Below are 56546 nucleotides of genomic sequence, written 5' to 3' on the forward strand. Positions count from 1 at the left end.
CAGCAATATTTGAACATTACCGTCGACCGCCAGGCGATCGCCCGCCACGGTCTGAATGCGGCGGACATTCACGATGTGATCGAAACCGCGATTGCCGGCAAAGTCGCCACCGAAATTTACCAGGGCGAGCGGCGCTTCTCCGCTGCGGTGAGATTGCCGGAAGCCTTCCGCAACAATATCGCTGCGATCGACCAATTGATGTTGACCTCGCCGAACGGGGCGCGGGTGCCGCTGGGCGACGTGACCAAGATCAGCCTGAACGACGGCCCGGCCCAGATCAGCCGGGAAATGGGCAAGCGGCGGATCGTGGTCGGCATTAACGTGCGCGACCGCGACTTGGGCGGCTTCGTCGCCGAGTTGCAAAAGGCCGTGGCCGATAAGGTCAAATTGTCGGAAGGATATTATCTGCAGTGGGGCGGTCAGTTCCAGAACATGGAGCGGGCCTTGGGCCATTTGCAAATGATCATTCCGGTGACGATTGCGGCGATTTTCTTTTTGTTGTTCATGCTGTTCAAATCGCTACGCTTTGCCGCGCTGATCATCCTGGTGCTGCCGTTCGCTTCGATCGGCGGTATCGTCACGTTGTTTTTGAGTGGTGAATATTTGTCGGTGCCGGCTTCGGTCGGTTTCATCGCCTTGTGGGGTATCGCGGTGTTGAACGGCGTGGTGTTGGTCTCCTATATCCGGGCCCAGCGCGAGAGCGGGCTGAGCCTGGAATATGCGGTGCGCCGCGGCTGCGAACAGCGTTTCCGGCCGGTAATGATGACGGCGACGGTGGCCTTGTTGGGCTTGGTGCCGTTTCTGTTTGCGGTCGGGCCCGGTTCGGAAGTGCAAAAGCCGCTGGCCATCGTCGTGATCGGCGGCCTGATCAGTTCCACATTATTGACTCTGGTGGTATTGCCGGTGCTGTACGGTTGGTTCGACGACCGTCAGGATGTTCATAAACCGTTTTCGATGAGATGAGCGGATTTTTGTCTATGCGTACTAGTGTGTCGCCCTGGTGGTTGGGGATATTGTGGTTTTGGCTGAGTGCCGTTGCCGGCGCCGCCGAGATCGGCGTTGCGGTAGACCGCAATCCGGTGGCTTTGAACGAGTCGTTTCAAATTACGTTTACCGCAACCGAGCAACCGGACGGCAATCCGGATCTCGAGCCCTTGCGGCAGGATTTCGAGATCGTCAACCAGCAACGCAGCAGCAGTGCCTCCTGGGTCAACGGCAAAAGCAACCGCAATGAGCAATGGGTTTTGACGGCGATGGCCAAGCGCAGCGGCGAGTTGACGATACCGGCCATTGCCTTCGGTGCCGACAGCAGCAAACCGTTGGCGCTGACGGTGACTGAAGCCGCGCAGCCCACCGCGAAGGACGATGAACTGTTCCTGGAAGTCTCGGCGACGCCGGAGCAGCCCTATGTGCAGGCGCAGGTGATTTATACGCTGAAACTGTTCCGCCGGGTGCAGATCACCCAGGCCAGTCTGGCAGAGCCGGAAATCAAGGATGCCCTGGTGGAAAAACTGGGCGAGGACAGTACTTACTCGACCCAAATCAAGGGTGTCGACTATTGGGTCACCGAGCGCAAATATGCAATTTTTCCGCAGCAGAGCGGCCTGTTCACGATTGCGCCGCTGGTGTTGAATGCGGAATACATCAGCAGCCGGCAGCAACCGCGTTTCAACGGCTTTTTCAACCGGCCCAGCACCGAGACCCGGCGAGTGGTCTCCAAAGCTGTGACCTTGAACGTGCGCGCGGCGCCGGCCGAATTCAAAGGCGCCTGGCTTAGCGCAGAATCTTTGGAGTTAAGCCAGGGTTGGTCCGATTCCAGTTTGCAGGTCAAAGTCGGCGAGCCGCTGACTCGCACCTTGACCCTGAAGGCCAGGGGGGCGACGGTCGGCCAATTGCCCGAGCTGTTCGACAAAACCCCGATCGACGGCATCAAGACCTATCCCGACCAGCCGCTGTTGCACGAGGATAAACAAAGCGACGGTTTGACCGCGTCGCGCGAGGAGAAAATCGCCTTCATTCCGTCCAAACCCGGCGAGTACAGTTTGCCGGCGCTTAAGATCCAGTGGTTCAATTCCAAATCCCAGAAAATCGAGGTGGCGGCTTTGCCGGCCTTCAAAATCAAAGCTTTGGCGGCGGCCGAGGTCGCCACGCCGACGGCTTCCGCTGCCGAGTCCGAACCGGAGCAGGCCAGCCCGATAACGGCAACGCCGATCGCTGTCACTTCCGATAGCGGCGTTCGGCTGTGGCAGGCGGTTTCGGCTGTCCTGGCCATGGGCTGGTTGCTGACCGTAATCGGATTCGTAAGGTCCGGCCGGCAGCGGCGCCAAACTAGGGCTGCCAGTATGGCGCAGTCGGAAAGCGCGCTGGAAAAAGCGATAAAGCGAGCTTGTTGGGAAAATAATCCGCAAGCGGCCAAGCAGTTATTGCTGCAATGGGGCAGGGCCGAATTCGGCGCCGACAGTCTGGCCGGGTTGGCGAGCCGTTGCGATCAGCCGCTGTGCGACGAAATCAACGACTTGAATCGCTTGTTGTACGCACCCGGCGGGCAGGAGTGGCAGGGCCGCGACTTGTGGACCGCATTCAGCGGCCAAGCCCGCCGCGCAGCCGCGCCGGCGCCCCTCGGCGACGGCCTGGAGCCCTTATTCAAAATTTGAGCTAACCGCGCCGTTCGAGATGAGCCAGAGCCATGTACAGTGCGGCGATCGAACGGGCTTCGCTGCATTCGCCGCTGGCCAGCAGGCTGTCGATGCTGCGCAACGACCAGGGCACTACCTGTAATTCTTCCGGTTCGTCGCCTTCCAGCTTCTCCGGGTACAGTTCTTCGGCCAGGATGATGTCTATGGTGTGTTCCAGATAAGACGGTGCCAACGAGACCCGGTGCAGATGCTCCAGTTTGCCGGCGCCATAGCCGATTTCTTCTTTCAATTCCCGGTTGGCACCGCTGAGCATGTCCTCGCCGGCGTCGAGTTTGCCTTTCGGCAGTCCCAGTTCGTAGCGGTGGATGCCCGCGGCATATTCCCTGACCAGCAATACCGTTTCCGGGTCCAGCATCGGTACGATCAGTACCGCGCCGTGCGAGCTGTTGCGCGCCAGCCGTTCGTATTGGCGGCGTTCGCCGTTGCTGAATTCCAGATCCAGCGCTTCGATGCAGAATTGGCGGGTTTGGGCCAGCACCGTTTGTTTTAGAATTTTGGGTCGCTTGGGCATCGTGGGGCGGGTTTGGGTTAGTTAGGCCGAGTTTATGGCCGGAAGTTGTCCGCCGTATGTTCGGCAGCGGCCGGTATCGGCATGGGCTGGCCGAATCCGAGTCGGGGTTTAACTGTCAGTTTACGCATCATGCTTCTTGGGTCTAGCGCCTGGACTTGCGCTGGCATTGTAAAACGTTGCCGCTGCGGCGGATAGCATCGAATTCCCCGGCGCTGCCGCTTCGCGCGGTGCGCGGCTTATAATCGGCGAATATTTAACGGAGATCTCTAGCAATGTTGGATTGGCGGCAAATCGATACGGTGATGTTGGACATGGACGGCACCCTGCTGGACCTGAATTTCGATAACCATTTCTGGCAGGAATTCGTACCCTTGCGTTTTGCCGAGTTGCACGGCTTGACTCTGGAGCAGGCCAAGCAGGAGTTGGCGCCGCGGTTCAAGGCGATGGAAGGCCGTTTGGAGTGGTATTGTCTGGACTACTGGAGTAGCGAGCTAAATTTGAACATCGCCGGATTGAAGCAGGAATTGGCTGGTCTGATCGCGGTGCATCCCCATGTGGTGGAGTTTTTGGATGCGCTGCGCGGCCGGCGGCGGCTGTTATTGGTGACCAATGCCCATCGCGACAGTCTCAGTCTGAAAATGGAGAAGACCTGTCTGCACCGGTTTTTCGACGAGATTGTCACTTCCCACGATTTCGGCTTTGCCAAGGAGCAGCAGGGATTCTGGCAAGCGTTGCAGGAGCGGCATGTATTCGAGAAGCAGCGCAGTTTATTGGTCGACGATAGTCTGGCCGTGCTGCACTCGGCCAGGCAATTTGGTATCGCTCATCTGGTCTCGATCAGCAAGCCGGACAGCCGGCGTCCTGTCAGGCCGATTGCGGAGTTTCCGGCGATTGAGGATTTTCGGGCGTTGATGCCGGGCTTGCTGCCGGATGCGGCCGATGTTCCCTAGGCTTACGGTCGGGCCGGGGCGGGCGTTTACCGTGCTGGACTACTCGTTCCCGCGGTTCGCGGCGCTCGGGCTTGGCGACCTGATCGGCCAGGAGTTCCGGTTCGATCGATGCTACCGGTACTTTTTCGCCGATATAGTCTTCGATGTCCGGCATCGAGTAGGCGTATTCCTCGCAGATGAAGCTGATCGCTTCGCCGCTGGCGCCGAAGCGGGCGGTGCGGCCGATGCGGTGCACGTAATCTTCGACGTCTTGCGGCAGGTCGTAGTTGAACACGTGGGAGACGTCCGGAATATGCAGGCCGCGGGCGGCCACGTCGGTGGCGATCAGCAGGTTGACCTGGTTGTCCTGAAACGCGGCGAGCAGTTTTTGGCGCTTTTCCTGCGGCACGTCGCCGCTCAACATCGCGACTTTGTAGCCGTTGGCCTGCAGGTAGTCGTCCAGCCGTTCCGCGCAACGCTTGGTGTTGACGAAGACGATGCTGCGTTGCGGCTGGTGGTGTTTCAATAAGCCCAGCAGCAACGGAATTTTCTGGTCGTTGGCCGGGCAATAGGCGATTTGGCTGATCGCTTTCGAGGTGACTTCTTCCGGTTCGATCCGGATCAGCACCGGGTTGTTCATGTGTTCGTAAGCCAGTTCGGTGACTTTGTAGGACAGCGTGGCCGAGAACAACAGGTTCAGGCGTTTATCGGCCGGCGGCATCCGCCGTAGCAGAAAGCGAATGTCTTTGATAAAACCCAGGTCGAACATGCGATCGGCTTCGTCGAGTACCGTGACCTGGATGTTATCCAAGGTGAATGCGCCCTGTTTGTAAAAATCGATGATGCGTCCCGGCGTGCCGATGATGATGTCGACGTTGGTTTTGATCTTGTCCAGCTGTTTTTGGTAGTCGGTGCCGCCGTAAATCAACGCGAATTTCAGGTTCAGATACTTGCTCAACACCAGCGCGTCCTTGTGGATCTGGATCGCCAGCTCGCGGGTTGGCGCTAATATCAAGGCCCGCGGGTTCTTGATTTTTTCGCTTTCGTCGTTGATCAGGTGCTGGAACGTCGCGAGCAGGAAGGTCGCGGTCTTGCCGGTGCCGGTTTGCGCTTGGCCGGCGATGTCTTTGCCGCGCAGGGATAAGGGTAACGACTTGTCCTGGATCGGGGTGCAGTTGATGAATCCCGCTTCTTTCAGACCTTTGATGATGGAGTCGGACAGCTCCAAATTGCTAAATCGCGTTTCCGTTAAGTGTGTTTTTTTCATAACTCGCTAGAATAACTCAAAACGGTGCGCGGTTGAAATCGATTGACAATTTAAGCGCGGCGAAACTATATTCATTGCTTTGCAAACTTATGGAGAATGGCGTGAGCGACCTAGTGCTTCATGTATCAGACGCTGATTTCAACGAAACTGTGTTAAAAGCCGGCTCGCCGGTATTGGTCGACTACTGGGCCGAATGGTGTGGCCCTTGCAAAATGATTGCTCCGGTGCTGGATGAAATTGCAGCCGAGTACCAAGGCAAACTGACCGTCGCCAAACTCAACATCGACGAAAACCCGAAAACCCCGCAACATTACGGTGTGCGCGGAATTCCCACTTTGATGATTTTCAAGGGCGGCGAAGTCGAGGCTACCAAAGTCGGCGCCTTGACCAAGTCGCAGTTGGCCGCGTTTATCGACAGCAACCTGTAAACAGGCTGTAACCGGACTTGTCGAAAATGTTTTGATAAGTCCGGTTATTGCGCTAGAATTCCGCCCGCTAGCTTCTCGCACCCCGATCGCCCGAGTTTTCCAACACACTTCTTCCGCCGTAAACAGCCTTCTGCTGTTTTGCATTTCTTCCATTTCCCTAAGTCAACATGAACCTTACCGAGTTAAAACTTAAACAACCGACAGAAATCATCGCTATCGCAGAATCCCTGGGGTTGGAAAACATCGACAGAGCCCGAAAGCAGGAACTGATTTTCTCGATCTTGAAGAAGCAGGCGAAGAGCGGGGAGGATATATACGGTGACGGGGTACTGGAAATCTTGACCGACGGCTTCGGTTTTCTGCGCACGCCGGGTTGTTCTTATCTGGCAGGACCGGATGACATTTACGTATCGCCCAGCCAGATCCGCCGTTTCGGCTTGCGCACCGGCGATACCGTCAGCGGCAAGATTCGGCCGCCGAAAGAGGGTGAGCGTTACTTTGCGATGCTGAAGGTAGAGAGCATCAACTTCGAGTCTCCCGAGCAAGCCAAGAACAAAATTTCCTTTTCCAACCTGACGCCCCTCTTCGCCAACAAACGTTTCCGCCTCGAGCAGGGCAACGGGACCAGCGAGGATTTGACCGCCCGCATCATCGATTTGATCGCGCCGATCGGCAAGGGCCAGCGCGGTTTGATCGTATCGCCGCCGAAAGCCGGTAAAACCATGATCATGCAAAGCATCGCCCATGCGATTGCCGAGAATAATCCAGAGTGTTATCTGATCGTATTGCTGATCGACGAGCGTCCGGAAGAGGTGACCGAGATGGAGCGTTGCGTGCGCGGCGAAGTGGTCTCCAGCACCTTTGACGAACCGGCTACCCGCCACGTGCAGGTCGCCGACATGGTGATCGAAAAAGCCCGGCGCATGGTTGAGCACAAGCACGACGTGGTTATTCTGTTAGACTCGATCACGCGCTTGGCTCGTGCTTACAACATGGTGGTGCCGTCTTCCGGCAAACTGCTGTCCGGCGGTGTCGATGCCAATGCCCTGGAAAAACCGAAGCGATTCTTCGGTGCTGCGCGTAATATCGAGGAAGGCGGCAGCCTGACCATCATTGCCACTGCGCTGGTCGAAACCGGTTCGCGGATGGACGAGGTGATTTTCGAGGAGTTCAAAGGTACCGGCAACATGGAGCTGCATCTGGAGCGGAAAATCGCCGAGAAGCGGGTGTATCCGGCGATCAATATCAACCGTTCCGGCACCCGCCGCGAGGAATATCTGGTCGATCCGGACGAACTGCAAAAAACCTGGATTCTGCGCAAGATTCTGCAGCCGATGGACGAATTGGCGGCATCCGAATTCTTGTTGGGCAAACTCAAAGATTTCAAAACTAACGCCGCGTTTTTCGATTCGATGAAGCGTTAACGCTTACTGCCGATGAGGCGAACGGCACTCCGCCTGCCGTTCGCTTCCGGTTCGCTCTAACTCCTCCAATCCCCCGTCGTCCCCGGTATTTCGCTGCCAAACCTAAAGAGTCCGATTCCGCTTCGAGTCGCGTTTGACATCCAACTGAAACATTTCTTGGTTGTGGATGTGCTTAATTTTGTTATATTGCGCCCCGACCTTAACGCGGAGAAATGGCCTTGCGAAACACTAGCAAATTTTTCATGCAGTTCGTCCGATTGGCGGGGCCTTTCTGGTGTTCCGAAAACAAGGCCAGTATTCGCGGACTGTCGGCGGCGTTGATTGCGCTGACTGTCGCCCAAATCGCGATTTCAGTGATTATCACCGAATGGAGCGCCGATTTGTTCGATGCTCTGGAACAACGGTCGATGTCGCGGTTCTTTACCCAAATCGGTCTGATTGTGCTGATCTTTTTGGCGAACATTGCGATCACCGCGACGCACTTGGTCATTAAACGGCGGTTGCAATTGGGTTGGCGCGGCTGGTTGACCGATAAATTGATCGGCCAATGGATGCGAGACGGTCGCCACTATCTGGTGACCCACATTCCCGGCCAGCACGACAATCCGGATGGGCGTATCGCCGAAGATGTCCGGATTTCGACTGAATATGCGATCGATCTACTACATACAATGTTTTACTGCGTGCTGCTGTTGGTAAGTTTTACCGAGATTTTATGGACTTTGTCCGGCAGTGTCGCCATCGATCTCGGTATAGCGCAAATTCCGATTCAAGGCCATTTGGTCTGGTTGGCGCTGATCTATGCCGCCAGTGCCTCGGTTCTGGGCTGGTGGATAGGTCGACCGCTGACTACGGCGACCGATAATCGGCAAACCGTTGAAGCCAATTTCCGTTTTGCACTGGTCAAGGCCCGCGAAAACGCGCAAGCGATTGCCTTGATCCATGGGGAACGCCACGAGAATCCGCATTTCCACCGTTTGTTCGGCAATATCGTCGATGCTTGGAATCAGCAAACCTTGGCCTGGCAACGGATCACAATGTTCAGTTCCGGCTATTCCATCCTGTCCATGGCGTTCCCCATCCTGGTCTCCGCGCCGCGCTTTATTCTGGGAACCATCAGCTTGGGCGCATTGATGCAATCGGCGCAGGCCTTCCAACAGATGGTCGCCGCGTTGTCCTGGCCGGTCGATAACATGGGCAAGGTCGCGGAATGGCGGGCCTCGGTAGAACGCGTGCTTGGGCTGAGTAAGGCACTGGAGCAATTGGAACGCGAAATCGCCAAACCCGATCCGCACCGCATTCGCAGAGTCAAGCAAGACAACTCGGTGTTGGCATTCCGCAATTTGTGCATTAGCCGGCTGGACAACATCGTCTGTATTTCGATGCTAAACGAGGAAATTCGCGCCGGCGAAAGGGTGTTGATTGCCGGTAACGCGTTCTCCGGCAACAAATTGTTTAAGGCAATTGCAGGATTGTGGCCGTGGGGCGAAGGCACCATCGAACTGCCGGACGACGAACAGATGTTTTTCATGCCGCCCAAGCCGTATTTGCCGACCGGCAACCTGCGCGCTTCAATTTGTTATCCGGCCGATGCCAGTAGCTTCGACCAGCAACTATTGATCGACACCCTACAGTTGGCCGGCGTCGGCGAGTTGGTGGAGCAGTTGGATCAACACGCCGATTGGGACAAAACTTTGGAGCGCGAGCAAAAGCAACGTTTGGGTTTGGTGCGCTTGTTGTTGCATAAACCAAAGTGGATATTGATGCAAGAAGCCTTTGATTCGCTCGATCCGGACGGCGAAGTAGAGATGGTCAGTCTAATCCACAAAAAGTTGCCGCAGGCGGCGATGCTGACCATAACCAAGCAACCGACGATTCAGAACATGCACAAGCGCCGGATTACTTTGAGTTGACTGCTCCCCGACAAGCAGGCTCGAACAAAATTTTTGCTCGAAAAGTGGGGTATTTGGTTTCTGAAACGTCTTAATGGATAAGGCGCCCGCCGATCGGCGCCGCCGGGGTGTTAGTCCTTAAGAAAACTCTGAGCGATATGATTCTGCAGGCCGTGTGTAAACTGCTTTGAACGGAATCGACTCTATGTCGTTCGCTGAAACCTGGGACAGCGTTTAATCGAAGCTTCCTTCCGTTCGGGTAATGTTATGAAACCAAGACATTCGCGCAGCAAGCCGGCGGATTTGGCCGCGGAAAAGTTGGAAGCCGCTTTTCCGTCGGCCCGCTATTTTCAAGTTCACTTCGAATATCTGCACGAAACCATCGCTGAACTGAAGCAGCAGATCGAAACGGCGAATCGGCAAATTGCCGAGTTGCAGCGGCGGTTGCCGGAGGCGGAAGCGAAGCAGAGGATGGAACTGGACGGAAAGGCGGCCAACGCCTTTACGACTCAAGATTGGTGTTTGTAGCCGGAGCTGTTTTTATCCACCCAGCGTTGCTCGCCGTTGGTCAGCGTTTCCCGTTTCCAGAACGGCGCCCGGCTTTTCAGATTCTCCATGATGAAACGGCTGGCGTCGAAGGCGTCGCCGCGATGTTCGGACCATACCGCGACCAATACCAGCGAATCGTTGGGTTCGATCCGGCCGACGCGATGTACGACCAGCGTATCCAAAACCAGCCATTGGCTTGTTGCCTGTTCGACTATATGCATCAGTTGTTTCTCGGTCATGCCGGGGTAGTGTTCCAGGTACATGCCGGATACGGCATCGCCTTGGTTGAAATCGCGCATGGTGCCGACGAACACGGCCGTCGCGCCGTATTTTCCGGCCATGCCGGCCGCTTGTTGGTGGTTAGCGATTTCTTGCCAGGGATCGAAAACCGTATCCGATAATTTCACCGCCATGGTCTTCAACCTCCCGTCACCGGCGGAAAAAACGCCACCTCGTCGCCGTCCGCGACCAAGCTGTCCAGATTGGCATAATTCATATTGATCGCCGCCAGCAATGCGGTGGGCCGAGCCAGATCGGGATTGGCCAACTGCCATAGTTCGCCCACCGAAACCGGGGTGGAAACGACGAATTCGTCGCCGTCACGACCGACGTATTCTTTCAAACTTGCGAAGTACAGCACTTTGATCGACATTCTGTTTTACCGGGTAATACAATACGTTTATTTAATCTTTCAGCCTGTCATGTCCAATTCGCCGCTTACCCACTTCAACGCTGCCGGGGATGTCCACATGGTCGATGTCGGCGCCAAAGCCGTTACCCAACGCAGCGCGGTTTGCGAGGGCTATATCGAGATGCGGCCGGAAACGCTGGCATTGATTGTAAACGGCGCACATAAAAAAGGCGATGTGCTTGGCGTGGCCCGGATCGCCGGGATCATGGCCAGCAAGAAGACCGCCGAGCTGATTCCGTTGTGCCATCCGTTGCCACTGACCCATGTCGAAATCGAGCTGCAGCCCCTGACCGCTCTGAATCGGGTTTACTGTCGAACCTTGGTCAAAACCAGCGGCCAGACCGGCGTCGAAATGGAAGCGCTGACCGCCACCCAAATCGCGCTATTGACCGTCTACGACATGTGCAAGGCGGTCGACCGCGGCATGACTATCCAAGGCGTGCGTCTGTTGGAAAAGAGCGGCGGCAAATCCGGCGACTGGCGGGCGGATGCCGTCGCCGGGCCTTAATTTTCCGGTTTGGCTTGCGGATTCCGGTTCAGAATTTTCTCGTCTATGGTTTTGTGCAGCAGGCGCAACAGCTCCGCCGAGCCGTCCTCGTCGGTCTCCATCTCTTCCGGTTTGGCCAGGGCCGCATTAACGCGGATGCCGCCGGTTTGTTCCTGCAACGTGATCAAATATTCGGCTTCGGCGTAATGGTTGTTCAGTAAGGTTCTGATCAGGCTCAGATCCTTGCCGGCCGTGTCCGGGTCGTAACGTACCTGGAACCTGCCGTCCTGCTGATTTTTGTCGACGATCTCGATGTCGGTGATTTTTAGTGCCGTTGCGATCATTTCCCAGGCCCGTTCTTCGCGGGTCTTCAAGGTGATCAGCGGTTTGTCGCCGTCGGTGAAGGTCATCAGCCCGGCCAGAGCCGATTTCGGCTTCAGATCGTCGGAGTCGATGGCCGGTTGCGGGTTAGTGTGCTCGATCGGCAGCACCGGCGGTAATTCCAGATGGTGGGTATCGCGGTACTTCTCCGGCGTTTCGCCGCAGGCGGCCAACAGCAGGCAGGGAAGCGCGTAGCGGACTCGTTTCAACATAACCGGATTCACTCGCAAAAATAGCGTCTGTGTTCCAACACCGGGAACGACACCCGCATCTTTTCCAGTCGGTTCTTGTCGACTTCGCCGCAGACGAAGCCGGGGCCGGTCTTGTAGCAATCCAGCACCACGCCCCAGGGGTCGATGACCATGCTGTGGCCGAAAGTTTGGCGGCCGTTCATATGAAAGCCGCCTTGGTTGGGCGCCAACACGTAGCACAGGTTTTCGATCGCCCGCGCTCGCAGTAGTACTTCCCAGTGCGCAGCGCCGGTTTTGGCGGTGAAGGCTGACGGAATCACCAGGATGTCCAGACCTTTGCGGGTCATGGGCCGGAAAAACTCCGGGAAACGCAGGTCGTAGCAGACCGCGACACCGAGGCGGCCGAACGGGGTATCGATTACGCAGGAACCTTCGCCGGCTTCCACCGAATCCGATTCCCGGTATTCCTCGGCGGTATCGGGGACGCTGACGTCGAACAAGTGCACCTTGTCGTAACGCGCCACGCGTTGGCCCTGGTCGTTGTAGATCAGGCAGGCAGCGCGCACTTTATTCGGGACCGAGGCTTGCATCGGCATGGTGCCGCCAATGATCCAAGTGCCGTATTTTTTCGCCGTCGCAGCCAGGAACTCCTGAATCGGGCCTTGTCCGTCCGGCTCGCCGACCTTGACTTTGTCGTACTCGTTCATGCCCATGATGGCAAAGTTTTCCGGCAAAGCCACCAGCTTGGCGCCGGCTTTGACGGCTTCGGCAATTTGTTTTTCGGCTTCGAGCAAATTGGCGCTGACTTGCGGCCCGGAAGCCATTTGGATGGCGGCACATAGTGTCATGAGTGGTCCCTGATGGTATTTAGTTGGTTGCGTCGATCGGGGTGGGCAGTTCTTGCTGGCGCTGAACCGGTCATTTGCCGAGCGAATCCAGCCATTCGAAGCCGGTCAGGCTGCGCCAGGCTTTCTTCACCAAACCGTCCTGGTCGTGCAGCGGCGTCACTTCGACATTGCCCCATGGCCCGCTCAGTTTGTATTGCGAGCCGAAAAAATATCCCTCTTTGTAATCGTCGGTCACCGCTTGGGTAATCATCGCGGCGATGCCGCCGACGATTGTACCAGCAATGGGAACGGCGCCGGAACTCTTAGGTACCACGGCTACCCGTTGGTCCACGATCTTCTGTACCAAGTCGGCGTTGCCGGCGACACTGAGTTTGGCCGACACCGCGTCGATGACCAAATCGTCGGAATAGGCCAGGCCGTTACTGATCTTGACGGTACCGGTAATCGTATCGAAGGCCAGCCCCTGGCGGAAAACGTCGCTGAAATCCAGGCTCAGGCGTTTGGCCCATTGTTCCATCGCGATCAGCCCCAGCAAGCGGCCGAAGCCGGGTTCGATGCTGGAAATGCGGCCGTCGCTGAGTTTGAGCCGGAGTTGGCCGTTGACGCCGGCCAGCGAAAACTGCTGCGGGCCGCCGCGCCAGCTGCCGTTAAAGCCGATTTCGGCGTCGGTGCCGCGAAAGTCGTCGGTAAAGCCCAGTTGCGACAGGAACAGACCGAAGCCTTTCATGTTCAATTTTCCGGTCAGTTGGGTGGAGCTGGCGCTGCCCAATTTCAACCAGTCGGCGCTGAAGTCGATGGTTCCGGCCACGCTGGCCAGTTGCACGTGCTTGAAATGAATGCCGTTGATCAACCGTTCGGTGCGCAGTTTCAGATTGCCCAGGTCCACATTCCGCCACAGCAATTGCTTGCTATCGATATCGATCAGCGGCAAATCGCCGACGGCCGCCTCCTCGGCGCCGCCGAAATTGAGTCCTTCCATGGCGGTCAGATTAAGATGCTCCATTTGCAGGTGGATGCGCTCGGCGCCTCCGCGTTGGTCCGGAATCGTAAAGTGGCCGCGCGCCATCGTGCTGTCTATCGAGCCTTGCCACGCTTGGTCGCTATGCTGCATCCGGCAGGCGACGGCACCTAAGCGGAGTCCTTGCCAAACCAGATCGCCGCTGTCCAGCACCAACTCCTGCAGTGCCGGCAGACGCGCTTGGTTGTCGCCGGAACCGAATGCGGCCAGCGCTTCGGATAATTTGAATTGGGGCTGGCGGATTTCCAATTTCAGGCCGGGACGGTCGAAAATTTCGGCGGCGCCCTCGCCGTAAACGATATGCGCCGAACGCAAGCCGTTACTTTGGCCGTCGATTTGCAACGCCGCCTGCAGCTCCCGGCCGTAACCGATATGCAACGGCACGAATTCGCCGTCGTCCAGTATGAAACGCAAGTTCAACGGGCGTTCCTCGCCGGCGGTTTTGCCGAGCCGCTCCGGCGCATCCAGGCTGACGCCCTGCAGATTGCTGGTGATTTGCAAGACGTCGGCCTGGTCGGCGGCGTAAGGCAGGGTCAGTGCGGCCTGGTAATTGAAGCCGCCCTTGGCCGCCTGGGTTTTCAAAAAAGGGAACTGCTTTTGCAGGCGCTCGACGTCGGTGACGCCGCTGATCAGCAATTGCGTTGCGCTCTGGTCGCTTTGCAACTGGCCGCGGATCGGATAGCCCAGGGTTTTGGCTTCCAGCGGGCTGCTGCTGACGCGGTCTTCGGTGAAGTGCAGCACGCCGCCGATGTTGTCGACCATAAGATCGACCGGCTTCAGCAGCAGGCGCGCCTTATCCAGATGGGCATCGACTTTCACCGTGGTGGGCAGGGTGTCGTAATAGGCGATTTTCAGGTCCAGGTCGACTTGGGTGTCGCCTTCCGGCGCCAATACTTTGGCTAGCGGATCGGTTTTAACGTGCAGCGGGGTTTTTTGCAGATATTGCAGACTTTGCGGCAGCTTGCTGTGTACTTGGCCCCAGACGTAGACGTAATCGCTCTCGGCCAGGTCCGGAATCGTCACGACGGCCTGATCGATACCCACTTCTTCGCTATGGCCGCCGTCGATCGCAACTTGCAAGTCGGCGCCAAGAAACTGCACGTCGGCATGCACCGCGCGCAAATGCGGCCATAAGGCATTGAACTGGATTTCGCCGTCGTCTATCGCAAACACCACTTCGAAACGGCCGGCGCCGGAGGTGAACGGAAAGTCCGTCAGCTTGCCCTGCAACCGCATTTCGCCCTTATCGATATGGCCGCCGATAAAGGCGTCGTCCAGCCAGGCTACTGCGTCTTTGCCCATGATTTTGGCCGGCAGGTAGCGCGGCACCTGGCTGATGTCGGCGAAATTGCCGAAGCGGGTGCGCATGTCGATTACCGGACTGCCGCCGTCGTGCGGGATGCTCAATTGCAGTCGGGTGGTGGTTTGGAAGTCGGCGCTATCCAACTGCAGGCCGTCGCTGGAAAATTGCCAATCGGTATTGGTTTGCACCCAGTCCAGCCGGCCGGTCAGGCGGGCGATTTCGAGTTGGTCCCGAAACATGGCCGGCGCGTCGAAACCGGCACGTTCGGTGTCGAAAACCAGCCGGCCGCCCTGGTCGCCGGCCGTGATGCTGCCGCGTAAGCCCTGCACTTGCGGCATGCCGTCGACCGCGTCGATGCCGAGCTCGGCAAATTCGCCGGTCACGGCGTAATGTTGCTGTGTGCTGTCGATATACAGCGCGGTGCTGCGCAATTCGCCGCGCGGATTCAGTTTCAACCAGCGTTCGAAGCCGGCGGCGTCTCCCAGAAACGGCGCCGTCAAATGGTCTAGGGCCTGTAGATTCAGGGTTTCGATACGGCCGCCGAGATTGCCTTCGGCGTCGCGCTGCAGGTAGAACTCGCCGCCGTGCCAGCGTTGGCGGTTGCTGACCGCGTTCATGTCGTAAACGCCCCAGCGCTGGCGGCCGTCGGTTTCGCTCCAGGCCAGATTGCCCTCGAAGGTGTCCAGTTGCAGGGCTTTGCCGGTCTGTTTGCCGAGCTTGATTTGCTGCCCCTGCACGTAACCGGCAATCCGGTAGGGCGTCGAGTCGCGCCAATCGCTCCACAGCCGAATATCGCCCGAACCCGAATACAAATGCAGTCCGGCCGGTAAATCTTCGATCAACCAGGCCGGACCTTGCAGATTGTCGCCTTCGATATAAAGTCGGCCGTTGAGGGCGTTGGCCTGGAAAATATTGCCGTGCAATAGCGCGGAAATCCGCATGCTATCGCCTAAGGAATCCGGCAGCCGGCTGATTAAGTGGATTTCGTGGTCCTCGCGGCGGTTTTCGATGCGCAAGTCGAAGTCGGCGATCGTCACCGGCGGCCGCTGCCGTTTCAAGTCCAGCCAGGTAACCTGGCTCTGCAGGATTTCGTATTGACCGCCTTCCAGCAGCCACAGCGGCTGTTCGTCGCTGCTATGCAAGCCCTTGATGCGCAGGGCGCCGTCGGCATCGCGGATAATTTCCAGTTTGGCGCCGACCAGCGTGACCCAGCCGGAGGCCATGGCATCCTGGGTGAACAACCATTCCAGCAAATTGATGCCGAGCCGCACCTGTTGCAAACTGATCGCCGGTTTGGTGCCGGCTTCCGCGGCGTCTATGGTAATGTCGCGCAGAATCAATTCCGGACTGAAGCCGCGCATCTTGGCGCTGAGCCGGCCTATGTGCAGCGGCACCCCGCTGATGCGGCGAATTTCGCTTTCCAGCCGTTGGCGGTGGTCGGCGATATCGATCAGAAACAGCCTGACCGCGCTCAATGCCAGCGCCGCCGCGATCAGCGACCAGAACAGCAGGTGCCGGGTGGCCCGGCTGACATGGCGGTGGATAACCAAAACTTAGGCCTATAGCAACACCACGTCGTAGTGTTCCTGGTTGTATTCGGCTTCGGCGCGAATCTTGATCGCCACCTTCAGAAATACTTCCAGCTCGGCCAGCATGTCGGCTTCCTCGTCCAGCAGCATTTCCACCACCTGCTCCGAAGCCAGGACCAGAATCTGCTGCACGCTGTATTGGCGCACCACCCGGATGATTTCGCGGAAAATCTCCAGGCAGATCGATTCGGCGGTTTTCAGCACGCCGCGACCGCCACAAGTCGAGCAAGGCTCGCACAGAATGTGCTCCAGGCTCTCGCGGGTGCGTTTGCGGGTCATTTCCACCAAGCCCAGCGCCGACACCTCGGTGATCTTGGTCTTGGCGTGGTCTTTTTCCAGATTGCGCTGCAGCGCGGCCAGCACTTGTTTCTTGTGCTCGTCGCTTTGCATGTCGATGAAATCGATGATAATGATGCCGCCCAGATTGCGCAGCCGCAGCTGGCGGGAAATGGTTTGCGCCGCTTCCAAATTGGTCTTGAAGATGGTTTCTTCCAGGTTGCGGCCGCCGACGTAGCCGCCGGTATTGACGTCCACCGTCGTCATCGACTCGGTCTGGTCGAACACCAGATGGCCGCCGGACTTGAGCTTGACCTTACGGTCCAGCGCCTTGCTGATCTCGTCTTCGACGTTGTAGATGTCGAACACCGGTCGCTCGCCGGAGTAATGTTCGATCACCGAGACGATTTCCGGGACGAAGGTCTCGGCGAATTCGACCAGCTTCAAAAAGGTTTCCTTGGAATCGACCCGGATTTTTTCGATGCCGTCTTTGTACAAATCGCGCAAGGTGCGGATGCTGAGCGGCAGGTCTTCGTGGATCAAGGACTTGACCTTGGCCTTTTTGCTCTTGTCCAGGATCGATTCCCAGAGTTTGTGCAAGAAGGTCATGTCGGAATACAGAATCACTTCCTCGACGCATTCGGCGGCGGTGCGGGCAATGAAGCCACCCGGCACCTGGTGCTTTTGCTGGTAGGCCTCGATGCAGGCCCGCAGCCGAGTGCGCTCGGACTCGCATTCGATGCGCTGCGACACGCCTGAGTTGCCGGCATAAGGCATGTAGACCTGGTAGCGCGACGGAATCGAAATGTCGGTGGTGAGCCGGGCGCCCTTGTTGCCGAGCGGGTCTTTAGTGACCTGCACCACCAGTTTCTGGCCTTCCTTCAGGTAATGTTCGATGTTCTCCGAGCCCTTTTCCGCCAGTTCCTGGCTGCTGAAGTCGGACAAATGCAGAAAGGCGGCCTTGTCCAGGCCGATATCGACGAAGGCGGCCTGCATGCCCGGCAATACCCGGCAGACCTCGCCCTTGTAAATGTTGCCGACCAAGCCCTTTTGGCGAACGCGCTCGATGATCAGTTCCTGCAATACGCCGTTTTCGATGACGGCGACCCGGGTTTCCGGCGGCGTCACATTGATTAATATTTCTTCGCTCATTGAATTACTTCTATGCCGGCTTGGCTCAACAGTTGTGCGGTTTCGAACAGCGGCAGGCCCATCACCCCGGAAAAACTGCCGGCGATCGACTCGATAAACACGCTGGCCAGTCCCTGAATCGCATAGGCACCGGCTTTATCGCAAGGTTCCCCGGTCTGCCAATAGGCGACGATTTCCTGGTGGCTGAGGGGGCGCAAACGGACTTCGCTGACGCTCAAGGCCTGCCAATGGGTTTGCCCGCTACGCAAGGATACCGCGCTATACACCTGGTGGCTGCGGCCGGACAGCCGGCTCAGCATTTCGATGGCATGTTGCAGATCGTCGGGCTTGCCCAGAATCCGGCCGTCGCAAATCACGCTGGTGTCGGCGGCCAGTATCGGCAAGCGGCTGTCGCTTTGCGCGGCGCAGACGGCCGATTTTTCGGCGGCGACCCGCTCGACATAGGCGGCCGGGGCTTCGCCGGGGAACGGGGTTTCGTCGATGTCGACGGCCATGACGGCGTGGCGGATGCCGATTTGGGCCAGTAATTCGCGGCGGCGCGGCGACGCCGAGGCCAGGATTAGTTGAGGGTTCATGCCGTTAACGGTGGTAAGGATGGTTGTTGAGCAGACTCCAGGCCCGGTAAATTTGTTCGGCAACGACGATACGCACCAGCGGATGCGGGAAGGTCAGCGGCGACAGGCTCCAGGATTCGCGCGCTAACTCTTTGACCTGCGGCGCCAGGCCTTCCGGGCCGCCAACCATCAGCGCTACCGGCTGGCCGTTGCCGAGCCAGCGCTGCAAAGCCTGCGCCAGATCAGGGGTCGACCAGGGTTTGCCGGGAATATCCAGCGTCACGACGTGAGCCCGCGGCGGCAAGGCGGCGATCATCCGTTCGCCTTCGTCGCGGGTAATCCGGGCCACGTCGCCGCTTTTGCGCTTGTCCGGCGAGATTTCGCGCAGTAGCAACTCGCACTCGCGCGGCAGCCGCTTGGCGTACTCATTATAACCTTGCTGTACCCAGTCCGGCATTTTGCTGCCGACGGCGATCAGATGAATTTGCATGGCGGGGAGGATACACAGATGTTATGGGTGTGACAATGCGATGGCGGTTGGCGTGGCGAGAGGTTTCCCGATAGGGGAAGGTGTGGCGGAAAGGCGATTTGACAACCATGTGTTCGTCGCGGCCGGCTGCAGTTTTGCGAAACAGCCTTTCATCTAGTGCCGCCATGCATCGGTCTGATGATCGCCGGCTTGCTCATAGCCGCTTTTCGTCGCAAAACCATGCGTCCCAACCCATTTGCCGGGTGCTTGCCGAGCCGCGAGCCGCTGTAATATGCTTGGTTCAAATGCATTTGATTTGCCGAGGTGACTCATGACCCCCGGGCTTCAACGGTATACCGCCGAAGAATATTTAAGTCTGGAACGCAGTGCATCGATTAAAAGCGAATTCCATGACGGGCAAATTTATGCGATGACCGGCGCCAGCCGGGAACATAATTTAATTTCCGGAAATATTTGTAGAGAACTCAGTCAGCAACTGAAAAGCCGTCCCTGCGAAGCCTACATCAACGACATGCGGGTCAAGGCCACCGCAGCCCGCAGCTACCACTACCCCGACATCGCCGTGGTTTGCGGTAAACCCGAGTTCGAAGACGCGCAGGTCGATACTTTGCTCAATCCGATGCTGCTTATAGAAGTGCTGTCGCCGTCCACCGAAGCCTACGACCGCGGCGGCAAGTTTGCCCATTACCGAAAAATACCCAGCTTGCGCGAGTATCTACTGGTGATGCAAGACCAGCCTGGTATCGAACGTTATCTGCGCCAAGGCGAAGTCTGGATGTTGAGCGAGACGCTGGGCCTGGAAGCAAGCGTAGCGCTGGAAAGCATCGATTGTCGGCTAAGCTTGCGCGAGGTTTACGATAAGGTTTTTGAGGACAATCCAAGCGGTGAGAGGTAAGTGAGTTGCGTCCTGGCGGTCGACATGCAAATGCTTGATTGCTAGACTTGATCCCGAATTCTAAGTAATGCTATTAAGCTAGACTTGGCCCCGTCTTTCAAACGTTATGTTTCATTAGCTAGGAGAATTAATGACCCAATATGAAATTGTAAAGACCATACAAGTCGATGGTGACTTTGAGGGATTTGATGATGAAATGCTGTTCAAACTGGTGGATGGCTCTTTCTGGATTCAAGATGAATATAAATATTGGCATCACTATGCCTACTGCCCCAGAGTTAATGTTCTTCGAGCAAATGGTAGGTTTTATCTCCAAGTTGAAGGCCAAAATCAGATTGTTGCTATTCGTCAAATATCAGACGTAATCGAATCTCAAATTAATGGCGAGTTCAAAGGCTGGGAGGGTGAAACAGTATACGAACTTACTAATGGTCAGGTTTGGAAACAGCGCACATACAACTATGAATACACCTATGCGTATATGCCTGAAGTATTAATTTATAGCTCAGGCGGAGGCTATAAAATGCAGGTAGAGGGTACTTCTGCGGATGTACAGCAAATTAAATAAACATAACCCAACGCTCAACCGGAGCGCGGAAAGCAATGCGGTTTTTCTTCAAGCTCCGGTGCGCCGCGCCCGGTTAGCTTTACGTTAGGCCGCACAAACCATGCTCACTGAGCTCTTCCAGAAGCAATACGACTTCGAGCACCAAAGACGAAGCGAGGTGACTGCGGGCACAGCCGCTCCAATTGCCGCAACGACCGTCCTTTCGGGAGCTCTGTCAGTCGCTTTGCTCGACTTTCCGTACTCAGAATCGCTCGCTTCGGTGTTGTTTCTCTTCTTGGCGGCCAGCACTCTTATCGCTCTAGGCTTCGCGATCCTCTACATCTTTCGCTCTACCTGGAACTACATCTATAAGAGACTGGCGCCCGCCCCTGCGCTCGCCGCTCACTTGGCCGAGCTCACTGATTGGCACCTTCAACAAGGTGCTGACGCTCAGACCGCAAAGGCTGCGGCCGAAGCCGATCTGCGCGACTACATCACCGAGAAGCTGTCAGAGGCTGCGGATTGGAACGGCCAGAACAACGACCGCAAAGGAAACTTTCTCCACATGAGCACCACCGCCATCGCCATAGCGTTGGCATTGTTTGTTCCCACAGCGTTGCTCTACGCTTACACCAAAGCCACTAGCCCAGATAAAGTACATCGCGTTCAACTCACGGCCTCACCGTCATCATCACAGGAGAAGACAATGGCAACAGGCAACAATTCAGGTACGCCGACAGCTGCACCGGCACCAACACCCAGCGCACCAGCAGCTGCTCCAAGCAGTTCACCTAGCAAACCTGTTGGACCTCCGAACTCTCAGTTCAGAACGAACACTGAGATTCCCAGCCCGCAAGCAGAGTCAGGTTCAGGCAAAAAGCCCGGGCAGTAGCCCCCGGTGTGGCCTGACCCCTCGCTCACGGCATAAAACTGGGTCATATATGGTCCGCCCCGTATTGCAAGAAAAATTCGCTAGTGACATAAAGAAAATATTGCGCCCATATATCCGGCCTGTAATTGAGGATTAAACGACCTCGGGCCCTGATGGACTTCGCGCATTCCGACCTCATCAGGTCTTCGGCTTCTAAAGAGCCCTAGACCCCGTCAGGTTCTATGGAATGCAGGTGTTACCTTTTATGCCATCACTTGAACTTTATCTCCGCAAGGCCGTAAGGCGCAATAACCAACGGGCATTGCGCCGAATGACGGAGGTCGACATACGGCGCAATGCGGCTATCGCCTATTGCGCCCTACGCGGGCTGGAGCCTCGGGCCGCGAAGCCAAAAGGATGGCTTGAAGCTACCGTGCATGGCACTGGATGCCCGCGTCCTGCGGGCATGACGGCCGTTGTGTATAACGATCAGCGCAAAGCGTGGGAACCAGGAAATCATCGGACATCTCCCTGGCAAAACGCTCAAGCCGCGCGGATTTCTCTGCGCTTCAACCCCCTAAAGTACCTTCCGGCTAAGCCGGGCAGCCTTCCATTTTGTAGATATAAAAGCCGTCGCGTTTGATGCTGTCGATCACGTCGGCCGGAGCGTTCTGGCTGTGGCAGAAACGGCACTCCCTGCTGCTAACCGTCGCGTCCGCTTCGCCGATCGATGCCAGCCATTGTTTGGCGTAGGCGATCGCTTGCTGGTCGTCGCGATCCGCGGTGAACACGTCGAAGTGCATCAAGCGGCCGTCGCCGGCGGTGACGTAAGTGTCGTAAACATGGATTTGCATGGTGGTTCTCCTGCTGCAAAAAATCGATATTGGCCGGCATATCCGGCTCGGCTATTTTATATCGAATCAATATCAATTTGCCGATTGTGTTGGAGCACGCGGCAGATCATTGCAACAACTCGACAAACCGGTCCACTTCCTCGGCGGTCGTGGCAAAGCTGGCAACCAGACGCAGCAACACCTCGTTTTTATTGAGCAGGCCGGGATTGGCGTGCGGCGGATTCCACGGGTAAAACACGGCGCCGGCGGCGCGCAGCCGGTCGGCATCGCTCCGCTCCAGTACCGCAAACACTTCATTAGCCTCCGCCGGCCAGGCCAGCCGGGCGCGGCGGCAGGTGATAATGCCTTGCTGCAGTCGGGCTGCCATCGCGTTGGCGTGGCCGGCCAGTTCCAGCCAGAGGCCGTCTTGTAGATACGCTTGGAATTGGGCGGCAATGAAGCGGCTTTTGGAGAACAGTTGCGCGGCGCGTTTGCGGATGAAAGGCAAATCTTTGGCCGTGTCCGGGTCCATGAACACCAAAGCCTCGGCACACCAGCAGCCGTTTTTGGTGGCGCCGAACGAGACGATATCCACGCCGAGTTGCCAGGTCATTTGCGCCGGCGTCAATTGCAGCGCGGTCAGCGCGTTGGCGAAGCGGGCGCCGTCCATGTGCAAAGGCAGCCGGTGTTGGCGGGCGATCGCAGCGATGGCGGCGATTTCATCGGGCCGATACAGCGTGCCGATTTCGGTGGCCTGGGTGATCGAGACCGCCATCGGCTGGCCGGCATGGATGAAGCCGGGCGGAAAGCGGCCGATTTCGGCGGCCAGCTTGGCCGGGTCGATCTTGCCCAGATCGCCGTCGACCGGCGCCAGCCGGGCGCCGTGGGTGAAAAACTCCGGGGCGCCGCATTCGTCTTCCAGCATGTGCGCTTCACGGTGGCAAAACGAGACGCCGCCGGGGCGATTGATTGCGGCCAAGGCCAGCGCATTGGCGGCGGTGCCGGTGCCGACGAAAAAGACTGCGACCTCGCGTTCGAACAGTTCGCAGAAACGGCGTTCGATGCTGCGGTCCAGCTCGCTGGCGCCGTAAGGTGCGGCGAATCCGGCGCCGGCGGCCAGTAAATGTTGGGCGATGGCAGGGTGAGCGCCGGCCCAGTTGTCGGAAGCGAAGTTCATAGTGTGTCGCCAGGTTTGAATTGCGAGAAAAAGGTTTCCGGTTCAAGTCGATTTAGGCCGCAGTATCGGCGGCGCGGAGCAGATGCTACCCGCTGGCTGGTTTTTTCTGGTTCATTTAAACCAATTCGCTTTTAAAAATGGCTTTTTTCAACCAATTGCCGGTAGAATGCCCTGCGTTTTCGACTTTAAATCCCATAAACAATGGTCATACTCAGCACGCTGCTTTGGACCCCCGCTGCCGGGGCGCTATTGCTGGTGCTAATCCCCGCCCATCAAACCCAAGCAGTCCGCCTGATGGCGAATCTGTTTGCCGGCGTGGCTCTAATGCTGGCCTGCATGCTATTGGCGCACTACGACGCCGCCGATCCGGCTTTGCAACTGACCGAATTCTACCCGCTGAATCCCAAACTCGGTAGCGCCTACGCGCTAGGCATCGACGGCCTGTCGCTGCCGATGCTGATCCTGGCGGCCTTGTTGACCTCGATCTCTTTGATCGCGTCGTTTAATCTGGCCGACGGCGTCAAGGGTTACCACATCTGCATCCTGCTGTTGGAGTTCGGCATGCTCGGCGTGTTCATGGCCCAGGACTGGGCCTTGTTCTATATCTTCTGGGAAGTGACCTTAATCCCGCTGTTTTTTCTGATCGACCGTTGGGGCGGCAAACGCCGTCACGCCGCCAGTTTGAACTTCGTGCTGTACACGATGGGCGGCTCGGTGTTCATGCTGCTGAGTCTGTTGGCGATCAGCCAGTACGATTTGCAGAACCAGGGCTCGTTGATGGCGTCGATGGGCCAGGCGGCGCAGAACATGCCGGCCGTCGAACAGGTACTGGTGTTGTTGGGCTTTCTGATCGGCTTCGGCGTGAAAATGCCGATTTTTCCGTTGCACGGCTGGTTGCCGCTGGCGCACGTCGAAGCGCCGAGCGCGGTCAGTATTTTGTTGTCCGGGATTTTATTGAAGATGGGCGCCTACGGCCTGCTGCGCTCGGTGGTGATGTTGCCGGTCGCCGCGCAACTGATTCAACCCTTGCTGATGTTTCTGGCCCTGTTCGGCATGATTTACGGCGGCCTGCTGGCTTGGCGTCAGCCGGACATGAAAGCCATGGTGGCCTATTCCTCGTTGAGCCATATGGGCGTGGTGTTGCTCGGTATCGCCACATTGAACCAGACCGGCTTCATCGGCGCGATTCTGCAAATGACGGCGCACGGCCTGATCGCCGGCGCCCTGTTCTTACTGGTCGGTTTGCTGTACGAACGCACCCACACCCGCAATATCCAGGATTACAGTTCGCTGGTTCAGGTCATGCCGCGCTTTGCCGGGCTGGCGACGCTGGCGCTGCTGGCGGCAATGGGCTTACCGGGCTCGATCGGCTTTGTCGCCGAATTGCACATGCTGATCGGCGGCTTTCAGCAATGGGGCGGCTGGATGGCATTTTTCAGCCTGAGCCTATTGATCAGCGCGGCTTATGCCATGCGCACCATCGGCTTGCTGTTCACCGGACCGGTCAAGCCGCAGATGCGCGACATCGCCGATTTGACGCCGTCGGAGCTGGCGGCGTCGGCGGTATTGGTCGGCTGCATCGTCGTGTTCGGCTTGTTGCCGGCGCCGTTGATCGAATTGTCGGCCGCGTCGGTCGGGCGGATGCTGGCCGTGATCGGCGAGAGGTTGCTGTGATGCGGCCGCTATGTCTTGGCTTGGCAGGTCGGGGAGCAATTTGATGGCGGCATCGGTTTGCGAGGCTGGCGATCTGCGCGACATTGTTCGTCATGCGATCGCACATTTGGACCACGTTTTGCCGGGCCAGGCGCCGATCCACGATTTCGTCCACCACAACACCTTGCACGGCTTTCAGCATTTGCCGTTCGAGCAGGCGTTGGCCGAGTTCACCGCGCTGACCGGAATCGATTGCTATCTGCCGGCCGACAAGTTCCGCGAGTTTTACCGGCAACAACGCATCACCGACCGCGATCTCGATGCGGTATTGCAGCATCGGTTCGGCAGTGCATTGGCCGAACCGCTGGCCGGTAGCGCCGGTATTGCCCGGCGCGAACTTTACCGGGCCGTGTTACTGCACGATTTACAGGCCATTAGCCCGCAGCAACTGGCCTGGCGGCTCGGCGAATCCGCCGAATTCGATGTCGCGACGGCCGGCGGCCGGCGGCTGCGCGAGGTGTGGCAGGCGGTTTCGGCGAAGTTGGCATTGCCGGCGGCAGAATTGCATCCCGAGGATTTGCTGGATCTATCTGCCGCGCCATTCGACAATGAATTGCCGCAAGCGGACGATGCCGAGAACCCGGCGCTCTGGTTCGACCGGGTCGGCGTCACTTTGACCTGGCGCGGTGTGCTGCTGGCTTTGGCGGGCAAGGACATTTTGGAACTGGTGCGGCCGCAGTTGATTCGTTTGTGCGCATCGTTGCTGGACGAAGGTTTGGCGGCCTGGCGTTTGCCGGGACGCCAGGAATTGGGATTGTATGAGGCCTGGCGGCAGGCGCTGGACTACGATGCGCTGCCCTTGTTTCACGATCTGGCGGAGTGGCGCAGCGTTACGGCACGCTTGCCGGAAGATGCGACGGACGCCATCGTCCAGCAATTGCAGGCCATGGCCTTGCCGGCGGATCGCTGGGAAGGCTATTTGCAGCGGCTGGCGCTGGAATTGCCGGGCTGGTCCGGGTTGATCAACTGGCGCCAGCAGCACCCGGATTACCGCGAAGGGCGGCCGGTTCCGGTACGGCTTGCCGATTATCTGGCCATCCGGCTGGTGTTGGATCGGCTTTACGCTCAGCCGTTGTGCCGCAGCCTGTGGCATGGTCCGGCTCAATTCGACCGGCTGCAGGCCTATTTCGAAAAACATCAAGCCGAATTCGGCGTCCGTCGGGCGCTGTTCGGCGGCGAGTTGCCGGAGTACCTGGCTCAGGCCGCTCAGCAATTGGTATCTGCGGCGGATAGCTCCCGGCAAGCCTGGCAAACACTGGCGCAACGGATTCTGAGTTGGCGGCAAAGCCCGTTGGCGGCAGCCGACGGCAGACTCACCGCCCACGACCAGGGTTGGCGACTATTTTCACTTTGTCGGAATTTAGGGTTGGGGCCCGATGCGGTGTCGGCCCTGGAAAAAAGCCAACTGCTGGCCTGGTTGACGCCGGTCGCCGAATTTGACGAGCAACAACGGGCTTCGGTCTGGCTGGACGCTTACGAACGCCATTATCGTCAGGATTTGTTACAAGCCTTGCACGCCAATCACGGTCGCGGCCGCTGGCAGCGCCGGGAGCGGCGGCCGCAAGCCCAGGTGTTTTTCTGCATGGACGAACGCGAGGAAAGTTTCCGTCGCCATCTGGAAGAGTGGAATCCGGCCATCGAAACCCTGGGCGCTGCCGGATTTTTCGGCGTGGCGATGGACTATCAGGGGTTGGACGACCATCATCCGACGCCATTGTGTCCGGTGGTGGTGACGCCGGCGCATCGGGTCGAGGAAGTTGTCCTGTCCAGCCGCGAGGATTTGCTGGCCGACCACCGTGCCGGCTTGAACCGGGCGCAAATCATCAGCGACTGGTTGCATCAAACCTTACGCCGGCATCTGTTGCGGGCTTATCCGCTGATATACCTGTTTGCGCCGCTGAAGTTGGCCGGGCTGTTGGGCAAGACCGTGTGGCCGGACCTGCAATACCGCCTGGAACAGGCTTGGCAGGCGCGGCTGGTGCCGGCGGCACCGACCCGCTTGCAGTTTACCGCCGATGCCGCAACGCCGGCCGCAGCGAAACCCGGTTTCAGCGACCAGGAACAAGCGCAACGGGTCGGCCAATTCTTGCGCACCACCGGACTCAGCTACGGCTTTGCCCGGATCGTCGCCATTTTGGGCCACGGTTCCACCAGCCAAAACAATCCGCACGAGGCTGCCCACGATTGCGGCGCTTGCGGCGGCCGCCGCGGCGGCCCGAATGCCAGAGTATTCGCGGCGATGGCCAATCGGCCGCAGGTGCGCGCCTTGCTGGCCGGGCAGGGCATTGCGATTCCGGACGATACCTGGTTCGTCGGCGGCCAGCACGATACCTGCAGCGACGCGATCGTCTGGTACGACGCTGATCTGGTTCCGGCTGCGCTGGCCGCCGATTTCACCCGCTTGCAAGCCGATCTGGCCGAGGCCGACCGGCGAGCCGCAGCCGAACGCTGTCGGCGCTTCGCCTCGTCGGGTTATCCGGTTTCGCCTGGGGCCGCGTTCCGCCACGTCCAGCGCCGTGCCGCCGACTTGAGCCAAGTGCGGCCGGAATTCGGCCATGCCACCAACGCTGCCGCCTTTATCGGCCGGCGTGCGGCGACGCAGGGCGTGTTTTTCGACCGCCGCCTGTTCTTGATTTCTTACGATCCCACTCAGGACGGCGACGGTACGATTCTGGAAAATATTTTGCTGACCGCCGGGCCGGTCGGCGCCGGCATCAATCTGGAATATTACTTCTCGACCGTCAACAACGACCGCCTCGGTTGCGGCACCAAGATTCCGCATAACGTCACCGGTTTGTTTGGGGTCATGGAAGGCGCGTTCAGCGATCTGCGCACCGGTTTGCCGCTGCAGATGGTGGAAATTCACGAGGCGATGCGCCTGCAAATCGTGGTTGAAGCCAACACCGAGACCTTGGCGCGGATTTATGCCCGGCAACCCGTGTTACAGGAGCTGGTCGGCGGCGGCTGGGTGCATTTGAACGCGCTCGACCCGGACGATGGCCGGATTTTCGTGTTCGACCGCCGCGAAGGTTTCCTGCCCTGGCAGCCGGAGGACCGCGAACTGCCGCGGCGCGACGATTCGGCAGCCTGCTACGTCGGGCAGACCCAGGCCGTGGCGCCGATCCTGGTTCGGCAGCCGGAAATCGCTGAGGTATAACGACTATGGTCGCATACGCATTTTTGATTCCGTTGTTACCGCTGCTTGCCGCCTTATCGATTGGCGGCCTGCATTTTTTTAATCTGCTGCGCGGCGAAGCCGGCGAGAAACTCAGCGCCCGGCTGGCGGCCTGGGCGATCGGCTTGGCGGCAGCGCTGGCGCTGGGTTTGCTCGGGCTGGAGCTGGCCGGGAGCCCGAGCGGGTTGCAGGTCTACGGTAGTTGGCTGGCCAGCGGCAAATTGGCGATAGGCTTGTCGTTGCAGGCGGGTGGCCTGAATATGGCGTTGGCGGCGTTATTCGGGACGCTGTTGCTGGCCGTGGCCCGCTTTTCCCGCAATTATCTGCACCGCGAGCCGGGCTTTCATCGCTTCTTCTTTATTCTGAGCCTGTTTGCCGCGGCAATGCTGTTGCTGGTGTTGTCGGGCAACGCGGTGTTCACCTTTGTCGGTTGGGAAATCGCCGGGGTCTGTTCTTATCTGCTGATCGCCTACGCCTACGAGCGGCCGGTGGCGGCGTACAATGCCACCCGCGTGTTTATCACCAACCGGGTCGGCGACGGCGGCTTTTTGCTGGGTATCGGCTTGATGCTGGCCTGGCTGGAATCTGCCGACTGGCAAACCTTGAATACCGGCGCGGCCGACCTGGACCGCGGCGATGCTACCTTGCTGGCCTTGAGTTTTGCCGTCGCCGCTTTCGCCAAATCGGCGCAGATTCCGTTCTCGCCCTGGCTGGCGCGGGCGATGGAAGGGCCGACCCCGTCCAGCGCGATCTTTTACGGCGGCGCAATGGTGCATGCCGGGGTATTTCTGACCCTGCAACTGCGGCCCTTATTCGAGCAGGCGCCGGCGGCAATGGCCTTGCTGGCGGCGATCGGGGCGATGACCGCCATTTACGGCTATTGGGTAGGTTTGAGCCAGACCGACATCAAAAGCTCGCAAATCTTCGCCGCATCGGTGCAACTGGGCTTGATGTTCCTCGAATGCGGCTTGGGCTGGTGGACCTTGGCCGCCTGGCATTTGGCGGCGCATGCCGTGGTGCGTTGCTATCTGTTTCTGACCACACCGTCGATTTTGCATAACACCCATGGTCGACCGCTCGAGCCGGTGCCGGCGGCGCTCGCCGACTGCCGCTGGGCCTTTATCGCCTCGTTGCAGCGCGGCTGGCTGGAGCCGGCGGTGGATTGGCTGTTAGTGAAGCCAATCCTGCAACTGGCCAAGGATTCCCGTTATATCGAAGAGCGGATTCTGGACCCGTTGATGGGCTCGCCGGCACCGGCGATCAGGGCAATGTCGTCGTTGGCGCAGCGGGAAGAGCAAAAGATGGGCGCCAATCTGAGCAGTGCCGAAGACAGCTTTGCCCAGGGCAGTGGCCTGGCCGGCAAGCTGGCGCAATGGACTTCGGGCTTGCTGAACTGGTTTGAATACCATTTCATCTTGCGCGGCATCGGCGGCGAGTCGATTCGGGTCGGGCGCCGGCTGGGGCAGGCGGCGAACCGGTTCGAACAGTTGTTGTTGCGCGCCCGTTATCTGGCGCTGTTCGTGTTGATTACGTTGATGGTAGCTTTGGGGTACCGATGACGACCGATATCGTTTACTGGCAGGCGGCCGCGGCGTTTCCGGTGCTGAGCGTATTGACCGCGCTGCCGCTTTTGACCTGCGGCGCAGTGTTGGGTTTGAAAAGCTGGCGGCTGTGGCCGACCGCGTTGACCGGCGCGGTGGCGAACGTGTTGTTGAGCATTTACCTGCTGTGGGTGTTCGATGCCGAAGCGCCCGGCATCCATCTGGCCGAGAAAATCGACGGCCTGGGTTATCGGGTCGGCGTCGACGGCACCAATATCCTGTTTATTCCGTTGACGGCGGTGTTGGGTGCGCTGGCGCTGGTTTACACCCTGATCACCCGCCACCGCAACGACCGTTTATTCGTCGCCTGTCTGCTGGCTTACCAAGGCATCCTGATCGGGGCATTTGCGGCGCTGAACACGCTGCAATTCTGGTGCTGGAGCTTGTTGGAACTGGTGCCGGTGGCCTTGTTGACGATGGTTGCCGGTACCGGCCGCTTGCGCAACCAGGCCGTCAAAACCTTGCTGCAATATTGGTTGTCCGGTCTGGCGATGAGTCTGGCCGGCTTTCTGTTGCTCAGTTTCGGGCTGGCCGGTAACGGTATGGATTTGAGTTTCGATTGGCTGGCGCTGAAACACCATAATCTGGCGATTCCGAACGAAACCTTGATCTTTCTGCTGCTGTTCTTCGGCTTTGCGGTGCGGATGCCGCTGTTTCCGTTCCACGCCTGGTTGCCGGTCTTGGGCGAGCACGGTACCGCAGCCAGCGCGGCGATTTTTCTGCACGGGCTGAAGCTGGGCATCTATGCGCTGATCCGCTTCATCTTGCCGCTGACGCCGGGTGCGGCCGAGCAATGGACCCATTTCGTCGTCACGCTGGGTTTGATCGGGATCTTTTACGGGGCCTTGCTGGCCTTGATGCAAATCAACATGCGCCGCTTAATCGCGTTCGCGGTAATCAGCCATACCGGCATGCTGGCGATCGGCGTGTTTTCGTTCAACGATTTCGCGTTGGAGGGCAGTATTTTGTTGTCGGTGGCTTACGGCCTGGCTACCGCCGGCATGTTGTTCTGCATCGGTCTGATTTACGAGCGGACCCGGACCTCGTTCCTGCCGCGCCTGGGCGGGCTGTTCGAGACCAATTCGACCTTGGCTTTGCTGTTTCTGATCTCGGCGCTGAGTACGATGGTGATGCCGGGCACGCCGGGATTCGACGCCGCTCATTTGTTGATCGAGGGTACCATCGAAGAACACGGCTGGTGGATCGCGATCGCAATTCTGTTGGGCAACGTGTTGGGGGCGGCATTCTTGTTGTGGGCGTTTCAACGTCTGTTCATCGCTCACCCGAAACGCTTCGTGCAGCCTTACGGCAGCGTTCACCATCCGGTATTGAAGGAACGCATCATCGCCGTGACGGTGTGCGGCTTGTTGATCGGTACCGGTTTTTATACGACGCCGTGGCTGAAATACATCGACCAGGAAGCGCGGGAAATCGGCGAGCATTATCCGGCCCACCACAGCCACCATATCAACGAGACCCACCATGAATGAGGCTTTGCCGCTGCTGACGCTATGCCTGCTCTGGCCCTTGCTCGGCGCGCTGGTGATAGCCTGCGTCCGCGATGGCGGCCGGGCGAAGCGGCTGGCCTTGGCCGTGGCGGGTGTCGAGCTATTGTTGACCTTGGGTGTCGTCTTCGGCTTCGACCCGAGCGATGGCGGCTATCAATGGCAGGAACACCATTTGTGGGTACCCAGCCTGAACGCCTATTACGCGGTTGGAGTGGACGGTATCTCGCTGTTGTTCCTGCCGATGACGGCCTTGTTGACCTTGATGGCACTACTGGCCGGCTGGAATGCTGCAGCCCGGCTGCACCGATTTCAGTTGGCGCTGGTGCTGATTTTGGAGAGCGCCACCATCGGCGTGTTCGTCGCACTGGATATGGCGCTGTTTTTCCTATTTTGGGAGTTGACGCTGCCGCCGATTTTCTTCCTGGCCGGTTTATGGGGGATCGGTGCCGAACGGCGCCAGGCTGCTCTGAAATACACTTTGTACATGCTGTTCGGCGGCGTGCCGCTATTGTTCGCGATCGCGACGCTGGCCTTGAACCACGCCCATTACACCGGCGGCGACGTACCGGGCGGTCTGGCTTTCAGTTTGCCGGTGTTACTGAACACGCCGATGGATGCCGCGACGCAGGAGCTGGTGTTTTTTTTGCTGATGCTCGGTTTCGCGGTGAAAGCGCCGCTGGTACCGTTTCATACCTGGCTGCCGACCATGGCGATGGAAGGACCGGCGTTTCTCACGGCCTTGCTGGTCGGGTTGAAGCTGGGCTTGTACGGCATTCTCCGCTTTGCCTTGCCCTTGGCGCCGCAAGCGGCGCTGGAGCATCGCTGGCTAGTGGCGATCGTCGGCGCCGTTACCTTGGTATACGCCGCCCTGATCGCGTTGCAGCAAACCAACTTACGCCGGTTGCTGGCCTATTCCAGTATCAGTCACGTCGGCTTGGTGCTGATGGGCTTGGCGACATTCAATTATCAGGGGCAGCAAGGGGCGTTATTGCAATTGCTGAATTTCACGCTGGTCGCCGGTAGCCTGATGCTGATGGCCGGCATGCTGCAACAGCGCTTGGGCAGTTGCGAACTGGTGCATCTGGGCGGCTTGGCCAAACCGGCGCCGCGTCTGGCTTGTTTGTTCTTCCTGTTTACGCTGGCTAGCCTGGGCGTACCGGGTGCCAACGGTTTTCCGGCGGAATTGCTGGTTCTGATCGGCACCTTGCAGGCTTACCCGGCGTTGGCGATGGTGGCTTTGTTCGGCGCCGTGTTGAGTGCCGCCTACATGCTCGGTTTCGTCAGGAAAGCCTTGTTCGGGCCGACTAACGCCACGGCTCGCAACTGCCCGGATCTGACCCGGCGCGAGCTTTTGCTGTTGTTGGTCCCGGCCGTGCTGGTGTTGCTGGTCGGACTCAGTCCAAAAAGCGTATTGGTATGGCCGGAAAGCAGCTTGTTGATGCGGCAGGAGGCCGTGGCCGAAGCGGAAGCGGTGCGAGCGGTTTCCGGGCTGGCGCCGGCACGAGCCGCCACCGCGGATGCGGCCGACTCGATTTGAAAGCTGGCGGCGAAGGCTTGGACCGGCCCGGAAAATTGATTGGCATATAGTTTCGAATCGATATAATATTGACCCAAGCCCGGCGGTTTCAGGCCGGGAGCTCAAAAATACGTTACGCCACTGGGATTACCCCTAAAAGGACGATAAATATGCACACTCCCGCGAAATTATTATTAGAAAACAAAGCTTGGTCCGAAGAAATCAGTAGCAAAGATCCGGATTTTTTCAGTCAGTTGGCCAAAGAGCAAAAGCCGGATTTTTTGTGGATCGGTTGTTCCGATAGCCGGGTACCGGCCGAGACCATCGTCAATGCGCAACCCGGCGAAATATTCGTCCATCGCAATATTGCCAACCAAGTCATCGTTACCGACTTCAATTGCCTGAGCGTTTTGCAATATGCGGTCAACGTGTTGAAAGTCAAACACGTGATCGTCTGCGGCCATTACGGTTGCGGCGGCGTCAAGGCGGCATTGCAGCCGCAAAAATCCGAATTGGTGATCACCAACAAATGGCTGATGCACATCAAGGATGTGTATCGTTTGCACGAGGAAGAATTGGAAACGGTGTCGCCCGAAGACAAAGTGAACCGTATGATCGAGCTGAACATCGTCGAACAGGTTTACCGGCTGGCGCATACCTCGATCATCCAATCCGCCTGGCGCCACGGCCACAAGCCCACCTTGCACGGTTGGGTATACGGGCTGAACGACGGTTTGATCCAGGAATTGATCAAGCTCGACCATAACACCCAAATCAATCCGATTTACCGCTATGCGGATTAAGCGGCCTGCCCACTATTAACGACGGATTGAAACCAATGACAACGCATTTGAGTTATTACCTGAAACATTTGCACCAGGATCTGCCGGCCGGCATCGTGGTTTTTTTGGTGGCGTTACCGCTCTGCCTGGGGGTGGCCCTGGCCTCCGGTGCACCGCTGTTTTCCGGGATCATCGCCGGATTGGTCGGCGGCTTGCTGGTGTCCTGGGCTAGCGGCTCGCAACTAAGCGTGTCCGGTCCGGCGGCCGGTCTGACCGTGATCGTCTTCGAAGCCATCGAAACCTTAGGCGGCTTCGGCGGCTTCCTGTTGAGCGTGGTACTGGCCGGCGGCCTGCAGATTGTATTGGGCTTCTTGAAAGCTGGTGTCATCGGCGCGTTTTTTCCGGCGGCGGTGATCAAAGGCATGCTGGCGGCAATCGGTTTGATTTTGATCATCAAACAGACACCGCACGCCACCGGTTACGACACCAGTCCTGAAGGCGACGAAAGCTATATGCAAGAGACCGCCGAATCGAGTTTTTTCGAATTGTCGGAGGCGTTGGAGGGCATTACGCCCGGCGTGACTCTGGTTAGCGTGGTTGCGTTGTTGATCCTGATCGTTTGGGACAGCGCGCTCATCAAACGCTTCAAGGGTTTGAAGCTCGTGCCGGGGCCGTTGTTGGCTGTGATTTGGGGTGTCGGTTTCAATGCCGTGGCGCTGCAATACTTTCCGGAATTGGCGATCGGCGATAAGCACTTGGTGTCGTTGCCGGAGTTGGGCACTACCGCCAATTTTGTCAACCAGTTGCGGTTGCCGGACTTCAGCTATTTCGGCAATCCGAAAATTTATTCGATTGCCGTAACCATTGCCATCATCGCCAGCCTGGAAACGCTGTTGAGTATCGAGGCGGTCGATAAGCTGGATCCGCACAAACGGGTGGCGCCGACCAACCGCGAGCTGAAGGCGCAGGGCTTGGGCAATATGGTCAGCGGGATGATCGGCGGTTTGCCGATTACCGCCGTGATCGTGCGCAGTTCGGCCAATATCAACGCCGGCGGTCAGACCCGGCTGTCCTGCTTCTTCCACGGTCTGCTGTTGATGGTCAGCGTGCTGTTTTTCGCCAAGTACCTGAACATGATTCCGCTGGCATGTCTGGCGGCGATTTTGCTCCAAACCGGCTACAAATTGGCCAAACCGGCCATGTTCGTCGAGTTTTACCGTAAGGGCTGGAACCAATTCCTGCCGTTTGTGATTACCGTCGCCGCGATTTTGTTAACCGATCTGCTGGTGGGCATTGCGATAGGCATGGGCTGCGGCTTTTTCTTCGTGCTACGCGCCAATTTTCACGCGGCGATTACCTTGACTCAGCACGGCCAGCATTACCTGCTGCGCTTGCATAAGGATGTATCGTTTTTGAATAAGGCCCTATTGCGCAAATGCCTGCAGGAGGTCCCAAATGATTGCGAACTGCTGATAGACGGTTACAAGGCGCAATTCGTCGATCTGGACATCTTAGAGACGATAGGCGATTTCATGTTGGCGGCGCCGGACCGGGGTATTCAAGTCGAGGTTCAAGGCATCCCGCTGGAAGACATTACGCCGTCTGCCGGCCATTGATGCGTCAGCCCGCCCGTGTCGGGGCGGGCGGCGTTAGCTAGCGGTTGTCGGAGTCAATTTTGCTATCAGTTTCTCTATGGCGTCGCGTTGGCGTTCGATATCTCGCACCAGCTCGAATTGGGCCAGCGCCCGGCGCAGATTTTGGCCGGCGTCGTCCACTTTGAAGTAGCGGTTGCCCTGCAAATAATCGGTGAAGAAGCGCAAACCCAGTTCGAACGGAATCAGACGGATCGCCGGATACAGATAGCGGTAATCCGCCGCCGTGAAAAAATGGCCGGCCTCGGCCAGATAGTGCTCGAGAACCGCACTGCAACGCTGCAGATCGAAGCCGTTGGTGTCCGGAATATGGCAACAGGAGCGCAGGCAGTCGCCGATGTCGTAATGCACCAGACCGGGTTTCACGGTATCCAGATCGACCAAACCGATAATCCGGTCGCTGTCCGGCTCGAACAGAAAGTTGTTCAATTTCGGATCGCCGTGTATCACTCGATCCACCAATTCACCGCGCTGTCTGGCCTGTTCCAGCTCATGGATGCCTGCGCCGAAATCGGCGATGAAACGGCGGCAGCTTTGCAAGTCGGCGTCGCTCGGCACTTGCGGTGCTTGAGCCAACGCCGCCTGATACTGACGAAAATATTCGGGGGTGATGTGGAAGCCGGGCAGGGTGTCGTGCAGGGTTTCGGCGGCCAGGGTGCTGCACAAGCTATGAAAATGGCCGAGTGCGGCGCCGACTTCGCCGGCTTCGCTGAGATTGGCGAGCCGTTCCCGGCTTTCGGATGGCGTGATCCATTCCAGTGCCCGCCAGACCCGGCCGCTGTCGCGGTCGCGAATTTGCGCGTCGTCTGCAGCCGGCAGCAGTCGGGGGATGCGTAAACGAACCTCGACTGCGGTTTGTCGGCCGAGGTGGCGGTTCAATGCGGTTAGATTTTCCGCGATGCGTTCCGGATGCGGAAACACCCGGTCGTTGATGGCTTGCAAGACGAAGTTGTCGCCATCGGCTTCGACCAGGAAGGTATCGTTGATCAGGCCGTTACCGAGCGGCCTGATCGCGTGGATGGTCCGGCCGCCGGCGAAGCGGCGGGCAATCGGTTCCAGCCGGTTCACGGATTTAACTGCCGGGCCAGTGCGCGTAAGGCCTGGCCGCGGTGGCTCACCGCATTTTTGGTTTCCGGCGGCAGTTGCGCCGAGGAGCATTGGAATTGGTCCAGCCAGAAAATCGGATCGTAGCCGAAACCGTTTTCGCCGACCGCAGCAGGCAGGATCTTGCCTTCCCAGACGCCCTGGGCGATCAGCGGAGTCGGGTCCGCAGCGTGGCGCAGGTAAACCATCACGCAAATAAAGCGGGCGCTGCGCAAGGCGTCCGGCACATCGCGCATTTCCGCCAGCAGTTTTTCCAGATTGGCTCGGTCGTCGGCGCCGATGCCGGCATAGCGGGCGGAAATCACGCCGGGCGCGCCGTTGAGTGCGTCGACGACAATGCCGGAATCGTCGGCAATCGCCGGCAGCCGGCAATGCGCGGCGGCATTGCGGGCCTTGATGATCGCGTTTTCGATGAAGGTGGAGCCGGTTTCCTCGGGTTCGGCGACGTTAAATTGCGATTGCGGCAGAATCTTGTCGCTTTGCAGAATGGCCTGGATTTCCCGAATTTTGCCCGGATTGCCGCTGGCCAGTACGATCGAACTCATCGGCTTAGAATGCGATCGGTTTCGGCGCGGGTTTCTTCGCCTCTTCCAACGCCGCTTGTTGTTTTTCCAGTAATTGTTTGATGCCGTGTTCCGCCAGTTCCAGCATCGCATTCAGTTCGTCCTTTCTGAAGGCATGGCCTTCGGCCGTACCCTGGACTTCGATGAAGTGGCCGGCTTCGTTCATAACCACGTTCATGTCGGTCTCGGCCTGGTGGTCTTCGGCATAGTCCAGGTCCAACACCGGTACCCCGTTGTAAATGCCCACCGATACCGAAGCGACTTGGCCGTGCAGCGGGTTTTTCTTGATTTTGTGGGTTTTCAGCAGGTGGTCGATCGCAATCGACAAGGCAACGAAACCGCCGGTGATTGACGCGGTGCGGGTGCCGCCGTCGGCTTGAATCACGTCGCAATCGATGGTGATGGTATTTTCGCCCAGCGCCTTCAAGTCGATCGCGGCGCGCAGGGAGCGGCCGATCAGACGCTGGATTTCCAGGGTTCTGCCGCCTTGTTTGCCGCGGCCGGCCTCGCGGTCCATCCGGCTGTGGGTCGAGCGCGGCAGCATGCCGTATTCCGCGGTGACCCAACCCTCGCCTTTGCCTTTTAGGAAACGAGGGACGCTATTGTCGACGCTGGCGGTGCATAAGACCCGGGTGTCGCCGAATTCCACCAACACCGAGCCTTCGGCGTGTTTGGTGTAATGGCAGGTAAAACGAATTTCGCGTAATTGGTCCGGATTGCGTCCGCTTGGTCTCATATTGTTCTCGGCAGTATCAAAAGTTGCGGCATTATACTGGCTTTGCCGGGCCGGTTTTTAACTATTGGGGACTCAGCGCCTGCTGCAGTTCGGCCACGGTTTGCGGCCGGTTTTCCGGAAAAATCGCCATGGCCCAATCGATCGCTTTTAACAGATATTCCGGGAAGCGGCGCTTGTGGGCTTTGACGGCCGGCGGCAAATTGTCCTGCTTGGCGCGGTCCGGCGACGGTATCGGGATTTTGTAGTCCAGGCAGGCGCGCATGCTGGCACCGACGGCGTAAATGTCCGACCAGGGGCCGAGATTGCCGTTGCTGTCGTATTGTTCGATCGGCGAATACCCGTTGGTCAGCACTTTGGCCCGGTTGCGCTGCGGGTCCAGCGTGATTTTGCGGATCGCGCCGAAATCCAGCAGCAGCGGATCGTTTTCGGCGCGGATCAGAATGTTGGCGGGTTTGATATCCAGATGCACCAAGCCTTTTTGATGAACCGCGTCGATACCGTTCAGCAACAATGGGAATACCGTCAACAGGAATTCTTCGGTAATCGGCAGGCTTTTGCGGTGTAGGATTTTATCCAGCGTGACGCCGTAGTCGTAGGTCATGACCATATACACGGTATCGTTGGCTTGGAAGAAGTTGATTACGTCGACGATGTTGTGGTGCTTCAGCATCGCCAGAACTTTGGCTTCCTCGAAAAACAGCGCCCGGCCGCGCATGAATAACGCCTTGGCTTCTTCGCTATTCGGCGCCACCAGGTTATTCCAGGTACGGTGCGCCAGCTTGCGCGGCAGGTATTCCTTGATCGCCACCTGCGTCTGGTCGGACATTTGCCGGGCCAGATAGACCGAACTGAAGCCGCCGTGCGCCAATTCCCGCTCGATCATGTACTGATCTATAATGGTTCCCGATTGCAGGTAGTTCCATTGTTTCGGGTAGGTTTCCGGATCGTAATATTCGGCCATAAGGAAAGCTGCGCGGGTAAAGCGTGAAGATTATAGGTGAAAAATGATTAGAAGCATGACCGCGTTCGCGGACGGCGAAATGAGCGCCGACAACCTGACTATCTTGTGCGAATTGCGTTCGGTTAACCACCGTTACAGCGACGTCAGCGTCAAATTGCCCGAGCGCTTGCGATTTGCCGAAGCCGACGTTCGCCGCTTGATAGCCGAAAAGCTGAAACGCGGCAAAATCGAATGTGCATTGAGTTACAAGAAGCAGACCGGCGAAGCCAGCTTCAATGTGAATCGGGAAAACGTGCGGCGTCTGTTGGCGGCTACCGCCGTTATCGAAGCCGAAATGAGCAAGCCGCAAGCTTTTTCGGCGCTCGATGTGTTGGCTTTTCCCGGTGTTCAGCAAGAGCAGGAGACCGACAAGGACGCGCTGCACGACAAAATCGTTCAGCTGCTGGAGGAAACTCTGGACAAAATGCTGGAGACTCGGGTTCGAGAGGGGGCGCAACTGGCACAATTGCTCGAAGACCGCTGCCAGAAGGTGTTGGTGTTGGTCGAAGCGGCGCATAAACGGATGCCCGAGGTATTGAACAATTTACGCAATAAATTGACCGCCAGAGTCCAGGAAATGGTTGCCGAGCCCAATTTCGACCGGCTGGAGCAGGAGCTGGTGCTGCTGGCACAAAAGTTCGATGTGGCCGAGGAATTGGACCGTCTGGAAACTCACGTCCTGGAAGTGCAGCGTGCGTTAAAGCAACCCGAACCCACTGGCCGGCGCCTGGATTTTTTGATGCAGGAAATGAACCGGGAAGCTAACACCCTCGGCTCCAAATCCGCCGACCGGGAAATGACCCAGATCTCGATCGATTTGAAAGTGCTGATCGAGCAGATGCGCGAGCAGATTCAGAATATTGAATGATGTTTCAGGCTGTCTAAACCAATCCAGCCAGACTATAAAGCCCAGTCAATCTGGGCTTTTTTGTGTCCTCAAGTGTCCCACGCTTGCTACTCGTTCGGTTTAATCGACAGGCAACAGCGTTCTCTCTGCAGCAACCGGCCGCCCGTTCAAGGCCAAATGTTATTGTCCCGCCTGAACCTTTCCAATCATTGAGACAGCTCAAGCGGCGAGATTGTGGGTCGCTTCGCGCGATCGGTACCCGAAACCGCCGCGAGAAGGGGATCAAACAAATATTTCATCAGCCTCCTGCTGCCGGATTGGGAACCGGCTCAAATTCAGCCGCGCTTGATCGGAGCGGTTAACCGTTAACGGTCATGGTATTCCAGCTCCGGATATGCTCGCTCGCCCGGCGGCTGGTGTTTTTCCGAATGGCGAAATAGATAATTCTGCAAGGTGCCGGGGTAGGTGATGCCGGCGTGGTAATCGTAGAATTCGTATTCGACTTCTTCTACCGGTGGGGCCTGGGTTTTCGCTACCGTATGTTCGCTGTGTTCGGCCCAAGCCGGCATCAGCCATAGTCCGCATAAAACGGTCAACCCCGCTGTTCTAAGTGTGTTGTTGTTTTTCATATCAGTCACCTCTGAGTCATTACAGCGGTTTCGGGCGTAATCCCGACCTTCGCGCTTGGAATTTAGTTCCTCGGCAATCGGCGTCTAGCCTACCAATCATTTGAAAAACACCCCCCGCAGGTAGGGCGAAACGTTAGCGTATCCCGGTTAATCTTGCTATCGACTGAAACGGAGACTGGCGAAGTGCCGGTCTCGACGTTTCAACCCTGATTTCCGCGAATTCAAGGTTTGTCGTGGCTGGACCCTGAGGTGCATTGGCATCGCATATTTCGCCAGGTCGTTCGCCGCGGCGATGCGTTGGCCACCGGCGGTTTAGCGGGCGAAGACCAAGCTCATCTTTATGGCATTGCGCGATGCGGTGGACGGTGACTGGGCCGCACCGCACTTTCTGGTTCGGGCGGTATTAGGTAACGAAGATCGTCCGGACCCTTTTTAAATTTTGGCACCGGGTTGCCGTCGTGAAAAGACCTTGCGACCGCGCCTTGGCTTCGGAGGTGCGGTCGTTTCTGAAGCTGACAACAACGGTGCAGCGGAATCCGCTCTAGGTCCTGCCCCCTAAGTCTGTAGGGTGTTGGCGGCAGGGATTTGCGGTTATCGTAAAAGAACTGAGTAAATTCGCTAGAATCTAGCGATTGCACTCGGCAACAACAGGAGCGCCATGAATGGCGACCTTATATTTTCATCGTTAGTCTTTGGAGTAGAGTATGAAACTGAAACACACATCGATGATCGTCGGCGCGTTGCTATCGGGCGGCTTGGCCAGTGCTGCGCATGCCGTACAGCAACCTAATTTTTACGAATGTTTCGGCCGCGGCGCCAACCTGACTCTGAGCATCGGCAGCAAGGCGGAAGTCGGCATTTTCCCGGCGGTGACCATACTCAATCTGGACCTGGGTAAAAAGAACTATTCCTTCAAAGAGGCCGACATCACGGTCGAATCCACTTTAATCGGCGAGTTGTGGGAAGTCACGCTGGAACACATTCCTGATTTGCGCATCGACCACGCCTCCGTGGTGATTCCGCAAATCAACTTGGGCGACGCTCCGCAGCATTTCGTCAGCCAGTTGATCCTGACCCGGGTTGCCACGCCGTTTACCGGCGAACCACCCAAAGGCGTGGTCAATGCGTCCCGATACATCGACCTGAGTTGCTCGGCGTCTGTGGTCTATTATTGATACCCCGATATTGCCATGCCGACGCAAGTCGGCATGCTTTCGCCCGGTTGCTTCCGTTTGATATCGACGTGTTGCAACGCTTGACCGCCCACCCCACATAGCTTGCGTATGACATTGTCTGCCACGTTAATTGCCGGAACCGCCTACTTCATGTTGGGCGGGCTTTGGTTCACTCCGCTGTTCGGCAAATACTGGGACCGGGCGGTCGGCTTTTGCCGTCCGCAACGCTGGCGGCCGCCGGCGATCTACTACCTGGGGCCATGGCTGGGCTGCCTGATTGCGGCTTTTGCCACTGCAATCCTGTTCGATTTAATCCGGCCGGCATCGTTGACCGATGCATTAAAAATCGGGTTTGTGATCGGTGCCGGCTACGGCGCCGCGCTTACCGCAGTCAATGCCATCTCGCCGAATATGCCGAAACCGGGGCTGTACGCACTGGTGGTCGGCGGTTACCACTGGCTGGGATTGACCTTATGCGCCGCAATTTTGTACGAATTGGCCTAACCGATCATGCCGAAAACGACTTGCACTTATTGGAATCCGTTATTTCCCGCCAAGCAGGACGGCTGGCAGCCGATTCCGGGTCTGGAAGGCCAGGCGGATCAATTAACGCTGAGCTTCGATCCGGAAACCGGTGAATACACCCGTCTGACCCGCTTCCTGCCGGGGGCCGACACTGCCGAATTCGGCGGCAAGACCCACGACTACCCGGAAGAAGTGTTCATTGTCAGCGGCCGTTTGTACGACGCGGCTTTTGACCTGTGGCTGGAAGCCGGCCACTACGCCAGCCGACCGCCCGGCGAATTGCACGGTCCGTTCAAAACCGACCTTGGCTGCGTGGTGCTGGAAGTGTCGTTTCCGAATCGGGTCTGACGATAAACCCATGTCCGAATCTCCCGAACACATAAAAGACCTGTTATTGAGCGATGGCCTCCCGGCCGATGCCGAATGGCTGTTCGGGCTGTACCGCCAATCTATGCAGCTTTACATCGAAGCTACCTGGGGTTGGGACGAAAACTTTCAGAAAAGCGGTTTTAACCAAAACCTCAAGCCCAGCGATTGGCAGGTCATTTGGCGGGGCGAACACCGTATCGGCGGGTTCGTGTTGAACGAATGTAGCGACCATCTCCGGCTGGCGATGATCATGCTCGAGTCGGAATATCGACGCCAAGGACTCGGCCGAAAAATCCTTATCCACATACAACATATAGCCAGGCAAAAGGCATTGCCGGTCAGGCTCAATGTCATCAAAGCCAACCCCGTCCTGCCGTTTTATACCAAATTGGGTTTTCGCCAATACGCTGAAGACGAGGCGTGTTTCCGATTGCAGTGGGACGCCTAAACCTCAGGCGTTGTGCTGCCGCTTTTAGGTAGTCTGCGCTTGAAAATCGCTAAACGCGCTACCATGTCGCCGGCATCAGAACCCAATAGCCGGAGGCCGCCATGAACGATCCCAAGCAAACCCATTCTGCCGATCCCTTCGTCAAGCGCGTGCTCGCGGTTGGCGCAGTCGCCGCCGTACTGCTAGCCGTTTGGAATTGGCGCCCAGGACTTTCGGCACCGGAACCGGCACCGATCCGAACTATAGCCGCGCGCGGCGATTTGGCGGCCGACGAGAAAAGCACGATCGAGCTATTCGAAAAATCCCGCGATTCGGTGGTGTACATCAGCACCGCCGCGCTGGTGCGCGACGCCTGGACCCGTAACGTATTTTCGGTGCCCAAGGGTACCGGCTCCGGCTTTATCTGGGACGAAGCCGGCCACGTGGTGACCAACTTCCACGTCATCGCCGGCGCCAACGAAGCCACGGTTAAATTGGCCGACGGCCGCGATTACAAAGCCGCGCTGGTCGGTGCCAGCCAGGTGCACGATATTGCCGTGTTGAAAATCGGTGTCGGCTTCAAACGGCCGCCGCCGGTGCCGATCGGTACCAGCAGCGATTTGAAGGTTGGGCAAAAAGTGTTCGCGATCGGCAACCCGTTCGGTCTGGACTGGACCTTGACCAGCGGTCTGGTATCGGCTTTGGACCGCTCGTTGGGCGGCCAGGAAGGTCCGGCCGTCGAGCATTTGATTCAAACCGACGCGGCGATTAATCCCGGCAATTCCGGCGGTCCGTTGCTGGATTCCGCCGGCCGCCTGATCGGCATCAATACCGCAATTTATAGCCCCAGCGGCGCCTCGGCCGGCATCGGTTTCGCGGTGCCGGTGGATACGGTGATGCGGGTGGTGCCGGAATTGATCAAACAGGGCAAATACATTCGTCCGGCCCTCGGCATCGAAATCGATCAACAGATGAACAAACGGCTGGCCGCTTTGACCGGCACGGCCGGCGTCGCGGTGTTGCGGGTGCAACCCGGTTCGGCGGCCGACAAGGCCGGCTTGCGCGGGGTCGAAATGACGCCAAACGGGGTCATCCCCGGCGACATGATCGTTGCCATCAACGGTCAGGAAATCGACTCGTTGCAGAAGTTGTTCGCCCGCCTCGACGACCAGAAAATCGGCGATGTCGTCAAAGTGCAACTGGTCAACAACGGCCAGACCCGCGAAGTCGAAGTAACCTTGCAGCCGGGGAATTGATTGGGCTTGGTAGTCGGTTATAACTACCAAGCTGTAAATGATCGAACCCCACCGTCGCTCCCGCGAACGCGGGAGCCCCGTTGCGCATTCGATTCGCACCTTGGCTGCAAAATCTGGCCAAATCCGCATCGGCTGGTAAGCTCGCAGACTAAACGCCCGCATCTCGCCAGCCATGAACCCAACCAAACCGCCCAAACTCAATCCGCGTAAATTGTTGCTCAGCAAATGGACCGCCGTCGCGCCGCAAAACCGGGAAAAGCATTTCATCGTCAGTAAAGTGCTTTGGCCCGACGATCCGACGTTACCGTTGGAGTTGATCGAACTGGAAGCGGTGCACAGCAAGCGCATCCAACTGCTGCCGTGGCGGGCCTTGCAGGACACCACCACCTGGCGTCAGGGCTGGCATTGAGCGATGAGTTACAACCTGGTCTGGTTCAAGCGTGATCTGCGCCTGCACGACCACGCGCCGCTGTGGCAAGCTTGCCGCCATGGCCCGGTCCAGTGCCTGTACATCATCGAACCCAGCCTGTGCGCCGCGGCCGATGCGGCAAGCCAGCATTACCTTCGGTAACCGCGCCATGACCACATTGCGCCTGATCCTGGGCGACCAGCTCAATCCGCTGCATAGCTGGTTGGTCGATAGCGACCCGAACGTGGTCTATACGCTGATGGAAATCCGTCAGGAAACCGATTACGTGCTGCACCATGCCCAAAAAATCATCGGCATTTTTGCGGCGATGCGCGACTTTGCCGGGCAATTGGCCGCTCGAGGCCATCGCGTCCATTACCTGAAAATCGACGATGCCGACAACCGGCAAGCGCTGCCCGCCAATCTGGATTGCTTGATCGACCGCTTTCAAGCGCAGCGCTTCGAATACCAGTTGCCCGACGAATGGCGGCTGGATCGGCAGTTACGGGAGTACTGCCAAAACCTGGCTATCGCCAGCCGGGCCTGCGACAGCGAACATTTCTACACCGAGCGAGACGAAGCCGCCCAATGCTTCGGCGCCCAGCCGCATTGGTTGCTGGAAAAATTCTATCGGCGGATGCGGGTCAAACACCGCGTATTGCTCGACGACAGGCAACGGCCGCTGGGCGGGCAATGGAATTTCGACCATGACAATCGCAAGGCCTGGCCCGGCGTGCCGGCGGTGGCTTACGACAACCGGCCGCGGCATGACCATACCACGCTGTGGCAAGGCATCGTCGCTGCCGGCGTCAACAGTTTCGGCGCGGCTGATGCCGAAAACTTTCGCTGGCCGCTGAATCGGGCGGAAGCGTTACAGCAACTCGACGCTTTTATCAGCGACGGCTTGGCGCAGTTCGGCGATTTTCAGGACGCGATGAGCCGGCGCAGTTGGCGCCTGTTTCATTCGCTGCTGTCGTTTGCGTTGAACACTAAAATGCTCAGCCCGCGCGAAGCGGTCGAGCGAGCGGAAACGGCCTATCGCCAGGGCCAAGCGCCGCTGGCGGCCGTCGAAGGTTTCATTCGGCAAATCATCGGTTGGCGCGAATACGTGCGCGGCGTGTACTGGGCCAAGATGCCCGAGTACGCGCAACTCAATCATTTCGGCCACACCCTGCCGCTGCCGTCCTGGTTCTGGACCGGCGAAACCCAGATGAATTGCCTGGCGGCCTGCATCGGCCAGTCGCTGCAATACGCTTATGCCCACCACATCCAACGGCTGATGGTAATCGGCAATTTCGCATTGCTGGCCGGCTTGGCGCCCGAGGCGGTGCATCAGTGGTATCTGGGTGTGTATATCGACGCCTTCGAATGGGTGGAACTGCCCAACACGCTGGGCATGAGCCAGTTCGCCGACGGCGGCTTGCTGGTCACCAAACCTTACGTCTCCAGCGCGGCCTACATCGACCGGATGAGCGACTATTGCAAGGGTTGTCATTACGATAAAAAAGCCCGCAGCGGGGAGCGCGCTTGTCCATTCAACGCGCTGTACTGGCATTTTTTCATCCGCCACCGCGACCAGTTACAGCGCAATCCACGCCTGAGCATGGTCTATCGCAACCTGGACCGTTTTGCCGCAACCGAACGCGATGCGCTGGTTTGCCGGGCGCAGGTAGTGGTGACGGATCTGTCCGGGCTTTGAATGGGGCTTCGCCGCAAGGGCTTACAGATGATCTGAATATTCGCGGCTCCGGTCCAACCGCAGCTATTTGATTTGAGTTGCCTGCGCTTAAGGTGCCGGGGCAACCGCAAGCTGATGCTGCTCGCGCGGTTGCGCCGGATTACTGTCGGACGAAGCGTCCGATCGATTCCGGAGAATTGGTTAATTATTGATTGGTATTGGCACCGGCCGGCGCGAAACCGTCCACGCTGATTTCCACAACGGGTTGGCCTTCCTGCCCGGTTTGACGGAAGCGCAACGCGCCGGTCACGGCGGTCGGCGTTGCCGAAGTACAGCCGCTTTGCACGTAAAACCAAGACGAATCACGCATCGACGAGCCGTCCGGGTCCATGAAATTGACGTCCGAGGTAAAGTCCACCCAGTTGTCGCTGATGGGGGCGACCGAGGTCAAGGGTTGCGCTACCGTGCTGCCGGCGACGTGGGCGACCGAGGTAGAGGTCAAGCCGACGCGGAATAAGACTTCATCCGATGCCGAGCCGCCGCGGGTGACGAAATTGTAGCCGGCGGAAACCGGGCCGCGATTGCGAAAGCCGGCGCGTTTGAAATCGTTGACTTCGAAATACTGGGTGCCGGCTGACGACGGGTTGTAGTCGACGTTATTCAGACGGATTTTAGCGGCGTAAACGCAACTGGTCCCGGCAGCGTTACGCCAGACTTGGTCGGTTACGGTGCCGATGGTGATGTTGTTGATGCGGATATTGCGCGGGGTGCTGACGACCAGAGAGTAGCCGCTGACCGGCGGATTGTTGCTGGGCACCGCGCAGGTGTTGTTGGCGCCGCCGTTGGGCGAAAACGTTGGCGGAGTCGACTCCAAAGAGCCGAAGTCGCCGGTCAGGTTGCAGGTCGCGTAGGCCGAAGTGCCGCCGGGGACGGCAAAGCCGGTGGCCGGTAGCGTTACCAGGCCGGTGGCCATGGCCGATCCGGAGACGGCAAAGGCGGCGAGCATTGCTGCCGCAAGTGATGTGTGTTTCATGGTTTCTCCTTAGTTCGATAAATTGTGTGTCGTTGCTATTGAGGAGGGTTTGCTCGTCCTTGAGCATTGGAATCGGCTAGAAGCCGTGTCCAACGCAGGTGGTTACCTGGGTTCCGTCGACCATCACGCCATCCGGACAGATGGCGGACAGAAATTGGGTGCGGCTATCGATAATGGCCCGCTCGCTGCCTTTGGCCGCCGAGAGGTCGGCGCCGCGTAAATCCGCGCCGGACAGATCGCTACCACCGAGTTCCGCCCCCGCTAAGTTGGCCTGTTGCAGATCGGCATCGGCAAGTAAGGCATCGTTCAGATTGGCGTCGGACAGGTTGGCTTCCTGCAGGCGGGTGTCGGTCAGCGCGGCGCCGGCTAAATTGGCGTAGCTGAGGTTGCTGTTACGCATGTCGGCGTTCGCCAATTGGGTGCCGCTGAGTTCCGCGCCAGTCATGGTGGCGTGGGCCAATTGCGCCTGGGACATGTCGGCGCCGGCCAGTTTGGCGCCGGACAAATTGGCTTGGCTGAAGTTGGTTTGTTGCAGATTGGCCGATTCGGCGATCAGCGGGTTGTTGCCGTCGGATTGCAAGCTGGACAGATTGGCGCCGGCCAGCCGGGTTTCGGCGCCGATGACCAGCGAACCGATCACTGCCGCTCCGGATAAATCGGCGCCGCTCAAATCAGCGCGGCCCAATTCGCCGCCCAAACGGGCTTTGAACAGCACGGCGCCGGCTAAATTTCGATCCTTTAGGCTCGTGCTCTCGCTATAGTCGCAACGGGTCAGATCATCGCCGGCCTTGGCGTTTCGGCAAGTTTCCAGGTCGGCGGCCTTGTAGGTCTTTAACCAGCGCCAGTAGTTAGGGCTGCTGTCCGGCACTTGGTTTTGATTCTCGGCTTGCAGACTCAAATAGGCCGAGCCGGCGTAGTTGACCCGGTCATTGGCGGCATAGATCGGGGTTTCCCCCCAGTCGCCGCGAAACACACCAGGTAATTTTCCCGCGGGAGCCGGATTTGGCTCGTTAGGCGATAGGGTTTTCGGGTCGGTATCGGCCAATGCCAAGTCGGCATTGCTCGATGTATTGGCCATTGCGGCGTTTGGTTGTGGCCGAATCGGCTTTGCACCATTGCCAATCAATAGCTTAGGGGGAGCGAGCGAGTTTTGGTCGCCGGTCGACCATTGCAGGGCGCCGCCGAAAATCATGGCTACTGAAGCGATACCGGCGCCGGATAACACCGTCTTGTAAATATTCATAAGCGTGCTGACGAGTCGAAGAATTCGGTCTTCGCTACCGAGACCTGTTTTTCATTCTAGCAGGCATATTGCTGCATAAAGCGCAGGAAAAAATCCTAAAAAATTATTGAAATATAAGGAATTTTTCCTGTATCCCTCGACGAGGTTGCCGATTAGAATCGCGCAGTTTTCGTTAGAGCCATCCTCGCACGAGGCCAACTTACCAACCACTGACCTTTCCCATGTTGTCGCTTTCCGATCGCTATTCACCGCACTCAGTCTGCGGATGCCGAACTACGTTCTCTTGCTCGCTCCTAGCGCTGATCCTGATGTTTGGTGCCCGCCAATGTCCGGCGGCAGAGCGCGAAGTCGAAGCCAACGAATTGGATAGTGTCATCGTCGAAGGCAAACCCACCGCCAAGATCAGCCCGCTCGAAGGGTTGCAACTGGAAAAAGAGCAAATCGCCGGCAACATTCAGTCGATCTCTGCCAAAGACATCAAGGAATCCCTGGCCACCAGCATGGGCGACTTGATGAACAGCCATTTGCAATCGGTTAACGTCAACGATTACCAGGGCAACCCGTTCCAGATGGATATCAGCTACCGCGGTTTTTCAGCGTCGCCGCAATTGGGTACGCCGCAAGGCCTGTCGGTATTTATCGACGGCGTCAGGGTGAACGAACCCTTCGGCGATATCGTCAATTGGGATTTGATCCCGATGAACGCCTTGTCCAGCATGGACGTATTTCCGGGTTCCAATCCGTTGTTCGGATTGAATACGCTGGGCGGCGCCTTGTCGCTACGCACCAAAAACGGCTTTGACGATAGCGGCGTCAACTTGCGGTTTACCGGCGGATCGTGGGACCGGAAGAAAGGCGAGCTGACCGCCGGTTGGAACAACGGTACCGTCGCCGCTTTCGTGTCCTTTACCGGATTCGACGAAGAAGGCTGGCGGGACAATTCGCCGTCCCAGGTCAACCAGGGTTTCGCTCGTTTCGATGTGCGCGGCGACAATTACAATCTGCGTTTCAGCACCTTGGTGGTGGGCAACAACCTGTTGGGAAACGGCTTGATTCCGACCGATTTGTACCGGCAGGAGCCGGCCTCGGTGTTTACTTCGCCGGACAGCACCCAAAATCAGCTCCAGCAATACACCTTGGGCGGCGAACTGTTTTTGAACGACGAGTGGAGTGTCACCGGGCAAATTTACCGCCGCGACAGCAACCGTAAATCGGTTGCCGGCGATATTTACGAAGGATTTTCGGAAATGGATGTCGGGGGCGCGGGAACAGACCAAGTCTTACAGGCTAACGGCACACTGACCGGCGAGCCGGTGTGCCGCTATCAGGATGCTAATCGTGACGGCATTATCGATTACGGTCTTTTTATCTACGATCCGTTTACCGGCACCAGTACCCTGGATCCGACGAGCATAAACAAAAAGAACTTGACGGTAGAGGACAGTAATAATCTGTATCCGTTGGATCCTTTGAATTTGAGCACCGGCTGCAGCACCGTGCGTTACGAGAGGGTGTCCGGCCCGCGCAACGGTGCCGCGGGCGACAACACCGATCCAATCAATCCCGACCCGATTTATTCGCCCGCCGGCTACATTCCGGGAACTCCGATCGGGGTATTGAGCAAAACCGATATCGGCCAGATCACCGACGGCGCCTCGCTGCAATTGAACTGGAACAACAAGCGGCATAAATTCATGTTCGGCGGCTCTATCGATTATGCCTCGACCGATTTTGACACCAGCCAGCGCCTTGGTTTGATCGACGCCAGCCACCGGGTGTATCTGGACCCGGTCAACATCGATCCGATATACACCGCCAGCCAGCAGGACATCAACAACAACTCCTTCAGCGGCGTTTCCCGTACCCTCAGCGGCTATTTCAGCGAGACGTTTTCACCGGTGGACAACCTGCACCTGAGCGTTTCCGGTCGCTTCAATCGCACCAACGTCAAAAACCGGATGCGGGCCCGTACCCGTGCCGGTTTCGAAAGTTTGAGCGATATTAAAGACCTCAATCAATACCGGCCGACGGTCATTTTGTGCAACGGCAGCGATCTGGCCTCGTGTGGGGATACGCCCAACTACAACGACGAACGCTGGTTAAATGACGTTTATAACTCGCAAAACCCGTACTACGGCCTGGGCCAATATAGCGAAACCCCAACTTCGGAAAGCTTCGACTACACCTCGTTCAACCCGTCGGCCGGCTTTAGTTATCTGCCGTTCAAAAACCAGGACGTACCATACAAGGACTTGAATCCGTTCTTTAACTGGAGCCGGGGCACGCGGACCCCGTCCACTGTGGAACTGGGCTGCGCTTACGACGGCACCATGGTGCCGCAAGATCCGGGCGATCCCAACTCGCAATCAATACCGAAAAGTTTGGCGACAATCGGCGGCTCCTGCACCTTGCCGACCGCCTTGTCCGGCGATCCGTTTCTGCCGCAGATTTTCGCGAGTTCTTACGAATTTGGGGTGCGCGGCAAAGTCTTCGGCGATTGGAATTGGAATGCCGGCGTCTACCGCACCGATGTCAGCAACGACATTTATCTGGTCGGCATTACCGCCGACCGCAGCTTTTTCGACACCATCGGCGAGACCCGGCGGCAGGGGATCGAGTTCGGTTTTTCCGGCAAGGCCGGCATCGTCGATTTCTCGCTGAACTACGGCTATACCGACGCTACCTTCCAGTCGCATCTGTTCATGCTGAGTCCGCACAACAGCAGCGCCGCTCAGCGCGATGTCAATGCCGATTTCGGTCAACAACTATACGATTCGAGCGGGCGGCCGATTGTGGCCTTGCAGGACATGATCGAAGTAAATCCCGGCGACCGCATGCCCGGCGTGCCGTTGCACAACATCAACGCTTCGCTGAATTTTCATGTAACCGAGCAATGGCAGTTCGGCATCAACATGGTGGCGCACACCGCCTCGTTCGTGCGCGGTAACGAAAACAACGACCATCAGCAGGGTGCCTACCACTATTACTACACCACCGACCAACTGGGTAATTCGATCCTGGTCAGAGGCCGCCAATACAGAGATGCCGGCAGCGTCTCCGGCTTTGCCATCTTTAATTTGAAAACCCAATACCAAGTCAGTAAGACGGTCAAAGTCTTCGGCATGATCAATAACTTGTTCGATCGGCAATATGCGACGGCCGGGCGGCTGGGTACCAATCCGTTTTCGCCGTCGGAGCGCGGTGCCATCGGTCCGAGTGGCTGGAATTACAACTCCAGGGATTGGCTGAGCAGTACCTTCATCGGGCCCGGTGCGCCCAGAGCGTATTGGGTCGGAATCGAGATTTCGTTCTAAACCGCAACAAGCCAAGTCTTACCCCCAGATTGGTTTATCCCCCAAACGGTGAAAGGCTGACGGCGTGGAAACCCGGCCATAGCACATTTTGCCGTTTGTGAAATATTTACAGTCAAATGCCCTCCCTAGGGAGGGGGAAACGCAGCACCGGACCGATTACAGTATTCGCCCAGTAACCGGGCTGATGCGTCGAAGCACAACTCAAAGCACGCCCCGGTTAATCGCAGTTCGGAAAACGCGATTCGCTGGCGGTTTCCGCGCTACTGCAAGTACCGACAGCTCCGGCGCATCAGCGCCTTGCTGTTACATGCCGCCAGTACCTTGTGGTTTGGCGGTTGTTGATGTTGATCTGCCCCCCAAGGATGCGGCCAACATGTTTTAGTCCATTTCAAAACTCAGGTGAATACGATGAATCTTGTTAAATCTTCGCTACTGGCCGTGCTGCTATTGCCGGCGATCAGTTCTAACGCTAGTGCCGCCCTGGTGACGGTCGACGCCGCCAACTTCGGCATCTTCGAAAGAACCGTCAGCGGTGCCACCACCACTGTTTCCCATACCACGCCGGACAATCTGCCGCGCTACGATCTGGGCAGTCCTTTTTCCAGCGCCGACACCCAAATTACCATCCGCCACTATTTCGTTTACGACTTGAGCCAAGTCACCGGCAAAATCGTCGGCGCGACCTTGAAAATCTTTTCGCCCAGCGACGGCAGATCGCCGAACGAAACCGATCACTACAAAATTTCCGCGGTTTCCACCAGCATCGATGTGCTGACCAACGGCAATTCCAGCACGGCGGAAAATCTGGCGGGTTTCGACGACATGAACGACGGCACGCTTTACGGCCAAACCGATCTAAAAGCCTCCACCATCACCACCGGTTCGATTTTAACCATCGATTTGGCGGGTGCGCTGGCTGACTTGAACGCCAAGCTGGGCGGCAAATTCGCGTTGGGCGGGGCCATCGATCCCCTCGTCAGCCAAGACGACGGTAACGGCAATTTGCTGGTGCCTTATTACTTCTCGGGCGCGCAGAACAGCACCGATCCAGTACCGCAATTGATCCTGGAAACCGCGCCGGTGCCGCTGCCGGCGGCTTGGACTTTATTCCTGGCCGGCGCGGCCGGTTTGTCGTTCGCCAAAAAACGGCGGCTGGCGGCCTGACGCAATCGGCGGCCTTTGCGGCCGCCGTCTCCATTTGCTGCCGGCCCGCGCAATCCGGGCCGGCACGTTCTTATCTCGCCAGCGTTTTCCAGATACCCTGTGTTTTGGTATTGAACACATCGGGAACTGACACCCCGCTATTTTGGTACGATGATGCCGCGGCGGTCGGCGCGTAGCCGGCGTCGCGCAAAACTTTCGGCAGATTAGCGGACACTTGGCATGACGAGTTCAATCAACAAATCGGCAAATCCCCAGGGCAAGGGCTTGGTCGCGCTATTGGACAGCTTGCAACAAGCCAAGCAGCAACTGGTCGTACCCGCCAAGAACCTTCAACAAATCAGCAGCGACTTGTTCACCTCGCTGTTCGTGTTAAACAGCCAGATTCGCTTCAAACCGACCGCCGGGCAAACCTATTGGCTGTACTTCAAGGATAACCAGTATCGGCTGTCGTTGATCGCGCCGGAGCAATGGCCGCCGGCCCAATCCGGCCGCTTCATTGGCGCTTGCGAATTACAAGCGGATTTAAGTTGGACGCTGGAGCTATCCGACGCCTGCGCCAATGACAACGCCTTCCTCGAGGAAATCGCCGACCGCCGCCGCCAACTCGAACAACAACTGCAACAAGCCGAAACCATCGACGCCGCCTTGCCGGTGTATCTGGAAACCCTGCCGTACTATTCCCGCGTCCTCGCCTCGGCGCTGGCTTATTCGCTGAAACAATCGATGCAGAAATCCGGCATTTCCGGGTTGAGTTATCGGCATGTGGAACGATTGTTAGCTGGGCCGGCTGAATAATCCATCCGCTAGACACGTTGAGGGCGTTGCGTTTAATCTAGTGCTGGAAGGCCTGAGTCGACCCAAACCAGACCGTGGCGTTCGTATTATTGATTTGTCTGGTCAACCTAGTATAGCGGTCAGTCACTTATGAGTCGTTTCAACGCTATTGTTATGTATATCTAAATCTAAGGTATTTATCTAGGTATTGAGACCACTAAAAGTGGTTATTTTGCATTTGCGATTGCTGTCTTTCGGCTTCTTGGCGTTCCATCTCGCGGCGACTCCATTCGTTTTGCTGTTGACGGAAACGCTCTGTTTCCTGAGCTCTTGCTTGCTCCTCTGCCGCCCATTTTTGTTGATTTTCTTGAAACTGTTGAGCCTGTTCACGAGCCAGGTCATAATTGGGCTGTGGATTTACAAAACCGTTACTAGTAACGTTTGACGATGGTTGTACACCAGGAATTTCAATATGCCCAACAACCTGCCTACTCGGTACGCCAGCTGAATTGAATTGATTGACTGGTTTAGCTTGGCTGGAGATATTTAACCACTTTCTGCCCTCGGCTTCATTTTGCTCAACACCCAATCCCTGCAGATACAACTGTCCCAAGCGCTCCTGGGCAAGACTCAAGCCCTGGTTCGCCGCTTGGCGATACCACTGGATGGCTTCCGGATATTTATTTTGCTTTTCATACACCCCCGCCACCCGAAATTGCGCCTTGGCATCGCCTTGTTGTGCCAAGCCCAGGAACATATCGACAGCCCTTTGATCTTGACTCATATGGTTAGTTTGTCGGGCATGGGCGTAACGCGAGTCGACCGATTCAACAATGCGAACATACTCTTGTACGTCTTTTTCACTCATACGTCCGGTAATCGGTGTGCCAATAGCAGACTGCCATAATCTTACGTCTAGCTCTTGGTCAAAACATTTAGGCTGGCTCTTACCGGCACGAGTACCGGCGTAATGCATACCCCAATGTTGCAAAGGCATAACAAAACCCGGCGCCGGCCACAAGGCCTTAGCTTGCTCGTTTTCAAACGTCAGCGTTGTATTACGACATTCGCCGGATAAATTCAACTTGGCTAGCTGCGGCTTGGGCATGGCGATTATCGTTCTTTGATCGGCAGATAACAAAACATAACCGGTCGAGCCGACATTCCTCGATTGGGTCGAACATGCTGGCAATGCAGCAATTAAAACCAAGATCACTGATATGGCTGCCCCCAAATTACAAAGTCTTGCTAGGTCATATTTTGTCACTTGATAAGTCATAATCAGTTCCTGTTTAGCGCTTGCATAGATGACGTATTTTCCAACTAACAGGCGGTGCAGCCCGTCGATTTAACGATTGAACCCAACGACTTGCTAAGTCAGATTTGTTTTCATAACGCCTGTCGACTTCCGCCTTACGGCTTTGCGCATTACAAGACCATTCGCTATCTCATACGCCGACTAAGTTTTTCGCAATCATCCTGGTGCTTGGGTTTCCAGGTGTCTAGCAACTTCTGGGCGTCATCCCGCTGCCGCTCGGTCAACAGTGCACCTATATCTTGTTGATTCTTGGCTAAATCGGCGTCGGTTGGTTCGTACTTAGTGGCCAAAGAGTTCCATTTGTATGCTTGCAGCGGATCGCGGCGCATAGCTTGCCCATCAAAATACAGGGCCGCTGCTTTGGCATAGCTTTTAATAATGCCGTGCTCTGCCGTATTGATCGTCCAGCGCGAAATTTCCGTTTCGTCTTGCGGCGTGTACAAACCCTCTTCATAAAGCTTCAATAGCTCAGCTTGCGCGTCGCTACTACCTTTTGCCGCCGCTTGCCGATACCAATAGACCGCTTCGTCAAAATTTTGGGTCGCTATAGCGCTGGCTTCATGTTGCAAGGCGTTAGCCAGCATGCCCATCACGCAAATTCCGTCTTCTCCTGCCGTGGCTTTTATCATCCAGCTTTTACCCAATTCAATGTCTTTTGGGATGGGCGGATGATCGTTAACACGTGGTAGTCCGTGAATATAAGATATACCCAACATCACCTGCGCCAGGTCATCGCCGCGATTCGCGGCAAGTTCCAGTTCGCTGATGAACAGCGCGTTATCTTCCTTTACCTCTGTTAGATAAGCCGGTTTTTGCGACTTAGCAGGTTCGGCGCTGATTGCAGCCATGGCAAACAGGGTACAAACGGACATCAAAGTGATCGTAAGGCGGCGTTTCATCGGCTAGTGGTTTGTGGCAGTAAACAAGGGTCCAATGTCGGATCTATTATTTATAACTTGGATAGCTGTTCAACTCTATATGTATCCATATTGAGGGAATCGGTTAAACAAGCTTCGGACATTGTCAGAAAGCGGATTCTGTTGGTATTGAACGACTTAAAAATTTATATCGCTAAGCTAGCGATATGCTGAACTCAATGAAGTGCCGGTTCGCCAGGCTCAAACTCGGCGGCAAATGATGATCCGGCCCAATCGCTTGACAGCAAACCTTGCCTGACGTAACGATGAAAAGACGAATAAGGCCAATCGGCGATTCGTTGAACCAAACCGTGTTTCATGGGGTTCCAATGGCAATAATCGATGTGATTGGCGTAGTCCCGGTCATCGCGAATAGAATGTTCCCAAAAGCGCCGTTGCCATTTATGCCCATGGGTAGACGCCCCATTCGCCTTTAGCGGTGCGTACCTTGGATCGTCGTTCGGTGGCGGGGAGTTTTTGCACGAAACGGATTTTGATGGCTTTCCAGCGATTGGAGAAATCAACGTCCCCCGGCGGCAAGGTCCACACGCAGTGCATATGGTCCGGCAACACCACCCAGGCATCGATGTACCCTCAAGGGCACAAGCGAAAAGGCCGCTCCCGTTTGCTGACCCGCACCGCATCGCGCAACACATCGATATGCCGAATCAGCGTATCCAGCCGCCGCTCCAGCAAATTCACCGTAAAAAAATACGTCCCACCCGGCACCCGATACCGTCGATAATCCGGCATGTCGCCTCCATCTTAGGGCGGAAGCCGGCAGGCGTTCCGCCAAATCCATCAACCATCAAAACCCATCGCATCGCGTAAAAGCATCCCGAATCCGAAACCACATTCGGCGGAACCCGGTAAACCGGTTCCGCCTTACGGGTTAAGGACTTACCAATTTTTTCGAAACAACGGTGAAGGTGGTAACACTTGAACACCGAAACATCCACAAATATTTTGGCCTTCTCCTTGGAAGCCATTTTCATACTTAATTGGGGTAATGAATTCATTCTTGGGAATTTCATTTACATTTACGGATAAGATATCTAAATCCAGCCAAGTATCGTCAATAAGTTCTCCAATTGATTTATGCTCTAAATCAGAAATTTT

The 56546-nt window shown here is 57.4% G+C and carries 52 protein-coding genes and 1 pseudogene (2 of these 53 cut by a window edge); 30 read left to right on the forward strand and 23 right to left on the reverse strand.

What is annotated here, in order from left to right; all coding sequences use genetic code 11:
* Together C2U68_RS08540 and C2U68_RS08545 are read left to right on the forward strand one after the other, a co-directional pair.
* Nucleotides 1-963: the final stretch of an efflux RND transporter permease subunit gene (locus tag C2U68_RS08540; protein WP_140912065.1), read on the forward strand. The gene continues 2163 nt to the left of window position 1, outside the view; 963 of the gene's 3126 nt are visible here — the last part of the coding sequence; its start codon lies beyond the left edge, outside the window; it ends in the stop codon at nucleotides 961-963.
* Nucleotides 964-977: 14 nt separating this feature from the next.
* A complete protein-coding gene (locus C2U68_RS08545; protein WP_140912066.1) occupies nucleotides 978-2654 on the forward strand; it encodes a BatD family protein in 1677 nt (558 codons plus the stop codon).
* A 1-nt stretch (nucleotide 2655) separates the two neighbouring features.
* On the opposite strand, the gene nudE is transcribed toward C2U68_RS08545, so the two are convergent.
* Nucleotides 2656-3207, reverse strand: a complete 552-nt coding sequence (gene nudE, locus C2U68_RS08550) for an ADP compounds hydrolase NudE (protein WP_140912067.1) — start codon at nucleotides 3205-3207, stop codon at nucleotides 2656-2658.
* Between the two features lie 272 nt (nucleotides 3208-3479).
* Here nudE and yrfG point away from each other — a divergent pair, with 272 nt between their 5' ends.
* Nucleotides 3480-4157: a GMP/IMP nucleotidase gene (yrfG, locus tag C2U68_RS08555; protein ID WP_140912068.1), complete on the forward strand. Its 678-nt coding sequence runs from the start codon at nucleotides 3480-3482 to the stop codon at nucleotides 4155-4157.
* On the opposite strand, the gene rhlB is transcribed toward yrfG, so the two are convergent.
* Nucleotides 4072-5403 carry an ATP-dependent RNA helicase RhlB gene (gene rhlB, locus C2U68_RS08560; RefSeq protein ID WP_140912069.1) on the reverse strand — a complete coding sequence of 444 codons (1332 nt, stop codon included), beginning with the start codon at nucleotides 5401-5403 and terminating at the stop codon, nucleotides 4072-4074. The two genes, yrfG and rhlB, sit on opposite strands and share 86 nt — an antisense overlap.
* An 89-nt stretch (nucleotides 5404-5492) precedes the next feature.
* On the opposite strand from rhlB, the gene trxA reads away from it, so the two are divergent.
* From trxA to C2U68_RS08580, 4 genes are all read left to right on the forward strand, one after another.
* Nucleotides 5493-5831, forward strand: coding sequence for a thioredoxin TrxA (gene trxA / locus C2U68_RS08565; protein WP_186289549.1), 339 nt, complete (start codon nucleotides 5493-5495; stop codon nucleotides 5829-5831).
* A gap of 167 nt (nucleotides 5832-5998) precedes the next feature.
* Nucleotides 5999-7255, forward strand: a complete 1257-nt coding sequence (gene rho / locus C2U68_RS08570; protein ID WP_140912071.1) for a transcription termination factor Rho — start codon at nucleotides 5999-6001, stop codon at nucleotides 7253-7255.
* Nucleotides 7256-7497: 242 nt separating this feature from the next.
* Nucleotides 7498-9168: an ABC transporter ATP-binding protein/permease gene (locus C2U68_RS08575; RefSeq protein WP_186289550.1), complete on the forward strand. Its 1671-nt coding sequence runs from the start codon at nucleotides 7498-7500 to the stop codon at nucleotides 9166-9168.
* A gap of 246 nt (nucleotides 9169-9414) precedes the next feature.
* Nucleotides 9415-9675, forward strand: coding sequence for a hypothetical protein (locus C2U68_RS08580; RefSeq protein WP_140912073.1), 261 nt, complete (start codon nucleotides 9415-9417; stop codon nucleotides 9673-9675).
* Here the strand turns inward: C2U68_RS08580 and C2U68_RS08585 are convergent.
* Nucleotides 9657-10109 carry a molybdenum cofactor biosynthesis protein MoaE gene (locus C2U68_RS08585; protein WP_140912074.1) on the reverse strand — a complete coding sequence of 151 codons (453 nt, stop codon included), beginning with the start codon at nucleotides 10107-10109 and terminating at the stop codon, nucleotides 9657-9659. The two genes, C2U68_RS08580 and C2U68_RS08585, sit on opposite strands and share 19 nt — an antisense overlap.
* Before the next feature lie 5 nt (nucleotides 10110-10114).
* The gene (locus C2U68_RS08590; RefSeq protein ID WP_140912075.1) at nucleotides 10115-10348 is read right to left on the reverse strand and encodes a MoaD/ThiS family protein; all 234 of its coding nucleotides are present in this window, start codon (nucleotides 10346-10348) and stop codon (nucleotides 10115-10117) included.
* 49 nt (nucleotides 10349-10397) lie between these two features.
* On the opposite strand from C2U68_RS08590, the gene moaC reads away from it, so the two are divergent.
* Complete coding sequence (moaC, locus tag C2U68_RS08595) at nucleotides 10398-10895, forward strand: cyclic pyranopterin monophosphate synthase MoaC (protein ID WP_140912076.1); 498 nt, start codon at nucleotides 10398-10400, stop codon at nucleotides 10893-10895.
* Here the strand turns inward: moaC and C2U68_RS08600 are convergent.
* The 6 genes from C2U68_RS08600 to rlmH all read right to left on the reverse strand — a co-directional run bounded on the left by C2U68_RS08600 (nucleotide 10892) and on the right by rlmH (nucleotide 18676).
* Nucleotides 10892-11467, reverse strand: a complete 576-nt coding sequence (locus tag C2U68_RS08600; protein ID WP_140912077.1) for an outer membrane protein assembly factor BamC — start codon at nucleotides 11465-11467, stop codon at nucleotides 10892-10894. The genes moaC and C2U68_RS08600 overlap by 4 nt on opposite strands.
* Before the next feature lie 8 nt (nucleotides 11468-11475).
* On the reverse strand, nucleotides 11476-12294 hold the full coding sequence (locus C2U68_RS08605) for a carbon-nitrogen hydrolase family protein (RefSeq protein ID WP_140912078.1): 819 nt from the start codon (nucleotides 12292-12294) through the stop codon (nucleotides 11476-11478).
* Nucleotides 12295-12364: 70 nt separating this feature from the next.
* Nucleotides 12365-16165, reverse strand: a complete 3801-nt coding sequence (locus C2U68_RS08610; RefSeq protein WP_140912079.1) for a YhdP family protein — start codon at nucleotides 16163-16165, stop codon at nucleotides 12365-12367.
* Between the two features lie 9 nt (nucleotides 16166-16174).
* The gene (gene rng, locus C2U68_RS08615; RefSeq protein ID WP_140912080.1) at nucleotides 16175-17632 is read right to left on the reverse strand and encodes a ribonuclease G; all 1458 of its coding nucleotides are present in this window, start codon (nucleotides 17630-17632) and stop codon (nucleotides 16175-16177) included.
* Nucleotides 17629-18207, reverse strand: a complete 579-nt coding sequence (locus tag C2U68_RS08620; RefSeq protein ID WP_140912081.1) for a Maf family protein — start codon at nucleotides 18205-18207, stop codon at nucleotides 17629-17631. Before C2U68_RS08620 ends, rng begins: the two co-directional genes overlap by 4 nt.
* A 4-nt stretch (nucleotides 18208-18211) precedes the next feature.
* On the reverse strand, nucleotides 18212-18676 hold the full coding sequence (gene rlmH / locus C2U68_RS08625; protein WP_140912082.1) for a 23S rRNA (pseudouridine(1915)-N(3))-methyltransferase RlmH: 465 nt from the start codon (nucleotides 18674-18676) through the stop codon (nucleotides 18212-18214).
* 310 nt (nucleotides 18677-18986) lie between these two features.
* Between rlmH and C2U68_RS08630 the strand changes: the two genes are divergently transcribed.
* The 3 genes from C2U68_RS08630 to C2U68_RS08640 all read left to right on the forward strand — a co-directional run bounded on the left by C2U68_RS08630 (nucleotide 18987) and on the right by C2U68_RS08640 (nucleotide 21010).
* Nucleotides 18987-19571, forward strand: coding sequence for a Uma2 family endonuclease (locus C2U68_RS08630; RefSeq protein WP_140912083.1), 585 nt, complete (start codon nucleotides 18987-18989; stop codon nucleotides 19569-19571).
* 130 nt (nucleotides 19572-19701) lie between these two features.
* A complete protein-coding gene (locus tag C2U68_RS08635; protein WP_140912084.1) occupies nucleotides 19702-20139 on the forward strand; it encodes a hypothetical protein in 438 nt (145 codons plus the stop codon).
* A gap of 100 nt (nucleotides 20140-20239) precedes the next feature.
* Nucleotides 20240-21010 carry a hypothetical protein gene (locus C2U68_RS08640; RefSeq protein WP_140912085.1) on the forward strand — a complete coding sequence of 257 codons (771 nt, stop codon included), beginning with the start codon at nucleotides 20240-20242 and terminating at the stop codon, nucleotides 21008-21010.
* A 572-nt stretch (nucleotides 21011-21582) separates the two neighbouring features.
* On the opposite strand, the gene C2U68_RS08645 is transcribed toward C2U68_RS08640, so the two are convergent.
* Together C2U68_RS08645 and C2U68_RS08650 are read right to left on the reverse strand one after the other, a co-directional pair.
* Entirely contained in the window at nucleotides 21583-21843 is a 261-nt protein-coding gene (locus C2U68_RS08645; protein WP_140912086.1) for a DUF2024 family protein, read from the reverse strand.
* Between the two features lie 106 nt (nucleotides 21844-21949).
* Nucleotides 21950-22999 carry a threonine aldolase family protein gene (locus C2U68_RS08650; RefSeq protein ID WP_140912087.1) on the reverse strand — a complete coding sequence of 350 codons (1050 nt, stop codon included), beginning with the start codon at nucleotides 22997-22999 and terminating at the stop codon, nucleotides 21950-21952.
* 201 nt (nucleotides 23000-23200) lie between these two features.
* On the opposite strand from C2U68_RS08650, the gene C2U68_RS08655 reads away from it, so the two are divergent.
* The 7 genes from C2U68_RS08655 to C2U68_RS08685 all read left to right on the forward strand — a co-directional run bounded on the left by C2U68_RS08655 (nucleotide 23201) and on the right by C2U68_RS08685 (nucleotide 34910).
* Nucleotides 23201-24673, forward strand: coding sequence for a NuoM family protein (locus C2U68_RS08655; protein WP_140912088.1), 1473 nt, complete (start codon nucleotides 23201-23203; stop codon nucleotides 24671-24673).
* Between the two features lie 43 nt (nucleotides 24674-24716).
* The gene (locus tag C2U68_RS08660) at nucleotides 24717-27869 is read left to right on the forward strand and encodes a DUF2309 domain-containing protein (RefSeq protein ID WP_140912089.1); all 3153 of its coding nucleotides are present in this window, start codon (nucleotides 24717-24719) and stop codon (nucleotides 27867-27869) included.
* A 5-nt stretch (nucleotides 27870-27874) separates the two neighbouring features.
* Nucleotides 27875-29446: a proton-conducting transporter membrane subunit gene (locus tag C2U68_RS08665; RefSeq protein WP_140912090.1), complete on the forward strand. Its 1572-nt coding sequence runs from the start codon at nucleotides 27875-27877 to the stop codon at nucleotides 29444-29446.
* Nucleotides 29443-30978, forward strand: a complete 1536-nt coding sequence (locus C2U68_RS08670; RefSeq protein WP_140912091.1) for a NuoM family protein — start codon at nucleotides 29443-29445, stop codon at nucleotides 30976-30978. The genes C2U68_RS08665 and C2U68_RS08670 overlap by 4 nt, the downstream gene beginning before the upstream one ends.
* Entirely contained in the window at nucleotides 30971-32533 is a 1563-nt protein-coding gene (locus C2U68_RS08675) for a NuoM family protein (RefSeq protein WP_140912092.1), read from the forward strand. The genes C2U68_RS08670 and C2U68_RS08675 overlap by 8 nt, the downstream gene beginning before the upstream one ends.
* 149 nt (nucleotides 32534-32682) lie before the next feature.
* Nucleotides 32683-33315: a carbonate dehydratase gene (gene can / locus C2U68_RS08680; protein WP_140912093.1), complete on the forward strand. Its 633-nt coding sequence runs from the start codon at nucleotides 32683-32685 to the stop codon at nucleotides 33313-33315.
* A gap of 35 nt (nucleotides 33316-33350) precedes the next feature.
* Complete coding sequence (locus tag C2U68_RS08685) at nucleotides 33351-34910, forward strand: SulP family inorganic anion transporter (protein ID WP_140912094.1); 1560 nt, start codon at nucleotides 33351-33353, stop codon at nucleotides 34908-34910.
* A 33-nt stretch (nucleotides 34911-34943) separates the two neighbouring features.
* Here the strand turns inward: C2U68_RS08685 and C2U68_RS08690 are convergent, their stop codons facing one another.
* From C2U68_RS08690 to C2U68_RS08705, 4 genes are all read right to left on the reverse strand, one after another.
* Nucleotides 34944-36014, reverse strand: coding sequence for a phosphotransferase enzyme family protein (locus C2U68_RS08690; RefSeq protein WP_140912095.1), 1071 nt, complete (start codon nucleotides 36012-36014; stop codon nucleotides 34944-34946).
* Nucleotides 36011-36595, reverse strand: a complete 585-nt coding sequence (gene rdgB, locus C2U68_RS08695) for an RdgB/HAM1 family non-canonical purine NTP pyrophosphatase (protein WP_140912096.1) — start codon at nucleotides 36593-36595, stop codon at nucleotides 36011-36013. Before rdgB ends, C2U68_RS08690 begins: the two co-directional genes overlap by 4 nt.
* 4 nt (nucleotides 36596-36599) lie before the next feature.
* Nucleotides 36600-37349, reverse strand: coding sequence for a ribonuclease PH (rph, locus tag C2U68_RS08700; RefSeq protein ID WP_140912097.1), 750 nt, complete (start codon nucleotides 37347-37349; stop codon nucleotides 36600-36602).
* Between the two features lie 61 nt (nucleotides 37350-37410).
* Complete coding sequence (locus tag C2U68_RS08705; protein ID WP_140912098.1) at nucleotides 37411-38310, reverse strand: serine/threonine protein kinase; 900 nt, start codon at nucleotides 38308-38310, stop codon at nucleotides 37411-37413.
* Between the two features lie 43 nt (nucleotides 38311-38353).
* Here C2U68_RS08705 and C2U68_RS08710 point away from each other — a divergent pair, with 43 nt between their 5' ends.
* Nucleotides 38354-39217, forward strand: a complete 864-nt coding sequence (locus C2U68_RS08710; RefSeq protein WP_140912099.1) for a YicC/YloC family endoribonuclease — start codon at nucleotides 38354-38356, stop codon at nucleotides 39215-39217.
* 344 nt (nucleotides 39218-39561) lie between these two features.
* Here the strand turns inward: C2U68_RS08710 and C2U68_RS08715 are convergent, their stop codons facing one another.
* Nucleotides 39562-39825 carry a hypothetical protein gene (locus C2U68_RS08715; RefSeq protein ID WP_140912100.1) on the reverse strand — a complete coding sequence of 88 codons (264 nt, stop codon included), beginning with the start codon at nucleotides 39823-39825 and terminating at the stop codon, nucleotides 39562-39564.
* 704 nt (nucleotides 39826-40529) lie between these two features.
* Here C2U68_RS08715 and C2U68_RS08720 point away from each other — a divergent pair.
* From C2U68_RS08720 to C2U68_RS08755, 8 genes are all read left to right on the forward strand, one after another.
* A complete protein-coding gene (locus C2U68_RS08720; protein WP_140912101.1) occupies nucleotides 40530-41000 on the forward strand; it encodes a hypothetical protein in 471 nt (156 codons plus the stop codon).
* Between the two features lie 108 nt (nucleotides 41001-41108).
* Nucleotides 41109-41504 carry a DUF1761 domain-containing protein gene (locus C2U68_RS08725; protein ID WP_140912102.1) on the forward strand — a complete coding sequence of 132 codons (396 nt, stop codon included), beginning with the start codon at nucleotides 41109-41111 and terminating at the stop codon, nucleotides 41502-41504.
* 6 nt (nucleotides 41505-41510) lie between these two features.
* On the forward strand, nucleotides 41511-41873 hold the full coding sequence (locus tag C2U68_RS08730; protein WP_140912103.1) for a cupin domain-containing protein: 363 nt from the start codon (nucleotides 41511-41513) through the stop codon (nucleotides 41871-41873).
* A gap of 10 nt (nucleotides 41874-41883) precedes the next feature.
* Nucleotides 41884-42342, forward strand: coding sequence for a GNAT family N-acetyltransferase (locus C2U68_RS08735; protein ID WP_140912104.1), 459 nt, complete (start codon nucleotides 41884-41886; stop codon nucleotides 42340-42342).
* A 101-nt stretch (nucleotides 42343-42443) separates the two neighbouring features.
* A complete protein-coding gene (locus C2U68_RS08740) occupies nucleotides 42444-43577 on the forward strand; it encodes a S1C family serine protease (protein ID WP_140912105.1) in 1134 nt (377 codons plus the stop codon).
* A 172-nt stretch (nucleotides 43578-43749) separates the two neighbouring features.
* The gene (locus C2U68_RS08745) at nucleotides 43750-43986 is read left to right on the forward strand and encodes a TIGR02450 family Trp-rich protein (RefSeq protein WP_140912106.1); all 237 of its coding nucleotides are present in this window, start codon (nucleotides 43750-43752) and stop codon (nucleotides 43984-43986) included.
* Between the two features lie 3 nt (nucleotides 43987-43989).
* The gene (locus C2U68_RS08750; protein ID WP_260839270.1) at nucleotides 43990-44148 is read left to right on the forward strand and encodes a deoxyribodipyrimidine photo-lyase; all 159 of its coding nucleotides are present in this window, start codon (nucleotides 43990-43992) and stop codon (nucleotides 44146-44148) included.
* Nucleotides 44149-44155: 7 nt separating this feature from the next.
* Nucleotides 44156-45685 (forward strand): cryptochrome/photolyase family protein, encoded by a 1530-nt coding sequence (locus C2U68_RS08755; RefSeq protein WP_140912107.1) that lies wholly within the window; start codon nucleotides 44156-44158, stop codon nucleotides 45683-45685.
* 184 nt (nucleotides 45686-45869) lie between these two features.
* Here the strand turns inward: C2U68_RS08755 and C2U68_RS08760 are convergent, their stop codons facing one another.
* Both C2U68_RS08760 and C2U68_RS08765 read right to left on the reverse strand, forming a co-directional pair.
* Nucleotides 45870-46697, reverse strand: a complete 828-nt coding sequence (locus C2U68_RS08760; protein ID WP_140912108.1) for a hypothetical protein — start codon at nucleotides 46695-46697, stop codon at nucleotides 45870-45872.
* A gap of 76 nt (nucleotides 46698-46773) precedes the next feature.
* A complete protein-coding gene (locus C2U68_RS08765) occupies nucleotides 46774-47940 on the reverse strand; it encodes a pentapeptide repeat-containing protein (RefSeq protein ID WP_140912109.1) in 1167 nt (388 codons plus the stop codon).
* Nucleotides 47941-48248: 308 nt separating this feature from the next.
* On the opposite strand from C2U68_RS08765, the gene C2U68_RS08770 reads away from it, so the two are divergent.
* The 3 genes from C2U68_RS08770 (at nucleotide 48249) to C2U68_RS08780 (ending at nucleotide 53213) form a co-directional block, all read left to right on the forward strand.
* A complete protein-coding gene (locus C2U68_RS08770; protein ID WP_222101891.1) occupies nucleotides 48249-51254 on the forward strand; it encodes a TonB-dependent receptor in 3006 nt (1001 codons plus the stop codon).
* Between the two features lie 408 nt (nucleotides 51255-51662).
* Entirely contained in the window at nucleotides 51663-52418 is a 756-nt protein-coding gene (locus C2U68_RS08775; protein WP_140912111.1) for a hypothetical protein, read from the forward strand.
* Nucleotides 52419-52637: 219 nt separating this feature from the next.
* Nucleotides 52638-53213: a DUF2452 domain-containing protein gene (locus C2U68_RS08780; RefSeq protein ID WP_140912112.1), complete on the forward strand. Its 576-nt coding sequence runs from the start codon at nucleotides 52638-52640 to the stop codon at nucleotides 53211-53213.
* 196 nt (nucleotides 53214-53409) lie between these two features.
* On the opposite strand, the gene C2U68_RS08785 is transcribed toward C2U68_RS08780, so the two are convergent.
* From C2U68_RS08785 to C2U68_RS08800, 4 genes and pseudogenes are all read right to left on the reverse strand, one after another.
* Nucleotides 53410-54471: a tetratricopeptide repeat protein gene (locus C2U68_RS08785; RefSeq protein WP_140912113.1), complete on the reverse strand. Its 1062-nt coding sequence runs from the start codon at nucleotides 54469-54471 to the stop codon at nucleotides 53410-53412.
* Nucleotides 54472-54635: 164 nt separating this feature from the next.
* Nucleotides 54636-55409 (reverse strand): tetratricopeptide repeat protein, encoded by a 774-nt coding sequence (locus tag C2U68_RS08790; protein ID WP_140912114.1) that lies wholly within the window; start codon nucleotides 55407-55409, stop codon nucleotides 54636-54638.
* A 194-nt stretch (nucleotides 55410-55603) separates the two neighbouring features.
* Nucleotides 55604-56180, reverse strand: a pseudogene (locus tag C2U68_RS21780) (REP-associated tyrosine transposase).
* Between the two features lie 147 nt (nucleotides 56181-56327).
* On the reverse strand, nucleotides 56328-56546 hold the end of the coding sequence (locus C2U68_RS08800) for a PKD domain-containing protein (protein ID WP_140912115.1). Its footprint extends 7473 nt past the window's final position; only the last 219 of its 7692 coding nucleotides appear in the window; its start codon lies beyond the right edge, outside the window — the gene reads right to left on this strand; the stop codon is at nucleotides 56328-56330.

Origin of the sequence: Methylomonas koyamae, assembly GCF_006483455.1 — a bacterium.
Taxonomy (GTDB): Bacteria; Pseudomonadota; Gammaproteobacteria; order Methylococcales; family Methylomonadaceae; genus Methylomonas; species Methylomonas koyamae_B.

What these genes read in the sequence shown, in the direction of transcription:
- C2U68_RS08545 (WP_140912066.1), top strand. Translation starts at nt 978, where the DNA reads ATGCGTACTAGTGTGTCGCCCTGGTGGTTGGGGATATTGTGGTTTTGG.
- nudE (WP_140912067.1), bottom strand. Translation starts at nt 3,207, where the DNA reads ATGCCCAAGCGACCCAAAATTCTAAAACAAACGGTGCTGGCCCAAACC.
- yrfG (WP_140912068.1), top strand. Translation starts at nt 3,480, where the DNA reads ATGTTGGATTGGCGGCAAATCGATACGGTGATGTTGGACATGGACGGC.
- rhlB (WP_140912069.1), bottom strand. Translation starts at nt 5,403, where the DNA reads ATGAAAAAAACACACTTAACGGAAACGCGATTTAGCAATTTGGAGCTG.
- trxA (WP_186289549.1), top strand. Translation starts at nt 5,493, where the DNA reads ATGGAGAATGGCGTGAGCGACCTAGTGCTTCATGTATCAGACGCTGAT.
- rho (WP_140912071.1), top strand. Translation starts at nt 5,999, where the DNA reads ATGAACCTTACCGAGTTAAAACTTAAACAACCGACAGAAATCATCGCT.
- C2U68_RS08575 (WP_186289550.1), top strand. Translation starts at nt 7,498, where the DNA reads ATGCAGTTCGTCCGATTGGCGGGGCCTTTCTGGTGTTCCGAAAACAAG.
- C2U68_RS08580 (WP_140912073.1), top strand. Translation starts at nt 9,415, where the DNA reads ATGAAACCAAGACATTCGCGCAGCAAGCCGGCGGATTTGGCCGCGGAA.
- C2U68_RS08585 (WP_140912074.1), bottom strand. Translation starts at nt 10,109, where the DNA reads ATGGCGGTGAAATTATCGGATACGGTTTTCGATCCCTGGCAAGAAATC.
- C2U68_RS08590 (WP_140912075.1), bottom strand. Translation starts at nt 10,348, where the DNA reads ATGTCGATCAAAGTGCTGTACTTCGCAAGTTTGAAAGAATACGTCGGT.
- moaC (WP_140912076.1), top strand. Translation starts at nt 10,398, where the DNA reads ATGTCCAATTCGCCGCTTACCCACTTCAACGCTGCCGGGGATGTCCAC.
- C2U68_RS08600 (WP_140912077.1), bottom strand. Translation starts at nt 11,467, where the DNA reads ATGTTGAAACGAGTCCGCTACGCGCTTCCCTGCCTGCTGTTGGCCGCC.
- C2U68_RS08605 (WP_140912078.1), bottom strand. Translation starts at nt 12,294, where the DNA reads ATGACACTATGTGCCGCCATCCAAATGGCTTCCGGGCCGCAAGTCAGC.
- rng (WP_140912080.1), bottom strand. Translation starts at nt 17,632, where the DNA reads ATGAGCGAAGAAATATTAATCAATGTGACGCCGCCGGAAACCCGGGTC.
- C2U68_RS08620 (WP_140912081.1), bottom strand. Translation starts at nt 18,207, where the DNA reads ATGAACCCTCAACTAATCCTGGCCTCGGCGTCGCCGCGCCGCCGCGAA.
- rlmH (WP_140912082.1), bottom strand. Translation starts at nt 18,676, where the DNA reads ATGCAAATTCATCTGATCGCCGTCGGCAGCAAAATGCCGGACTGGGTA.
- C2U68_RS08630 (WP_140912083.1), top strand. Translation starts at nt 18,987, where the DNA reads ATGACCCCCGGGCTTCAACGGTATACCGCCGAAGAATATTTAAGTCTG.
- C2U68_RS08635 (WP_140912084.1), top strand. Translation starts at nt 19,702, where the DNA reads ATGACCCAATATGAAATTGTAAAGACCATACAAGTCGATGGTGACTTT.
- C2U68_RS08640 (WP_140912085.1), top strand. Translation starts at nt 20,240, where the DNA reads ATGCTCACTGAGCTCTTCCAGAAGCAATACGACTTCGAGCACCAAAGA.
- C2U68_RS08645 (WP_140912086.1), bottom strand. Translation starts at nt 21,843, where the DNA reads ATGCAAATCCATGTTTACGACACTTACGTCACCGCCGGCGACGGCCGC.
- C2U68_RS08650 (WP_140912087.1), bottom strand. Translation starts at nt 22,999, where the DNA reads ATGAACTTCGCTTCCGACAACTGGGCCGGCGCTCACCCTGCCATCGCC.
- C2U68_RS08655 (WP_140912088.1), top strand. Translation starts at nt 23,201, where the DNA reads ATGGTCATACTCAGCACGCTGCTTTGGACCCCCGCTGCCGGGGCGCTA.
- C2U68_RS08660 (WP_140912089.1), top strand. Translation starts at nt 24,717, where the DNA reads ATGGCGGCATCGGTTTGCGAGGCTGGCGATCTGCGCGACATTGTTCGT.
- C2U68_RS08665 (WP_140912090.1), top strand. Translation starts at nt 27,875, where the DNA reads ATGGTCGCATACGCATTTTTGATTCCGTTGTTACCGCTGCTTGCCGCC.
- C2U68_RS08670 (WP_140912091.1), top strand. Translation starts at nt 29,443, where the DNA reads ATGACGACCGATATCGTTTACTGGCAGGCGGCCGCGGCGTTTCCGGTG.
- C2U68_RS08675 (WP_140912092.1), top strand. Translation starts at nt 30,971, where the DNA reads ATGAATGAGGCTTTGCCGCTGCTGACGCTATGCCTGCTCTGGCCCTTG.
- can (WP_140912093.1), top strand. Translation starts at nt 32,683, where the DNA reads ATGCACACTCCCGCGAAATTATTATTAGAAAACAAAGCTTGGTCCGAA.
- C2U68_RS08685 (WP_140912094.1), top strand. Translation starts at nt 33,351, where the DNA reads ATGACAACGCATTTGAGTTATTACCTGAAACATTTGCACCAGGATCTG.
- rdgB (WP_140912096.1), bottom strand. Translation starts at nt 36,595, where the DNA reads ATGAGTTCGATCGTACTGGCCAGCGGCAATCCGGGCAAAATTCGGGAA.
- rph (WP_140912097.1), bottom strand. Translation starts at nt 37,349, where the DNA reads ATGAGACCAAGCGGACGCAATCCGGACCAATTACGCGAAATTCGTTTT.
- C2U68_RS08705 (WP_140912098.1), bottom strand. Translation starts at nt 38,310, where the DNA reads ATGGCCGAATATTACGATCCGGAAACCTACCCGAAACAATGGAACTAC.
- C2U68_RS08710 (WP_140912099.1), top strand. Translation starts at nt 38,354, where the DNA reads ATGATTAGAAGCATGACCGCGTTCGCGGACGGCGAAATGAGCGCCGAC.
- C2U68_RS08715 (WP_140912100.1), bottom strand. Translation starts at nt 39,825, where the DNA reads ATGAAAAACAACAACACACTTAGAACAGCGGGGTTGACCGTTTTATGC.
- C2U68_RS08720 (WP_140912101.1), top strand. Translation starts at nt 40,530, where the DNA reads ATGAAACTGAAACACACATCGATGATCGTCGGCGCGTTGCTATCGGGC.
- C2U68_RS08725 (WP_140912102.1), top strand. Translation starts at nt 41,109, where the DNA reads ATGACATTGTCTGCCACGTTAATTGCCGGAACCGCCTACTTCATGTTG.
- C2U68_RS08730 (WP_140912103.1), top strand. Translation starts at nt 41,511, where the DNA reads ATGCCGAAAACGACTTGCACTTATTGGAATCCGTTATTTCCCGCCAAG.
- C2U68_RS08735 (WP_140912104.1), top strand. Translation starts at nt 41,884, where the DNA reads ATGTCCGAATCTCCCGAACACATAAAAGACCTGTTATTGAGCGATGGC.
- C2U68_RS08740 (WP_140912105.1), top strand. Translation starts at nt 42,444, where the DNA reads ATGAACGATCCCAAGCAAACCCATTCTGCCGATCCCTTCGTCAAGCGC.
- C2U68_RS08745 (WP_140912106.1), top strand. Translation starts at nt 43,750, where the DNA reads ATGAACCCAACCAAACCGCCCAAACTCAATCCGCGTAAATTGTTGCTC.
- C2U68_RS08750 (WP_260839270.1), top strand. Translation starts at nt 43,990, where the DNA reads ATGAGTTACAACCTGGTCTGGTTCAAGCGTGATCTGCGCCTGCACGAC.
- C2U68_RS08755 (WP_140912107.1), top strand. Translation starts at nt 44,156, where the DNA reads ATGACCACATTGCGCCTGATCCTGGGCGACCAGCTCAATCCGCTGCAT.
- C2U68_RS08760 (WP_140912108.1), bottom strand. Translation starts at nt 46,697, where the DNA reads ATGAAACACACATCACTTGCGGCAGCAATGCTCGCCGCCTTTGCCGTC.
- C2U68_RS08765 (WP_140912109.1), bottom strand. Translation starts at nt 47,940, where the DNA reads ATGAATATTTACAAGACGGTGTTATCCGGCGCCGGTATCGCTTCAGTA.
- C2U68_RS08770 (WP_222101891.1), top strand. Translation starts at nt 48,249, where the DNA reads ATGTTTGGTGCCCGCCAATGTCCGGCGGCAGAGCGCGAAGTCGAAGCC.
- C2U68_RS08775 (WP_140912111.1), top strand. Translation starts at nt 51,663, where the DNA reads ATGAATCTTGTTAAATCTTCGCTACTGGCCGTGCTGCTATTGCCGGCG.
- C2U68_RS08780 (WP_140912112.1), top strand. Translation starts at nt 52,638, where the DNA reads ATGACGAGTTCAATCAACAAATCGGCAAATCCCCAGGGCAAGGGCTTG.
- C2U68_RS08785 (WP_140912113.1), bottom strand. Translation starts at nt 54,471, where the DNA reads ATGACTTATCAAGTGACAAAATATGACCTAGCAAGACTTTGTAATTTG.
- C2U68_RS08790 (WP_140912114.1), bottom strand. Translation starts at nt 55,409, where the DNA reads ATGAAACGCCGCCTTACGATCACTTTGATGTCCGTTTGTACCCTGTTT.